Annotated in this window: 50 protein-coding genes and 1 pseudogene (1 of these 51 running past the window's edge); 7 read left to right on the top strand and 44 right to left on the bottom strand. The window is 37.7% G+C overall.

The features are described from left to right. The 15 genes and pseudogenes from ADIARSV_RS12770 to ADIARSV_RS12700 form a co-directional block, all read right to left on the bottom strand. On the bottom strand, positions 1 to 1,494 hold the 5' portion of the coding sequence (locus tag ADIARSV_RS12770; RefSeq protein WP_016195967.1) for a type IA DNA topoisomerase. The gene continues 621 nt to the left of window position 1, outside the view; 1,494 of the gene's 2,115 nt are visible here — the first part of the coding sequence; the start codon lies at positions 1,492 to 1,494; its stop codon lies beyond the left edge, outside the window. 189 nt (positions 1,495 to 1,683) lie between these two features. Next, positions 1,684 to 2,679: a c-type cytochrome gene (locus ADIARSV_RS12765; protein ID WP_016195966.1), complete on the bottom strand. Its 996-nt coding sequence runs from the start codon at positions 2,677 to 2,679 to the stop codon at positions 1,684 to 1,686. A 241-nt stretch (positions 2,680 to 2,920) separates the two neighbouring features. Further along, positions 2,921 to 3,775 carry an MlaD family protein gene (locus tag ADIARSV_RS12760; RefSeq protein WP_016195965.1) on the bottom strand — a complete coding sequence of 285 codons (855 nt, stop codon included), beginning with the start codon at positions 3,773 to 3,775 and terminating at the stop codon, positions 2,921 to 2,923. Positions 3,776 to 3,927: 152 nt separating this feature from the next. After that, positions 3,928 to 4,671: an ABC transporter ATP-binding protein gene (locus ADIARSV_RS12755; RefSeq protein WP_016195964.1), complete on the bottom strand. Its 744-nt coding sequence runs from the start codon at positions 4,669 to 4,671 to the stop codon at positions 3,928 to 3,930. 5 nt (positions 4,672 to 4,676) lie between these two features. Continuing rightward, positions 4,677 to 5,446 (bottom strand): annotated as a pseudogene (locus tag ADIARSV_RS12750) (MlaE family ABC transporter permease). A gap of 245 nt (positions 5,447 to 5,691) precedes the next feature. After that, entirely contained in the window at positions 5,692 to 6,750 is a 1,059-nt protein-coding gene (locus ADIARSV_RS12745; RefSeq protein WP_016195962.1) for a class I fructose-bisphosphate aldolase, read from the bottom strand. A gap of 249 nt (positions 6,751 to 6,999) precedes the next feature. Beyond that, positions 7,000 to 7,251 (bottom strand): heavy metal-binding domain-containing protein, encoded by a 252-nt coding sequence (locus tag ADIARSV_RS12740; protein WP_016195960.1) that lies wholly within the window; start codon positions 7,249 to 7,251, stop codon positions 7,000 to 7,002. 113 nt (positions 7,252 to 7,364) lie between these two features. Beyond that, positions 7,365 to 8,579, bottom strand: coding sequence for an efflux RND transporter periplasmic adaptor subunit (locus tag ADIARSV_RS12735; protein ID WP_040300012.1), 1,215 nt, complete (start codon positions 8,577 to 8,579; stop codon positions 7,365 to 7,367). Position 8,580: 1 nt separating this feature from the next. Further along, the gene (locus ADIARSV_RS12730) at positions 8,581 to 9,921 is read right to left on the bottom strand and encodes an efflux RND transporter periplasmic adaptor subunit (RefSeq protein ID WP_016195958.1); all 1,341 of its coding nucleotides are present in this window, start codon (positions 9,919 to 9,921) and stop codon (positions 8,581 to 8,583) included. After that, positions 9,899 to 11,149 carry a TolC family protein gene (locus ADIARSV_RS12725; RefSeq protein WP_040300010.1) on the bottom strand — a complete coding sequence of 417 codons (1,251 nt, stop codon included), beginning with the start codon at positions 11,147 to 11,149 and terminating at the stop codon, positions 9,899 to 9,901. The genes ADIARSV_RS12730 and ADIARSV_RS12725 overlap by 23 nt, the downstream gene beginning before the upstream one ends. Then, the gene (locus ADIARSV_RS22900; protein ID WP_016195956.1) at positions 11,133 to 13,082 is read right to left on the bottom strand and encodes an efflux RND transporter permease subunit; all 1,950 of its coding nucleotides are present in this window, start codon (positions 13,080 to 13,082) and stop codon (positions 11,133 to 11,135) included. The genes ADIARSV_RS12725 and ADIARSV_RS22900 overlap by 17 nt, the downstream gene beginning before the upstream one ends. Further along, a complete protein-coding gene (locus ADIARSV_RS22895) occupies positions 13,072 to 14,376 on the bottom strand; it encodes an efflux RND transporter permease subunit (protein ID WP_016195955.1) in 1,305 nt (434 codons plus the stop codon). Before ADIARSV_RS22895 ends, ADIARSV_RS22900 begins: the two co-directional genes overlap by 11 nt. 93 nt (positions 14,377 to 14,469) lie before the next feature. After that, positions 14,470 to 14,859, bottom strand: a complete 390-nt coding sequence (locus ADIARSV_RS12710; protein WP_040300007.1) for an HYC_CC_PP family protein — start codon at positions 14,857 to 14,859, stop codon at positions 14,470 to 14,472. Between the two features lie 362 nt (positions 14,860 to 15,221). Further along, the gene (locus ADIARSV_RS12705; protein ID WP_016195954.1) at positions 15,222 to 15,554 is read right to left on the bottom strand and encodes a heavy-metal-associated domain-containing protein; all 333 of its coding nucleotides are present in this window, start codon (positions 15,552 to 15,554) and stop codon (positions 15,222 to 15,224) included. A gap of 247 nt (positions 15,555 to 15,801) precedes the next feature. Beyond that, the gene (locus ADIARSV_RS12700) at positions 15,802 to 16,599 is read right to left on the bottom strand and encodes a trypsin-like serine peptidase (protein ID WP_016195953.1); all 798 of its coding nucleotides are present in this window, start codon (positions 16,597 to 16,599) and stop codon (positions 15,802 to 15,804) included. Positions 16,600 to 16,634: 35 nt separating this feature from the next. On the opposite strand from ADIARSV_RS12700, the gene ADIARSV_RS12695 reads away from it, so the two are divergent. Then, positions 16,635 to 17,852: a metallophosphoesterase family protein gene (locus ADIARSV_RS12695; protein WP_016195952.1), complete on the top strand. Its 1,218-nt coding sequence runs from the start codon at positions 16,635 to 16,637 to the stop codon at positions 17,850 to 17,852. Here ADIARSV_RS12695 and ADIARSV_RS12690 read toward each other — a convergent pair. The 11 genes from ADIARSV_RS12690 to ADIARSV_RS12645 form a co-directional block, all read right to left on the bottom strand. Further along, positions 17,849 to 19,924: a beta-galactosidase trimerization domain-containing protein gene (locus tag ADIARSV_RS12690; RefSeq protein ID WP_016195951.1), complete on the bottom strand. Its 2,076-nt coding sequence runs from the start codon at positions 19,922 to 19,924 to the stop codon at positions 17,849 to 17,851. The genes ADIARSV_RS12695 and ADIARSV_RS12690 overlap by 4 nt on opposite strands. Positions 19,925 to 20,019: 95 nt before the next feature. Beyond that, positions 20,020 to 20,391 carry a helix-turn-helix domain-containing protein gene (locus ADIARSV_RS12685; RefSeq protein WP_016195950.1) on the bottom strand — a complete coding sequence of 124 codons (372 nt, stop codon included), beginning with the start codon at positions 20,389 to 20,391 and terminating at the stop codon, positions 20,020 to 20,022. A gap of 6 nt (positions 20,392 to 20,397) precedes the next feature. Further along, positions 20,398 to 21,501, bottom strand: coding sequence for an efflux RND transporter periplasmic adaptor subunit (locus ADIARSV_RS12680; RefSeq protein ID WP_040300003.1), 1,104 nt, complete (start codon positions 21,499 to 21,501; stop codon positions 20,398 to 20,400). 23 nt (positions 21,502 to 21,524) lie between these two features. Then, the gene (locus ADIARSV_RS12675) at positions 21,525 to 24,704 is read right to left on the bottom strand and encodes an efflux RND transporter permease subunit (protein ID WP_016195948.1); all 3,180 of its coding nucleotides are present in this window, start codon (positions 24,702 to 24,704) and stop codon (positions 21,525 to 21,527) included. 13 nt (positions 24,705 to 24,717) lie between these two features. Beyond that, positions 24,718 to 26,109 carry a TolC family protein gene (locus ADIARSV_RS12670; RefSeq protein ID WP_016195947.1) on the bottom strand — a complete coding sequence of 464 codons (1,392 nt, stop codon included), beginning with the start codon at positions 26,107 to 26,109 and terminating at the stop codon, positions 24,718 to 24,720. A 356-nt stretch (positions 26,110 to 26,465) separates the two neighbouring features. Next, the gene (locus ADIARSV_RS12665; RefSeq protein WP_016195946.1) at positions 26,466 to 27,521 is read right to left on the bottom strand and encodes a glycosyltransferase; all 1,056 of its coding nucleotides are present in this window, start codon (positions 27,519 to 27,521) and stop codon (positions 26,466 to 26,468) included. Positions 27,522 to 27,528: 7 nt separating this feature from the next. Beyond that, positions 27,529 to 28,656 carry a polysaccharide pyruvyl transferase family protein gene (locus tag ADIARSV_RS12660; RefSeq protein WP_016195945.1) on the bottom strand — a complete coding sequence of 376 codons (1,128 nt, stop codon included), beginning with the start codon at positions 28,654 to 28,656 and terminating at the stop codon, positions 27,529 to 27,531. Positions 28,657 to 28,848: 192 nt separating this feature from the next. Beyond that, positions 28,849 to 29,109: a hypothetical protein gene (locus ADIARSV_RS21905; protein ID WP_160166666.1), complete on the bottom strand. Its 261-nt coding sequence runs from the start codon at positions 29,107 to 29,109 to the stop codon at positions 28,849 to 28,851. 141 nt (positions 29,110 to 29,250) lie between these two features. Further along, positions 29,251 to 30,423 (bottom strand): acyltransferase family protein, encoded by a 1,173-nt coding sequence (locus ADIARSV_RS12655; protein ID WP_040300001.1) that lies wholly within the window; start codon positions 30,421 to 30,423, stop codon positions 29,251 to 29,253. Positions 30,424 to 31,236: 813 nt separating this feature from the next. Next, positions 31,237 to 31,872 (bottom strand): DUF6266 family protein, encoded by a 636-nt coding sequence (locus ADIARSV_RS12650; protein ID WP_016195941.1) that lies wholly within the window; start codon positions 31,870 to 31,872, stop codon positions 31,237 to 31,239. A gap of 159 nt (positions 31,873 to 32,031) precedes the next feature. Continuing rightward, positions 32,032 to 32,484, bottom strand: a complete 453-nt coding sequence (locus ADIARSV_RS12645; protein WP_016195940.1) for an LbetaH domain-containing protein — start codon at positions 32,482 to 32,484, stop codon at positions 32,032 to 32,034. Between the two features lie 230 nt (positions 32,485 to 32,714). On the opposite strand from ADIARSV_RS12645, the gene ADIARSV_RS12640 reads away from it, so the two are divergent. From ADIARSV_RS12640 to gmd, 3 genes are all read left to right on the top strand, one after another. Further along, a complete protein-coding gene (locus ADIARSV_RS12640) occupies positions 32,715 to 33,497 on the top strand; it encodes a hypothetical protein (RefSeq protein WP_152439875.1) in 783 nt (260 codons plus the stop codon). 521 nt (positions 33,498 to 34,018) lie between these two features. Further along, positions 34,019 to 34,843 carry a polysaccharide lyase gene (locus ADIARSV_RS12635; RefSeq protein WP_016195938.1) on the top strand — a complete coding sequence of 275 codons (825 nt, stop codon included), beginning with the start codon at positions 34,019 to 34,021 and terminating at the stop codon, positions 34,841 to 34,843. Between the two features lie 113 nt (positions 34,844 to 34,956). Continuing rightward, the gene (gmd, locus tag ADIARSV_RS12630; RefSeq protein WP_016195937.1) at positions 34,957 to 36,072 is read left to right on the top strand and encodes a GDP-mannose 4,6-dehydratase; all 1,116 of its coding nucleotides are present in this window, start codon (positions 34,957 to 34,959) and stop codon (positions 36,070 to 36,072) included. A gap of 150 nt (positions 36,073 to 36,222) precedes the next feature. Here gmd and ADIARSV_RS12625 read toward each other — a convergent pair whose 3' ends face one another. The 4 genes from ADIARSV_RS12625 to rfbB form a co-directional block, all read right to left on the bottom strand. Further along, positions 36,223 to 36,870 (bottom strand): acyltransferase, encoded by a 648-nt coding sequence (locus ADIARSV_RS12625; protein WP_016195936.1) that lies wholly within the window; start codon positions 36,868 to 36,870, stop codon positions 36,223 to 36,225. A gap of 93 nt (positions 36,871 to 36,963) precedes the next feature. After that, positions 36,964 to 37,821 (bottom strand): glucose-1-phosphate thymidylyltransferase RfbA, encoded by an 858-nt coding sequence (gene rfbA, locus ADIARSV_RS12620; RefSeq protein WP_016195935.1) that lies wholly within the window; start codon positions 37,819 to 37,821, stop codon positions 36,964 to 36,966. A gap of 37 nt (positions 37,822 to 37,858) precedes the next feature. Next, on the bottom strand, positions 37,859 to 38,416 hold the full coding sequence (gene rfbC, locus ADIARSV_RS12615; RefSeq protein ID WP_016195934.1) for a dTDP-4-dehydrorhamnose 3,5-epimerase: 558 nt from the start codon (positions 38,414 to 38,416) through the stop codon (positions 37,859 to 37,861). A 28-nt stretch (positions 38,417 to 38,444) separates the two neighbouring features. Next, positions 38,445 to 39,497, bottom strand: coding sequence for a dTDP-glucose 4,6-dehydratase (gene rfbB, locus ADIARSV_RS12610; protein ID WP_016195933.1), 1,053 nt, complete (start codon positions 39,495 to 39,497; stop codon positions 38,445 to 38,447). Positions 39,498 to 40,503: 1,006 nt separating this feature from the next. Here rfbB and ADIARSV_RS12605 point away from each other — a divergent pair. From ADIARSV_RS12605 to ADIARSV_RS12595, 3 genes are all read left to right on the top strand, one after another. Next, positions 40,504 to 40,794: a hypothetical protein gene (locus ADIARSV_RS12605; protein ID WP_083936581.1), complete on the top strand. Its 291-nt coding sequence runs from the start codon at positions 40,504 to 40,506 to the stop codon at positions 40,792 to 40,794. 495 nt (positions 40,795 to 41,289) lie between these two features. Continuing rightward, the gene (locus ADIARSV_RS12600; protein ID WP_016195932.1) at positions 41,290 to 42,816 is read left to right on the top strand and encodes a capsule assembly Wzi family protein; all 1,527 of its coding nucleotides are present in this window, start codon (positions 41,290 to 41,292) and stop codon (positions 42,814 to 42,816) included. A gap of 54 nt (positions 42,817 to 42,870) precedes the next feature. Beyond that, positions 42,871 to 43,755 (top strand): polysaccharide lyase, encoded by an 885-nt coding sequence (locus ADIARSV_RS12595; RefSeq protein ID WP_160166665.1) that lies wholly within the window; start codon positions 42,871 to 42,873, stop codon positions 43,753 to 43,755. A 38-nt stretch (positions 43,756 to 43,793) separates the two neighbouring features. On the opposite strand, the gene ADIARSV_RS12590 is transcribed toward ADIARSV_RS12595, so the two are convergent. The 14 genes from ADIARSV_RS12590 to ADIARSV_RS12525 form a co-directional block, all read right to left on the bottom strand. Next, a complete protein-coding gene (locus ADIARSV_RS12590) occupies positions 43,794 to 44,315 on the bottom strand; it encodes a serine O-acetyltransferase (RefSeq protein ID WP_016195930.1) in 522 nt (173 codons plus the stop codon). 35 nt (positions 44,316 to 44,350) lie between these two features. After that, positions 44,351 to 44,836: a PssE/Cps14G family polysaccharide biosynthesis glycosyltransferase gene (gene pssE, locus ADIARSV_RS12585; RefSeq protein WP_040299999.1), complete on the bottom strand. Its 486-nt coding sequence runs from the start codon at positions 44,834 to 44,836 to the stop codon at positions 44,351 to 44,353. After that, complete coding sequence (locus ADIARSV_RS12580; RefSeq protein WP_016195928.1) at positions 44,833 to 45,276, bottom strand: glycosyltransferase family 28 protein; 444 nt, start codon at positions 45,274 to 45,276, stop codon at positions 44,833 to 44,835. The genes pssE and ADIARSV_RS12580 overlap by 4 nt, the downstream gene beginning before the upstream one ends. A 10-nt stretch (positions 45,277 to 45,286) precedes the next feature. After that, positions 45,287 to 45,808, bottom strand: a complete 522-nt coding sequence (locus tag ADIARSV_RS12575; RefSeq protein ID WP_083936580.1) for an acyltransferase — start codon at positions 45,806 to 45,808, stop codon at positions 45,287 to 45,289. Then, a complete protein-coding gene (locus tag ADIARSV_RS12570) occupies positions 45,805 to 46,758 on the bottom strand; it encodes a glycosyltransferase family 4 protein (RefSeq protein WP_040299997.1) in 954 nt (317 codons plus the stop codon). The genes ADIARSV_RS12575 and ADIARSV_RS12570 overlap by 4 nt, the downstream gene beginning before the upstream one ends. A gap of 4 nt (positions 46,759 to 46,762) precedes the next feature. After that, on the bottom strand, positions 46,763 to 47,809 hold the full coding sequence (locus tag ADIARSV_RS12565) for a glycosyltransferase (RefSeq protein ID WP_016195925.1): 1,047 nt from the start codon (positions 47,807 to 47,809) through the stop codon (positions 46,763 to 46,765). A gap of 32 nt (positions 47,810 to 47,841) precedes the next feature. Beyond that, positions 47,842 to 48,399, bottom strand: coding sequence for a serine O-acetyltransferase (locus ADIARSV_RS12560; protein WP_016195924.1), 558 nt, complete (start codon positions 48,397 to 48,399; stop codon positions 47,842 to 47,844). After that, positions 48,380 to 49,147, bottom strand: a complete 768-nt coding sequence (locus ADIARSV_RS12555) for a glycosyltransferase family 2 protein (protein WP_016195923.1) — start codon at positions 49,145 to 49,147, stop codon at positions 48,380 to 48,382. The genes ADIARSV_RS12560 and ADIARSV_RS12555 overlap by 20 nt, the downstream gene beginning before the upstream one ends. 28 nt (positions 49,148 to 49,175) lie before the next feature. Further along, complete coding sequence (locus tag ADIARSV_RS12550; RefSeq protein WP_016195922.1) at positions 49,176 to 49,895, bottom strand: hypothetical protein; 720 nt, start codon at positions 49,893 to 49,895, stop codon at positions 49,176 to 49,178. Further along, complete coding sequence (locus ADIARSV_RS12545; RefSeq protein WP_016195921.1) at positions 49,892 to 51,019, bottom strand: acyltransferase family protein; 1,128 nt, start codon at positions 51,017 to 51,019, stop codon at positions 49,892 to 49,894. The genes ADIARSV_RS12550 and ADIARSV_RS12545 overlap by 4 nt, the downstream gene beginning before the upstream one ends. After that, on the bottom strand, positions 51,016 to 51,960 hold the full coding sequence (locus ADIARSV_RS12540; RefSeq protein ID WP_160166664.1) for an O-antigen ligase family protein: 945 nt from the start codon (positions 51,958 to 51,960) through the stop codon (positions 51,016 to 51,018). The genes ADIARSV_RS12545 and ADIARSV_RS12540 overlap by 4 nt, the downstream gene beginning before the upstream one ends. Positions 51,961 to 52,301: 341 nt before the next feature. Beyond that, positions 52,302 to 53,870, bottom strand: coding sequence for a lipopolysaccharide biosynthesis protein (locus ADIARSV_RS12535; protein ID WP_016195918.1), 1,569 nt, complete (start codon positions 53,868 to 53,870; stop codon positions 52,302 to 52,304). Positions 53,871 to 53,905: 35 nt separating this feature from the next. Continuing rightward, on the bottom strand, positions 53,906 to 56,284 hold the full coding sequence (locus tag ADIARSV_RS12530) for a GumC family protein (protein ID WP_016195917.1): 2,379 nt from the start codon (positions 56,282 to 56,284) through the stop codon (positions 53,906 to 53,908). A 10-nt stretch (positions 56,285 to 56,294) separates the two neighbouring features. Then, on the bottom strand, positions 56,295 to 57,098 hold the full coding sequence (locus ADIARSV_RS12525) for a polysaccharide biosynthesis/export family protein (protein WP_016195916.1): 804 nt from the start codon (positions 57,096 to 57,098) through the stop codon (positions 56,295 to 56,297). Positions 57,099 to 57,671 lie beyond the last annotated feature (573 nt).

The following is a 57,671-nucleotide window of genomic DNA, read 5'->3' as shown; positions in this document are numbered from 1 at the left end:
CTCCTTGCCCGATGTTTCCATCGCTTTCAATAAACTCGCTTCGTTGTATAATGACTTTGGTTTAGTTTGTTTTTCCAGCAGCTCCTTCTTTTCAACAGGTAAAGCTTCGCCTTTTACCACTTTCGGTAAAGTAGGGTTTTCTTCATCTTCCTTTTCATTGTCCGCCTGGTTAAAGACCGCACGCCAGCCCGGTGACTGTACAACGGTACCATTAGCCACAAATGCAGAACCCGACTCAATCGAAATCTTAGTCAGTTCCTTGATACATTCCTGATGGAAAGCCTCCAGCATTCTTCCCGCAATCAAATCATAAATAACCTGTTGATCCGCAGGAAGGTATGTTGGTTTATTACTGGTAGGCAACAAAGCATGGTGATCGGTTACCTTCTTCACATTCACACAGCGCTTGTTTAGTTTCACAGTTTGTAAAAAAGCAGCCTGTTTCCCAAAAATAGGATGCTCACTTTGATTGACCACCAGGCCCGGGATCTCCGCAAACACATCATCACCAATATAACGGCTCCCTGTTCTCGGATAAGTAATTAATTTCGATTCATATAAAGTCTGCGCCAGTCCCAATGTCTGATCTGCCGTAAAACCCTTTCTCTTATTTGCCTCCTGCTGTAAACTACTCAAGTCATGCAATAAGGGAGGTTGCTCCTTACGCGGTTTCACCTCTACATTCAGGATATCACCACCATTCGTAAATCCGGATGCCACATCTTTTACCTGATCAAACACCTTTTGAGCAGCCTCTTGTTTGTCGAAGTTCTTAACAGAAATTGCTTTAAAAACCTGTCCATCTTTATTTAAAAAGATTGCGATCTGATAATAGATCTGAGGTATAAAATTCTTGTTCTCCAGATACCTGGCACATATCATGGCCAATGTAGGGGTTTGAACCCTTCCCATGGACAATACCGAACGATTTCCAGCAGCTATACTTAAAGCTTGAGTGGCATTTAAACCTACTATCCAATCTGATTCCGAACGACACTGAGCCGAATAAAATAAGGTATCATATTCTGATCCTGGTTTAAGATTCCGAAATCCATTCTTAATCGCCTCATCGGTTTGCGAAGAAATCCAAAGTCGACGAAAAGGCTTCTTGCACTTCAGGTGATAATAGATATACCTAAAAATAAGCTCCCCTTCCCTTCCGGCATCCGTTGCCACAATTATCTCATCAGCCGATTCAAACAAATCACGGATTACGTTCAGTTGTTTAACCACTCCAGGATCATCTTTCATCACCCCGTTTACCTTATTCTGTTTCACAGCAAGCTTAAACCTTTCGGGAAGCATAGGAAGATTTTCAAGCTTCCAGCCCTTAAATCCATATGCCTCAGGTGCCGCAAGTTGAATCAGGTGTCCAAATGCCCAGGTAAACGTATACCCCTTCCCCTCCATATACCCACTTTTCACCGTTGTAGCACCAAAAACTTTGGCAAGCTCTTTTGCAACGGAAGGTTTTTCAGCGATCACAACCTTCATATGCGATCTGTATTTTCAAAACCTAATGCAGAGAATATTGCATCAAATGACCGTTTTAAAATCACTGATTGACAAGAAGAAAAGTAAGTATGATTAAGCTGCTTAATGAGCATTTTTAAGTATTTCTGGGTTACAAATATAACCCAGAAATACCAAAAAACAGGCTAAATTGTATAATGTAGCTGTTCGTCAGGGAGCAGGGTCTGATCCATTTTTACCCTTTTCCATCCTAACTACCTCATGTTCTATTGGTTTAATACTGCTTAAATAAGCATATATAGCTTTCAAATCAGCTTGTTTCATTCCGCCATACATCGTCCATGGCATTGGGGAGTTTAGCTCTCCTGGCAAAAGTTCCTTTTTTTTATAACCTGCGTCAGCATAAGCAGTAAATTTATCAACAAATACACTTTCAGTCCATTTCCCTATACCTGTTTCTTTGTCAAATGTGATGTTCGGGGATCGCATAATGCCATTAGGTTGTTTGAATTCCATCCCCCCGGAAAACTCAGTTCCCTCAATAATAGCTCCTTTATCAGTCTGACTGTGACAATCTACACATCCTGCAGCATTAACAATGTACCCCCCATACTTAACCAATTCACTTGGAGACGGTATCGGATGAAAGTCCGCTGGTTTAGGCATGGTATTCAGTAGAAAGCTGACTGGAAAGTCCGCTTCCGAAGGTGGAACATCATTTTTAACCGCTGGTAAAGTACGAATATAAGCAATGATACTATAGATATCTTCTTTGTCCATCTTGCCAAACCGATGCCAGCCCATTAACGGAAACAAAGCTTTCCCTTGCTTATTAACACCGGTAGTAATCGCATGCAGAATCTCCCCATCCGTCCAGCTTTTTAAGGCATATGGTGTAATGTTAGGGGCAATAAACACTCCGGGAAAACCCATATCCCTGGAAAACACTTCTCCCCCTCCTCCAAAGTTCCCAGCTGCAAGAGGTGCAGCAAAATAGGTATAGTCCCGGGTACTGTGGCAATCCATACAAACGGTAACATGATTCGCCAGGTACTTTCCACGCTCGATACGGGCAGCGGTACGTTCAATGGTAATAACGGGAACCTCGCCAGCCTTGGGCAAAACCGTCTTCATATAAGTTCCTGCCCCTATCGCCAAAACAACAACAACAAGAAGCACCACACCAAGAATTTTAAGAACTTTCATGACTTATTTTATTGATTATCAGCACTAAGTTGCTATTAATTCTAAATTATATCAAGAGTTAATGAAAATACTTGCCCCTTTATTTCTACTAATTATGAAATTGATGACTGGTTAGGGAATACTTAGGTTTTAAATACACAGTTTGGAAATTAAATTTCCTTATTCTTAATTAGTAATTAAGCACATTTTAATTTGATTATAACGATTTCAGCATACAATGATCAGCCTACGTTATTATAACTTAAGGTTTTGCAGCCGCTTTGGCTTCTTTTATCTTTTTCCTCTCCAGGGATCTAAAGTATCCTCTAAAAAAAAAGTTATGTTTTAATGCCTCCATATTTTGGTTGAAGCCATCTGTACCATGTTGCAGGTTTTCCATAGTCAGGCTTATATTTTTAGCCATTAGTGAATCATTAAGCACGGTATTTACAGCGTTATGTCCTTTAGTAACGTCATGGTTTATTGTCTTAACCATGGTATTCATTTCCATGGTCATGGCATTGGCATGTACTCCGGCCTCCTTTATTTGTACAACGGCATCTTGAAGCGTATTTGCCATTTCAGTGTTACTAAGTAACAACCCGGCAGTTCCTTTGCCATGTTTGATGTCGCTGATAATTTGATTGAGTGCCATGCTCATCTCGTTGGCATTGTTGCTTGTCTTATATACATTTAGCAAGGAGGCTTTCAAACTTTTTCCAATAGTTTCGTCGTTGAATAATTTCAATACCGCACCGCTATCAATTCTCATCACGGTACCCTTAAGTACTTCAGAAATACTGGCAACATTGTTATTAGTCTGCGATAATTTTTCTATAATTTCGTCCATATTGGCCATTTCCTTGGCTTGCAGTATATCACCTTCTGCTACTTTTTGACTAATACCTTTTACCGGACTAATATTCACGACCTTGTTGCCCATCAGGCCTTCAGTGCCTATAGCAGCCAGGGCATTTTTGTTTATGAACGATTTAACCTTACTATTGATCTGCATGGTAACTTCAATAGTGCTATCGTTAATAAGTTCAATTTCTTCTACAGTCCCTGCCTGTAAGCCCGAAAAGAGCACATTATTCCCTTCTGTTAAACCACTCAAATTAGAAAATCTTACCTTGATTTTGAATTCATTACCAAAGAGGTTTTTATTCTTTCCTATAAAAAAAAGGTAAGGATCATCAGTATTAAGCCAGATAAAACAAATGCCCCAAGCTTAATATTATTTTCTTTTTTATGTGCCATTTCTGTTATTTATTCAAAAAATTGTTTAATATTTTGATCGGCTGACTGCTCAAGCTCTTCATATGTGCCCTCTGTATAACATTTCCCTTCCAGCAGAAGTACCACTAAATCTGCGGTATTCTTAACACAGTTCATATCGTGTGAGATTATGATAGAAGAGGTATGATTTTTCTTTTGCAGTTTAAGGATCAGATCTTCAATTTCCCTTGAAGTAACAGGATCCAGTCCTGTCGTCGGCTCGTCATAAAGAATTACCTCAGGCCTCAGGATCATGGTTCTTGCAAGCGCAACGCGTTTCAGCATTCCTCCTGATAATTCCGAGGGCATCATATCCAGCGTATGGAGCAGATCTACATTTTCCAGAGCTTCGCTGACCAGCCTGTCCACTTCTTCTTTCTCAATGTCCACCCAATGCCTTAACAGGGGGAACTCTAAATTTTCCCGGATCGTCATTGAATCATAAAGGGCATTGCTTTGAAACAAAAAACCAATTTTAGACCGTGCCTCATCTAGTTCATCTTCGTTCATCTCCGGTACATTACCATTAAATACATGGATACTTCCGCTATCCGGCTGTAACAGGCCAATGATACATTTGATCAGTACAGATTTACCTGAACCAGATTTACCAAGGATAACTACATTGCTGCCCTTTTCTACAGTCATATTAAATCCATCCAGTATGACTTTTTCTCCGAAGGCTTTGACCAGATCTTTGATCACAATTACTGCTTCATTTTTAACTTTTTCCATGTTTATTAGTTAAGTCCCAGTAATTCCGTAATCTGCACTGCCAGTAAGTCTATAATGAAAATCAACACAGAAGATAGAACTACAGCTGAATTAGCTGAGATTCCGACTCCTTGCGTACCTTTGCTGGAGTTAAATCCTTTATAACATCCTACGATGCCTACAGCAAAACCAAAAACAATGTTTTGATTATAGCCGGTAGTATATCGCTAAAATCCAGACTTTTAAAAACCTGAAGAAAAAACAGATCAATACTGGTTACCGAACGTATGTTTACTCCCAGATACGCGCCAAACAAAGAAATCCCATCTCCAAGAATAGTAAGCAGAGGCAGCATTAAAGTAGTTGCCACAACCCGCGTAGCAACCAGATATTTGAAGGGCTTGATGCCGCTTACCGTCATAGCATCTATCTGCTCAGTTACCTTCATTGATCCAAGCTCAGCACCGATGCTACTGCCTATTTTCCCGGCAAAAATCAATGCAGTGATCACCGGGCCGATTTCCCGTACAATTGCAAGCCCAACCATCACTGGTAGCTGCGATTCCACGCCATATTCCACAAGCGAGGGCCTCAGCTGCATGGTAAGTACCAGTCCCATGATAAAAGAAGTAAGCCCAACCAATGGAAATGAAAGATAGCCAATATTATAACATTGATTTAGTAGCTCCCTATTCTCATACCGCGGCTTTATTCCTGTCGAAAAGAAACGGCCTGTAAAACGGGCTACATTCCCGGTTTCGTTTAGAAATCGTTTAAGCCGAACTATTAATGTCATAACTTCAAACCTAGATGATATAAACTGAACAGCTATGACCCGTAGCTCTGAATTATATGATGCTAGTCATTGTAAGCAGTGATCAATATCATCACCCTAGAACTGATGATCGTAAAAATCATTAACAACCTTGTTCTTATGTTTCAACTCCTATAAGGGTTCGGGAAACGACTGTTTAAAATTTGTCTTATATAATCGAATTAATCAGTTCATTCATTGGTAAATTAGCTTTGCATACAATGGCTTTATGCTATAGTTATATTCTTATCGAGATATACATCTTGTATTACTTTTAACATATTTACTCCGTCACTAAAAGGACGTTGAAATGCTTTTCTGCCAAGAATTAAACCCATGCCCCCAGCGCGCTTATTAACAATAGCCGTAATTACAGCTTCCTTCAGATCGCTTTCTCCAAAACTTTCACCTCCGCTGTTTATTAATCCTACACGTCCGCTGTAGCAGTTGAGCACTTGGTAACGCGTTAGGTCAATTGGGTGATCTGAAGTTAGTTTTTCGTAGACGAGCGGACTTGTTTTGCCTTGTTTAGTAGCTAAATAACCACCGTTGTTGGTAGGTAGTTTTTGTTTTATAATATCAGCTCCTATGGTAACCCCTAAATGATTAGCCTGTCCGGTAAGATCGGCAGAGGCATGATAATCTATTCCATCTACCTTAAATGCATTGTTGCGGGTATAGCACCATAATATGGTAGCCATTCCCAACTCATGCGCCATTTGAAAAGCCTCCGCAATTTCTTTTAGCTGGCGGGGACTTTCTGCACTGCCCCAATAAACAGTAGCGCCTACAGCAACTGCGCCCATATCCCATGCGTTTTTAACCGTACCAAAAAGAGTTTGGTCATATCGGTTAGGCATGCTTAGTAACTCGTTGTGATTGATCTTTACGATAAAAGGTATTTTATGCGCATACTTACGGCTCATTATGCCCAATACGCCAAAAGTGGAAGCAACCCCATTACAACCACCCTCTATTGCCAGCTTAATAATATTTTCGGGATCAAAGTAAAGAGGGTTAGGTGCAAATGCAGAACCTGCACTGTGTTCAACCCCCTGATCTACAGGTAAAATACTGCAATAGCCTGTACTGCTCAAACGTCCATGTCCTAACAACGCCTGTAAGCTGCGAAGCACCTGGTTACTGCGGTTACTGTTCACCCATATCTCCTCAATATGATTTGGCGAGGGAAGATGGATTAATTTTTTATCGATAGTTGTGCAGATGTGGCTTAACAAATACTCGGCTTTGTCGCCTAACAGTTCGATCATTTTTTCACTTTCCATAATATTTTAACTATTAACTTTTCAACCAATTTGATTATATTAAGGTAAGATAATCCTACCCCATAGCCCCTCTCATTGTCAATGGGTGGAATGAAAGACAATAATAAGGAAATACATGAACTACGCCATATATTCCTTATCGGTATTGGACATAAAGTTCATTCTAAGCCTGCAGTTTACCGGAATACCTTCCCGGAAAAGTTTAAAGCGTAGTTTTTTCTTGTTGTTCAACCCGGTCAAGTTAATGAGTTACATTTTCATGTCGCTCATGGCCTTCTTCTTCTGATCTTGCTTTTTCACAAGAACCAAAGCCATCCCACATTTAGGACATTTGCCAGGCTTGTTCATTACAACTTCCGGATGCATGGAGCAGGTATACTTCTTTACCATTTTTCCTTCTTTTTGAATAGAGTCCTTTCGTGTACTGTCTGGTTTTGTTTGTGAAAACGTTGTTGTGGCTGCCATAAATAAAATAGCAATTGCCATGATTGATCTTTTCATACTGTTGTTTGTTAAATAAATAATTATGTTAATAATCTAATTGAAATACGCCACCAATCCTTTATAACTATTGTAATGATTGGAAAGCAATATAAATCTGAAGTCAATGAAATCTACATTTTGCTCATATCATGCCCAGCCATCGGGTCAGCTCCTTTTTTCAATATATATTGACTTGATAATAAATAAGCGCCACTAACGACCACTTCCCTTACATTTTCCAAGCCTGATGTTATAATGATCTGACGGTCATCCTCATCTCCTGTAGCCACCATTTTGGAAATAAATCTACCTTTTCCTGTTTTTACCCACACATGTGCACCCATTTGATCACGAATAACGGCATCCAGTGGTAAAGAAATGGCATTGCTTATTTTTGCTTTTGGCAATAAAACGGTAACCTGCATACCAGGTTGAAGTTTACCCTGACTTTGTATACTTGCCCTTACTTTTAATATTTGGCTCGATGGGTCTATCTGAGGAGATATAAAATCTATTTTAGCAGTTTGCTCTGATTCAGCAAAACCATTCACAGCAATTTTTACCACTGTCCCTAGTTTTATTGAACCTACTTCGTCGGGATATACATCTGCTTCTACCCAAAGCTGGCTTAGGTTTTCTAACCTCAACACCTGTGAACCTTCTGTTACATACTGACCTTCAGAAACATTAATCTCATTCACTATTCCCGAGGCAGTAGCACGCACAGTCACAGAGGAAGACGATATTCCACTTTTTGCCAGATTTTCAATCTGCGAATTCGAGTAACCAAAAAGACGTAATTTATTTCTTGCTGCCTCTCTAAGCGTTTGATAAATCTTTTCATTCGGGAATGCAGCTACTTGTTTTACCTGAAGTATATAATCCTGCTGCAGCGTTTGCAACGTTTCACTATAAATTTGAAATAAAGGCTGCCCTTTAGACACAGCCCTACCTGTTTCTTTCACAAACAGCTTTTCAATCCTTCCCGCATACCTGCTCGAAATTACTTCTGTTAAATCCGGATTGACAACCACTCTACCATTAAGGATTTTAGAAGTATGAAATGCAGTACCTGCTACCACTACTGTTTTAATATTTCCTAATTGAATCTGACTTTCCGTCAAAATCACTTCATCTTTGTTTCCTGTATCACGTACAAGCACTAATTCCATTCCACAAATCGGACAAGTACCGGGAGCGTCTTTGACTATCTGCGGATGCATAACGCAGGTATATTTCTCAGAAGAAACAACTGCTGCTTTCTTTTCACTTTTACATGCAACAACAAGTAGCGAGGGTACCAAGGCAATCATTGCCATATTCAGTATAAATTTTTTCCTTTCCATATTATTGCTCTGTTATGTTTTGTACTTTAACAAAACTTTCACTGTCTACTAAAAACCAGGCATTCAGTGCTACTTCCTTATCCGGAATACTACTCCCTATATCCACCAAATTCCCGCTAACAGATTTCACCTTTACATAAACCGGAACAAATGCCCCTTTTTCTTTGATAAATGATACATACCGCGTTCCTAATTGCAATACAGCGGTACGAGGTAGCCAGGTACCACTTTTCTTAACATCTTCATCCTGACTGACTTGAATCAGCTCACCAACCCTCCATTCTTTTTTCGAATTAGGCAAAACGGCTCGAACCAACGAATAATTAACACCCTCACTATAATAGGGTTGAATTAGGCTTACAGGTACATGAGCCAGCTTTGTTTTTGCATCAACAGATGTTACAGAAATCCTGGTCCCCCTCTTAAAATCAATTAGTTGATCCGGAGATATATAGAACTCTGCCCAAACCTGCTGTACGTTGACCATACTAAACAGTTTCTGTCCTACAGAGACATACTGACCTTCTCTTATTTCCAAAGGCGTGTTTGAGGCAACAGCGGGCACTGCTGAGGGTGAAGAAGCACTTGTTCCGCTGCCCATACTACCCATTGAAGAGCTGCTTTCTGACGAAATTGATGTACCCCCAACTGATGAACCTGGACCAGCAGAAGATGCACCTCTTGGCGCTTCAGAAATAAAACCGGAATACGGACTGTAAACACTGATCTTATAATCGATCTTTCCGCTTTTGATTACATTACGGATCTGTTGCTCCGTTGATCCAAGTAAGCGTAGCTTCTTTTTCGCTGCTTCAAGTAAAGTTGGCTCATTATTATCACGAAGAAAGAGCAGTTCCTGCTGGGCGTTCGCCAAGTCCGGACTATAAATATCCATAAGTTTCTGCCCTTTAGACACCGCCTGGTAGTTATATTTCACATACAGCCGTTCGATCCGACCACTTACTCTTGAGGATACCGAATTCAGATTATTGGTATTGTAGTTAATCACTCCTTTAACATTGATTTGTGCAGAACGCATTCCGGTAACAGGCTTGATCGTTTTGACAGCTGACAGCACAAATTCGTCTGTTGGTTTCACCAGTGTCGCCAAACTATCATTTACTTTTCCTGGTCCCCGCTGAGATACAAGCGGCACTAATTCCATTCCACATATAGGACAATTGCCTGGTGCATCTTTGATTACCTGCGGATGCATAGAACACGTATATTTTGTCACTTCCGTATGTGCTTCATGGCTTTTAACCTTACCCTTGCATGCAAAAAACAAGGAGATGGCTCCCAGAAGCAGGATTGCCGCCCTACCTTTCAATATTTTTTTCATAATCCACAATCATTTGATAAAACTTCTTTAACTGCCCGATGTAATTCATCTGCGCCATATTCACAGTCTCCCAACCGTCAATCACTATATTTAAGTTCTCTTTATTCTCCTGGTAAGACAGCATGGAAACTTTCAGATTTTTGTCTAAAGCAGGCAGAATCTTACGTTCATAGTTAGTTAACTGCAGCTGCATATTATTCAAATCATTTTCCATTGATTTAGTCATCCCCAGCATATCACTCAACATCGCTTCTTTCTGCTGACGCATGGCATCCCGTTCAAAACTCATCGACTTGACCTCTGATTTATACATTTTAGACGACCATGGTACAATTGGAATAGAAATCATACCCATCAATGTGAATTGATTGGGCATCATTGCCGCACGGTTAGACATGTGTTCAAACCTGATCCTGAAATCTGGCTTAGCCTCCTGCTGCATTTGTTTGATGTTCAGACCCATCACATCAATGGAGCGGTCCATTTGCTTGATATCGCTTCTGTTTTCAGCCAAATAAGCGGTGTCCAGCAAGGCGGTCGGGTTAAACGATACCTTATAACTGGTATCTACATTAAACTCCGTACTTACTGGCCTGTACATAAGCGTATTAACAGCAATCTTTTTCGAGCGAATCTCGCTTTCAGTCATTAGAATCATATTTTCCGACTCATATAAACGCCCGTCAGCTTTAAATACCTGCGAAAGTGAGCCTTGATTATAAGGATAGCGGATCTCGGCAATCTTTTTCATATTTTGCATAATGGCCCTGTTTTCTCTTTGAAAAACAAGCGTTTTATTCGCTACCAATAAATCAAAATAAAGCTCTTTTGCTCTGGCTTTAAGTTGATTGGCCTGAACAGCTTGCTCGGCAAGCGTAACCGAAGATTGCGCCTCCTGATACTTCGCTTTTGCTTTAAGCTTAACAGGGTTAGGTATATCCTGTTCAGCCGAAAACACCCAGGCCCCTTTAGCCGATTCATCCATTAACTTCACTCCCGGATAAGGCGTCATAAAAGTTCCCACTCCTACCATAGGTGCCATCCATGCCTTGGCACCATTTACTTTGGCATCATCACTTTTGATGCGGCTGTCATATACCTTTAATGACGGATTATTGGCACTAATCTCCTGCAGCATTTGATCAAGAGTCAAAACTTGCTGCGCATGCACCTGTCCCAAACCGATGAACAACATGACACAGAGTATACTTCTACGATTCAACATCATGCACCTCCAATTTTCCATATTTCCGTAATTCATATTCTTTTGTCATTAAGAAGATCAGTGGTGTGACCAATAAAATGTGTGTAGACGAGGTCAAAACCCCACCAATCATAGGCAAAACAATGGGCGCCATCATATCACTACCCACTCCTGTTGACCATAACACGGGTATCAAACCAAACAAGGCCACACACACCGTCATAATTTTAGGTCTCAATCGTTTAGCAGCTCCTTGAATAACATATTCCCTTAAATCTTCTTTCGTAATGGTATCGCTCGAATTTCCTTTTAAAGCGATCAGCTGAGCCATCGCATCGTTCAGGTAAATTACCATCACGACCCCCGTTTCCACCGCGATACCAAAGAGTGCAATAAAACCGACCGCTACGGCTACCGATAGACTTACTCCCCAGAAGTAGATAATATACGCGCCTCCAATCAGCGCAAATGGAATCGTAACCAGGCTTAAAAAGGCTTCCCTTGCAGACTTGAAAGCAAGATATAATGCAATGAAGATGATCATCAATACAATTGGAAGTATATAGATTAATGTCTGTTGTCCACGGATCAAGTTCTCATATTGCCCGCTCCATTCAACAAAATAACCGTTCGGTAACTTCAGATCTTTATTCAATTTGTCTATGGCCTGCTGAACAGTATGTCCCAGATCCCTATCCCGCACATTAAACATCACCGCACCCCTTAATAAAGCATTTTCAGAAGTGATCATTGGAGGGCCATCCGCAAAATGAATATCGGTAACCGCAGACAGTGGAATCGTTCCAGCGTCAGGAGAAGTAATGGGAATACGTTTGATCCGGTCAATACTATTCCGATAATCCTGACCCAGTCGCAAATGAATGTTAAAACGCTGCCTGCCTTCAATGGTTGTTGCAAAAGGAGCACCTCCTATAGCTGTCTCCACTGTGGCATTAATATCATCCACAGATAAGCCATAGCGTTCCAATTGATCACGTTTAATGGCAATTTCGAGGTACTTCCCACCTGTCACAGGCTCGACATACAAGTCTTTGACTCCTTCTATATCCTTTAGAAGAGACTGCACCTCGTAAGATACTGAGGCAATCTTTTTCAAATCCTGTCCATACACCTTGACCCCCACATCCGTACGGATCCCCGTTGAAAGCATATTGATACGGTTTATAATAGGTTGTGTCCAGCCGTTCACTACTCCAGGAATTTGAAGCTTTGCATCCAGTTCATTGATTATATCCTTCTTAGTTAACCCTGGTCTCCATTCTGATTTAGGCTTCAAGGAGATGATCGTTTCAATCATATTAACAGGCGAATTATCTGTTGCTGTATTTGCTCTACCCGCTTTACCCAACACTTTACTGACCTCAGGCACCGATTTGATCAGTTTATCCTGCACCTGTAAAATCCGCTTTATTTCAGCGTTTGAAACATCTGGCAGCGTAACGGGCATAAATAAAATCGATTGTTCATCCAAAGGAGGCATAAATTCTCTTCCCAGGCTCATTACCATCGGAATGCTAATCAGCAGTGCAAGTATATTCACTCCGATCGTGGTTTTTCGGTTCCGCATACAAGCTCGGATAACGGGCTCGTAAATCTTTTCCAACCACCTGTTCAAAGGGTTTTCATGATCTGACCGGAACCTTCCTTTCATGAAGAAAGAAATCATAACCGGAGCAAGGGTGACCACCAGCAAGGCATCAATTAAAAGAATAAACGTCTTGGTGTAGGCTAGCGGATGAAAAAGCTTACCTTCCTGACCTCCTAATAAAAATACAGGCAGAAAGGAGGCTATAATAATGATGGTGGAAAAAAATACCCCACGGGATACCTGCTTGCAGGCCTTTTCAATAATGCTTAATCTTTCTTCTTCAGATAGTTTCACATACCCCTCTTTTTTCTTTTTCTTACCGAAAAAACGGCTTAATCTATTCCCCATCTGTTGGTTCTCCTTTTCTTAATTCGTTTAGTTCTGCCTGCCTGATAGCCAGGTGTTTATATGAGTTCTCAGCCATAATGATTCCATTATCAACGATAACCCCAATTGCTAGCGCAATCCCTGTTAATGACATGATATTGGATGAGATATCCAGCGCGTTCAATACAATAAAACTTGCCGCTATAGTGATTGGAATCTGGATAATGATACTGATGGCACTTCGCCAGTGGAAAAGGAAAACGATGACAATTAGAGAAACGACGATCATTTCTTCGATTAACGTATGTTTGATAGAGGAAATTGATTCTTCAATCAACTCACCCCGGTCGTATACAATATTAAATTTCATCCCTTCAGGCAAACCTTTACTTACCTCAAGCATTTTAGTTTTCACCTTTTTGATCACTTCATCAGCGTTCTCCCCATACCGAAGTACGACGATTCCTCCAACGGCCTCACCTTTTCCATTGTAATCAAAGATCCCCAGACGAGTTTCTCCTGCCATCTGCACGGTAGCAATATCTTTAATCTTAATTGGGATTGAATTTTGCGTGCGCACAGATAAGTTTTCTATTTCTGCAATAGATTTCAGATATCCGGTGGTTTTAATGATATAACCGATATCGCTCATCTCAAACTTTCGTCCGCCCGCTTCATTATTATTCGTCTTCACCGCTCGCATAACATCAGGAACGGTAAGCTTATAATAGGTCAACTTATTGGGGTCAATACTAATTTCATACTCTTTTTGAAATCCCCCAAAGGACGCAATCTCACTTACCCCTTGCACGTTCTGCAATGCAAACTTGACATACCAATCCTGTACCGCCCGTTGCTCCCCTAAATCCATTCCAGGTGCATCAAACGTATACCATAGCACATGACCTACTCCTGTTCCATCGGGCCCCATAGTGGGCGTTACACCCTCTGGCAAGGAATTTCCTATTGAACTTAGCCGCTCCAATACTCTGGAACGTGCCCAGTAAGTATCCACGTTATCTTCAAAAATGATAAAGATAAAGCTCATACCGAACATAGAATTTGCCCGGACATACTTCACTTTTGGGATCCCCTGAAGGTTAGTGACTAAAGGATAGGTAATCTGATCCTCGATGATCTGCGGACTCCTTCCCATCCACTCTGTAAATACGATCACTTGATTTTCAGATAAATCAGGTATTGCATCTATTTTACTTGTTTTGACCGAATATATGCCCCAGGCAAATATCCCAGCCGCTACAAGCAGTACCAAAAACCTGTTTCGCATGGAAAATGCGATGAGTTTTTCAACCATGAAATTAAAATTAACTTACGTAAGAAAATTGAAAATTAGGGACTGAAACGTCCTTCAAGCAAGAAATCGCTTGATGCAGAGAAGAAATAAATGCTATATACGGAAATTGCAGTTACGTAAAAAAGTTGCTGAACTTTGTACGAACGGTGGAGAGTTTAATTGAGGGAAATCTTCATGAGTAGAAGATATATCCACTTCTTGAAAAGTGAAATATTCGCTTTTTAGCTGGATAGGAAGATTAGTAAAATGAAAGTTAACATCAGAAGAGGTCTTGGCATTATCAACCTTTACTTGTTTATCCTGGTGTTTGCAGCAATCCTTTGCCTTGTCGGTCTTCATTCCACATTTGCTGCACTTTTCCGTTTTGGAAGACACCAATCCCATTTCCACCAGTTGCCCCATGCAATAATGAAAGTGCATAGTTGCTCCTGATGAAACACCAAGATAAAAAACAACTAATAGGGTAACGAAAAACTTTTTCACTTGTATGGATTAACTGATATTGTTAGCAAATATAAGCATTAGCGCTAAACAATGAGCGGCACATGCATGCAGTTTATAGTTTTTGTGCACAGTTCCCATGTTATGTCCTTCAGATCTAATATTTCACACATTTCTGCATCTTTATCTCTAACTGTGATTACACTTGTTCCCTGCGCATTATAAAAAATTAAGATATAGTGTGTTGACTTCGTCTTTGATTGTATAACTAAAACTTACTCATCACACTATATCTTTACCATCATTATACCTATCGATATTACGAAAGGACAACCTTGAAATTACATAACAAAATTGAATGGTATCTTCCTGGATACCATATCCTAAATCCGGTTCATTTACCTTTATAATACCCCGGGCTCATGATCTATTCCAAACGGCTTGTCTTGCCTTTCTGTATGAGTGTTACTAAAACTACTACTTCGCTCTATATCAGGAGTATCATCTTCTTCACCGTTCACGTCTCCCTGAGATAGTATAGTATAATTGCCAGCCTTACTAAGCTGGGTTTGTAATACACTTGTATCCATAGGTTCATTCATGGTAATTACTACTCCTGGCGGATTTAATTTAACGTCTGCATTTACAACATTTTGCAGTTCAATCAATGCACTCTTTACGTTGTCCACACAGCCGTCACAACTCATTCCTTTTAATTCATAATAATACCTTTTCATCTTGTTTAGTTTAAATATATAATATTAACGCTTTATTACAGAAGGAGAATATAAGTGTATTTTAGTAATGAAGCTAATCATAACTAATAATAAATATAGTAAATCTTAGTACTGTTAATTTTTAACAGTACTAAGATTTACTATACTTATACAAGCAATTTCAATGCCATGAAGTTTTAATCTATACTTTTCTGTAGGTGAACGCGGAAATGAAAAAGAAAATCCACAACAAATAAAGGGCAATGATTTAGGCAAAATTCAAATAGATCCCATGCGCCCTACACCATTCATTGATCTGTTTTATTATCTGCGGAGTAATTGGCGTTCCTATATTACAAACATTCGTATCATCAAAACCACCCGTATGTATGGCGATTAACTGATTGGCATTGGTATAAATTGGCGACCCACTTGAGCCATCCAGCGTATAAAAGTCATACCGCAGCAGTTGGTCCAAAAAATAATAGTTCTTCGTTTTGTCCGTCCACAACTTCATCCCCGTGATCGGGTCGGGATAACCAGCCGTAAAAATCTCCTTCGTTGGTTTAGCCGCAGCATAATTCGTCAGTTTGAAATACCCGCCTGCATGCTGGTATAAAGTAGCATCGGGAAGAATGATAATTCCATAATCTTCCTGAAAAGTAGGTGCGCTGTTATAAGAGGGCAGCACGTATATATTTTTATACATTGCCGTCGCAAAATGCTGCCGGGCCCGATAGGTATTATTACTGGTATACCCTACTGTAACCGTCATTTTAGCAACTGGATCAAACCGATTTGTAAGATTATGACCTGCCGTAATAAGTACCCGGGGGTGAATAAATGCGGCGGTAGCGTTGTACCGTTCATTCCAGAGCCATGCCATTCTGCGGATATCCAGTTGCACAACTTTTAATACTTCCTTGTTTAATTGCCCCGATTGGATTTGAATTCGACGGTTTTTACTTACCTCCTTATTACATTCCTGAGCGCCTAGAGGGGGTGCGATAAATAGAATGCAACAAACGATAAGGTAAATGTTCTTTATGAATATGTTTTTCCCCACCCTTACTTAACGTATTTTTACTTGTGCTGTTTATAATGAATCGAATTAAACAGGTAATAACTGCTATTCCTTCTCATTCGATTAATTTTACTGTACATTTAAACGGACAAATACTTGTTATCATGCCCCATCCTGATCAACTCATACGGAAAACACCGGTTTTTAAATTAAACCAACCTGACGACAGCTACAAATTCCAGCCACTACCTACACCTTCAGGGAAATATCCATACCGCTTAAATCTGGATACCATTGTAAAAGATCCCAGTGACCAGAAAATGGTTTTTCACATGGTGGGGGATACGGGTACGGTCCGCAGTCACGATTTCCAAAAAGTGGTGGCTGATAAAATGATTAGTCAGTTTAAGGATTTAAAGGATGACAACGACCAGCCCCAGTTCCTCTATCATTTGGGCGATATCGTGTATAATTTTGGCGAGTCGAACTTATATGCAAAGCAATTTTTTGAGCCTTATTCGAAATATCCCGCTCCTATAGTGGCTATTGCAGGAAATCATGATAGTGATGTAAACGTGGAAAACCCTCATCCTTATAAAAGTCTGGAACCTTTTAAACAGGTATTTTGTGATACCGAGCCTCGCCAAATTCCTTTTTCAGGGGACGATCCACGAAAAAGCATGATACAGCCCAACATTTACTGGACGCTGGAAAGTCCTCTGGCTACGATTATTGGCTTACACAGCAATGTCACCAAATACGGGATTATCACCGATGCCCAACAGGAATGGTTTATTGAGGAATTAAAATATGCGGCTCAGTTTACTGATAAGGCATTATTGGTTTGTTTGCACCATGCACCCTACTCTGCTGATACCAATCATGGATCAAGTCAGCCAATGATTGAGTTTCTTAAAAATGCTTTTCAGGAAGCTAATGTGATGCCAGACCTGGTCTTCAGTGGCCATGTACATAATTACCAACGGTTTATTAAAAAATACGAGAACGGAAAAGAGCTAACATTCGTAGTTGCAGGGGCTGGTGGGTATGATGAATTACATCCTATTGCACAGCCTGATAACCCGGCTTACTCAGATGAAAGTCCCCTATTTCAAAATATTGAACTGCAGAATTATTGCTTTGCGCATCATGGGTTTTTAAAAATCACGATTGTTAAAGAAAACACAGGTCTCCTTGTACAAGGCGATTATTATAGTATTCCGCATGAGGATCCTGATGATATCAGCTTGCCCGTGTCACATTTTGAATCTTTTGAGGTAAAAATCGAGCGCTAAAATCCGCTTACATCTAAATCCCATTTTAAAACCATCGTTTCCTCGGAATGGATCTCTATTTCATTCTGGGCAGACATGCGACCGTTTTGATCTGCATAGATAATAAGCGGGTCCTTTTGGAGATTAGGGGTTTTTAGTTTGATCCAGCGGATAGTGGTGGATTTATTGATAATTATAAAAAGGTAAGAATTTCCGGAACGCATGGTTTTCATGATTACATCCTGTTGGAGTTGATCAAATAATGCAGGCTGATGTTTTAATAAAGGAGCGAGTTCCTGGTACAAGAGATCAGTTAATGCGGTATAATCATTCGTGATTCTTGCGCCCATTCCGATTAAGCTGGGGATCCATAATACCTCTCCTTTGCCATAGGCATTCCAGGAAGCAATCACTTCATTTCCGGATCTGTTTGCGGAAACAATCACTTCATTTTCATGCCCTTTCAGGGAAGCGATGACTTCATTCTCGTATATATTTTGGGAATCTATAGCTTCATTTACAGTGGTTCCCAAAACTTTTGCAGTCGTTAAATGCAGTGATCCCTGCCAAAGATGGGCCTTGAGTTTTAAGTCCGGTCTACTCAACCGGAGATCAAACAAAGGTGCTACTACTTTAAACTCCTTGATTTCGCCTCCAAACAATTCTTTAAAAGGGAAACCTGCTCGTAATAGACAGTAGGCATTTTCGTCGTAATAGCCGGTCAGTCCTTCTACGATAAGTTTACCTCCAAGAGATACAAACCTGTGGATCTTTTCCCAATACTTAGAGGGGATACTGATTTGATGTGCTAAAATAATAACTTGTTTGGAGTAGTTATTCTGATCGAAATCAAACTCGCCCATTTCTTTAAAAGAGGCATGGATTCCCATATCGCTCAGCGCTTCGAAATAGCCGAGTGCCGATTTGATCACGCCACCGATTGACCTGCCTTCATGCAGGTCACCAGGAATTTGGAGCTTCTGCTCGATCCACATGGATTCGCGCGTATAAACGACATGGATTCCGGAATCAATGGGCATGGCGCTGGCAAATAGCGCATGGTTGGCTGTTATGGTGTTTGCTACTGCTGATGCGGCAAGTAAGCGGTCTGATGGCTGATCCTGGAAGTCTAACATCGCCCATTCCCCTGCTTCAAATCCGGATAAACGGGGGTTCAGACACCAGAAGATGGAGCCTTTACTTCCTGACCCGATGGTGGTCCAGAGCCATTGGGCTGTTTCGAAACGCGTTGGACACATAGGCGAAATGCCACTATAGGTATTATTACCTCCCTGCAGTTCGGTCATCATCCAGGGGATGACACCACCTGCACCAGAACGCAACATTTCACTGTTTGCGGACATGGCCAACGCATATTTCTGCCGTGTAAAATACCCATAATGCCAGCTGGCATGAGCGGAACCTCCTAAACTACTTAAGAAAGTACGCCATTCCGGGAAGTCATATTCGGCAGCATTTTTAAAGATCGCATGGTTATTGACATGGATGGGACGATCGGAATCGTAGCGTCTGATTTCATCTATTAACCATTTCAGGAACCAGGAATTATATTTGAGCAGGAACCGCTGCTCTTCAAAGTTAAAATGGGTATATCCTTTGCTGCTGTATTCAGCCGGAATTTGTTGTGCTTTCCATGCGACAAAGCGTTCCTGAGTAAAGATATCATCGGGAAGTTCGCCTGAACCGGGTTCATTAATCGGCACCCAGCCATATAGCGCAGGAAAGGTGCTGAAATGTGTGACCAGATGTTTGATATAGTCCGCAATCTGATGCAGGTTTTCTTCTGTTTTAGGGAACTTGAATCCCCCTACATCATCGAAAGTTGTGGCAGGAAACAAGTTGGCGTAGATGGCTATCCCATACTTCTCTGCTGCCAGGAAAGCCTTGTCAAACAGGCTGAAATCCCAGCTGCCATCTTCTAAATGCATATAGTTTTCAAACATCCGGATGCGCGTAACGCTTAGTCCAAGATCTTTCATCCGTCGGAACCAGGTATCTATTTCCTGATCGGTTTGTCCGGGTTCTATAAATATTTCTGCACCGATTTCTGGAGCGGTCAACAAACTATCCATGGATACAAATTAGGAATTTTAATCCATATGAAACACTTTTAAAAGTGAAATACTTCGGCACCTGCCAATCGAGTCATCTTTGCGTTTTTTAGCGATCAACGGAAAGCCTTAGGAGTACAGTTAGTTTGTTTTTTAAAAAACAGCGTAAAGTTTGCCGGATGTCCAAAACCCAGACAGTAGGCAATCTGAGCGACATTCCAATCCGTATTACGCAGCAATACAATTGCCTCATGAGAAATCCTGCAAGCAATAAGTTCCGAAGTCGTCTTCCCGCTCACTTCTTTTACCGCGTAGTTCAAATGATTCACATGCACCGAGAGTTGGGAGGCAAAATCATTTGCCGTTTTAAATTGCAACACATGAGCAATCGAATTTACAGGAAACTGGCTTTCCAGCAAAGCGATAAACCTGGAAGTCAGCCTGTTCGATGCATTACACGACACACTTTCAATAGCCCTTAAACCCATATCTTCCTATTTAACAATCATCCCATTAGGCATCTCTTCCGAAGGCTCCTGAATCAACCGGTCCCCGGTCTTAAGTTCCCCGAATACTTCAATTTTATCAGCAGACTCTCTTCCTTTTTTAACGGCAATCTTTTCCGATTTATTATCCATTACTTTAATTACAAACAGACCTTCACTAGTATCCAGGAGTGCATTTCTGGGTACAATAAAAGTAGAAGTCACCGCAGGGAGTGGGATATGTACTTCCGCAACCATACCCGGAAGCAGTTTTTTGCTATCATTAGGCACATCCATCTCCACCATCTCGGCACGCAAACGCAGATCCAGTGCCCCCGATTTTCGCTTAACCTGTGCGGTAAACTTTTCACTTGGTAAAGATTTAACAGTAAAACTTGCGGCATGACCCTGCTTCAGATAGCCGGTATATACTTCAGGAACCGCTACCGCCAGACGCAGGTTCTGTTGATCCTGCAAGGTAAATAATGGACTTTCAGATCCCTTTCCGGAAGGCCCCACATAAGCCCCTAAATTCACATTACGTGCAGAGATGACCCCATTAAAAGGCGCCCTGATCTCCAGATAAGACGCAATGGAACCCACTTCTTTATAAGCCGCCTGGGCAGCCTGATACTGCGCAAGATCTGAGTTCATCTTCGCCTGTGCCTGCTCCAGATCATTCGAGGAAATCGTACCAGGCGTTTTACTTGTTTCATATAAACGGTTGTAGCTAGCCTTACTGGCAGAATAAATGGCCTGCTGAGATTGAAGTCTGGATTTTGCTGCCGCTACCTGGGAACTCATCTCCGGCGCCTCAAGGGTCATCAGCAAAGCCCCCTTTTTCACCTCCGAACCGATATCCACCTGCATCGACTTCACAAAACTGCTGATTTTAGCGTACAAATCCACCTGCTGCTCTGCAATCAGTTCTCCCGGCAAATTCAACACCGTCGAGATCGTATCTTTCTTTAATATAAACGTCTCGATTTTTACAGAAGAAGAGTCAGCCTGTTTCTTTTCCGTGACCGCAGTACTCGTACAGCTCTCCAGCATGCCCAAAAACAGCAACAGCCCCGAGCCTAAAATTGCGTTTTGAAATACGTTTTTTTTCATGTTAATCCTTTGATGAACCTAATCTAATATTCTTTTTTCTCCGCAATAAAATGTGTACTTTCCTCATCTTTAGGATCCAGTGAAACAGATTTCACAGAAGTATTTCCCTGCACCCATGCAAACACCAGCGGAAGAATCAGCAACACAGCAAAAGTCGAAGCGATGAGCCCGCCGATCACAGCCCTTCCCAAAGGGGAAACCTGACCGCCACCCTCCCCGTGCCCGATAGCCATCGGAAGCATGCCCGCAACCATCGCCACACTGGTCATGATGATCGGCCTTAATCGCAATGCCGCAGCCAGACGAGCCGCATCCATTGCATTTCCATTTTGCTGTCGTAAGTTTTCCGCATTCGTAATCAGCAATACCGCATTCGCTATGGATACCCCTACCGACATAATGATGCCCATATAAGATTGTAAATTCAATGTCGACCCACAAAGCATCAGCAACAGCAAAGCACCCAATACCACTGCCGGCACCGTCGCCAAAATGACCAACGGAACCTTGAAGGACTGAAAGTTAGCCGACAATATCAGGAAAATCACCACAATGGCGACAAACAGTCCTGACTGTAAACTACTTAACGTTTCCGTCAGCACTTTACTCAAGCCGATCATTTGAATTTTCAACCCTCTGGGTAATTCACCCAATCCCTTAATCTCGTTATTCACATCCTGAACCGCGCTTCCCAGATCCTTGTTATTTAAATTGGCAGTAACCGATAAATAAGGCGTTGTACCCAGGTTATCATTTTCCCCATACGTGGTATCGGGCGTTATTGTCGCCACATCACTCAATACCGGACGGGCCACATTTCGTAATAAGGGAATCTCACCAATCTCAGCCATACTATTCATCTGATTCAAAGGCACCTGCACCTGCACATTATACGTCAGGCCAACTTTTTCATCCAGCCACACATTTTTATCCGTATACCGGGAAGAAGAAGTGGAAGCAATCAGTGACCTCGAAACATCATTCATATCTACCCCAAGCTGGGCTGCACGCGTCCGGTCAATATCAATATTCAGCGAAGGATAATGAATGGGTTGTGTCAGCTGCACATCACGCAGGTACGGAAGCGTCTTCAATTGTTTCACCATCTTATCAGCAAACTCCTCATTTTGCTTTTTGTTCTTCCCTGCAATACGCACCTCGACAGGGGTAGGCGAACCCTGACTTAAAACCTTATCGGTCAATTCAATCGGTTCAAAGGAAAGTTTCACATCAGGCAGAAGCACCTTCATCTTTGCCCGGAGATCATCTTTAAACTCATCCATATTTACCTCATAATCGGTTAAACTGATCTGAAAAACAGCTTCATGGGGACCACCCATAAATAAGTAAATAGGATTTACAGAATAGGTGGGAGGATGCTGACCAATATAAACGGATGTAGTACCGAGGTGCTCTGCCCCGACCATTTTCTTCAATTCACGGAGCAGAATATTCGCTTTTTCCTCCGTACGTTCCAAACGTGTACCATCAGGAGCTCGCATGCGCAGCTGAAACTGACTCGAATTCACCTTAGGCAACACATCCCTGCCAATCAGCGTAATGGCCAAAACCGACGCCCCAACAACCACTACCAGGTAGATCAGCACAATCGGCTTTCGATATACCATCATCCGGCCAATAAACCGCATATACCTGTTTTTAAACCGGTTGAACAAGGAAACCTTCGCATCCTTTTGTCCATGTTCATCTGGCGACACCCCTTCATGCTTATTGACCATAAACCAGTTCGCCATAATGGGTACAAAGGTTTGCGATAGTAAAAAAGACACCACCATAGAAAAACCAATGGCCAGGGCCAAAGGCAAAAACAATGCACCTGGAATTCCGGTCATCGTAAAAGCCGGAGCAAAAACTGCCAGAATACACAGGAGGATCAGAAACTTTGGGAAAGCAATCTCCTGACAGGCATCCCAAATCGCCAATGCCTTAGGTTTCCCCATATCAAAATGCTGATGGATATTTTCAATTGTCACTGTCGACTCATCCACCAGGATCCCAATGGCCAACGCCAGTCCGCTCAAGGACATGATATTAATAGTCTGCCCGAAAAGCTTCAGGAATAGCACCCCCGAAATAATACAGGTAGGGATAGTCAGAATCACGATTAATGCCGCCCGACGGTCACCTAAAAACAAAAGCACCATCAAACCCGTCAGCAATGCACCAACAACCCCTTCAGAGATCAGGCTTTTCACCGCATTGATCACATAAACAGACTGGTCAAATTCATACGACAGCTTGATATCCTCCGGAAGCGTACTCTGAATAGCAGGAAGGTTCGCTTTCAGATTCTTCACCACATCCCAGGTAGAAGCATCGCCCGACTTTGCAATACTCACATAAACAGAACGCTTTCCATTAATCAATGCATAGCCAGCCGTAATATCCGAACCATCACGCACCGTTGCCACATCCCGCAACAATAAATTCTGCACGCCCCCTTTAAATAAAGGAATGTTTTCAAAATCCTTGATCTTTTTAATGGTATAATTGGTGGGGGTGATATAATTTTTATCACCAATCCGCACGTTTCCCGAAGGAGCCGTCTGGTTATTCAACCTGATCGCTTCCACAATCTGATCTACGGTCATATTATGCGAACGCAGTAAACTCGGATCCACATTAATCTCAACGGTACGCGGACTGCCTCCAAAAGGAGCAGGGGCCAGTAAACCCGGCACAGCCGTAAATGAAGAACGCACGTAGGTATTGGCAATATCCTGCAGTTCATTATTCGAACGCGTAGCACTGCTCAGCACCAGTTGCCCAATCGGAAGAGAAGAAGCATCAAAGCGAATCACAAACGGAGGTTGAGAACCCGGAGGAAATATCGCCTGTGCCCGATTCGATAGCGCACTTAGTTCCGCAGCCGCCTGTGCCATATTAGTTCCCTCGTAATAGGTGAGCTTCATCAGCATCAGTCCCTGCGTATTTTTAGTCTCAATACTTTTAATCCCATTCGCAAACAATAAGATATTGACATACTGTTTACCAAAATAAGATTCCATCTGAGTAGGCGTATATCCCCCAAAAGGATGTGCGATATAGATCACGGGAAGATTCATCTTAGGCAGGATGTCTACCTTAATATCCTGAATGGCGCTAATCCCGAAAAAAAACAATCCGGCTACAAATACAAGGATTGAAATGGGCTTGCGCAGAGCGAAACGTATTAAATTCATCTAGATAACCGGATTAAAATTCATTGATAAACAGATCATAATCGCCCAGGGCGGCACATTTCAACAACAGGGCCTGCCACACATTGTTGTAGGCAATATCACGGTCCGTTTCCGCCCGGTTTAAAGCATAGATTGCCTGAGTGAGATCCACTAACGTGGTCAATCCATTTTTATACAAGGTGCTTTTCTGCAAATACGCATCCGAGGCTGCCTTTACCTGCACCGGCGCCTCCCTGTAATTCGCCATTGCATTCTTAATCCTCTCCTCCGCCAGGGCCAGCTGCGATTCAAGTTGCTGATCTACCATGTCGTACTCATTTTTCAAACCCTCAGTGATGTAATGCTGCGATTTAACCTGCGGATGATTCCTAAGTAAGGTTGTCAGGTTCCAGGTGAGTCCTGCCCCGATCAGGTAGTTGCCCCTTACCGGGTTAATTCCATCCAAATACCTGCCGGAATATAAGCTTTGATCCAGGGGATAGTCGTACTCAAAACCCGATCCCCTGCCCTGCATCACACCAAATAAAGAAAATGAAGGATAATATAAGCGACGGTACTGATTCGTCTGTTCCTTGCTCACCTCTACACTGTTCTGGTAATATAGCAATGCAGGATGTTGAGTTGGTACCACAGAATCAGTCGGAAAAAGATGAGGGATCCGTGTAACCGACAACGTATCCAAAACAAAAGAAGTAGCCGTCACCCCCATGAGCACACCCAACTCATTAGCCTGCGTTTGCTCAAAGTTCTTCGCATTCATCAAGGCAATTCTGGCACTCGAAACCTCCGCATTTGCCAATGAAGTATCTACCCCGGCGATTAAACCATTTTTAGCACGCACCAGGGCGGTATTCAGAAAGGTACCCGATCGTTCCAGATTCTTTTCCTGCGATCGGCTCAGACGCTGTGCCGCCAGCAAGTTCAGGTATGCGGAAGAAACACGAACCTCATGCTGGAACATCTCCTGTTCCAGGTCACGCCGATCCCGCTCATAGGTGGCCTTAGCTACCTTCACCCTTCCCCGGGTACGCCCGAAAGTAAATACATCCCAATTGATGTTCGCCAGATACAGCGCCCCAAAAGCAGCATGCCAGTTTTGTTTGGATAAAGCAGGACCTGAGGGTGAGGCACTTAGACCACCTAATCCATAAAGCGGACCATTCTGGCCATTTATCGTACCATAGTCCTGCTGGGCACTTAAAGTAAAATTAGGTAAATAATCCCTCCTGGCCTGAAGGATCGTTTCTTTGGAAGCCAGTGCATAATTACTTTTCGCTTTCAACGTGCCATAATTTCGCAAAGCCAGCTCAACCGCATCCTTTAGACTTAAGGTCTGGGCCTGCGTAGAAAAGGCGGCAAGTGAGAACAAACAAATAAAAAAACCAGAGGTAGATCTGCAGGGCATAGGGAAAATTTTACCTGACAAATTTATATCCTTGTTGCAACAAATAAGTATTTCCTTGAGATCAATTATTATGCAAATCAAAGAATTTTAAAATTGTTACATTAAAACAACGAATAAATTAACAATCAGCTAAATCATAACCCATTGCATTGCCCATGTGCGAAACCGGATACAACCCACCATGTAATCCATACAAAAACACCCTGAATAAAATAGCAGGGTGTTTCTGAATAGATCACATGGAATTCATCTTGTTAACACTTATGAACCCTATAAAACAACTACAATCAATAAAAAAAGTTTTAACGCGCAAGAATATAGAATTTAGCCGAACAACTAAGGATAAAGAAAGTTTTTTAGAATTTATCATACTCAGCCATGAGCAGACGAATGACCTTATCTTTATTATTCTGGATCACCACATCATTATAAATTCGCTCTCCATATTCTTCAAAGATGTCATTCGTGGTTTTCTTCATTTCTACCGCCCGACTGATCACTTCAGTCAACGCATCAAAATGTTCCAGATCAGAAGTATAGGTATACGAGAGAATATTTTCCTGGTTCTGCATATCCAGAATAGTACCTATCCGTGGACAAATCACCGTTTTCTTATAAGAAAAAGCCAGAATTACCGAGCCGGAGTTTAAACTGCTGCGCATATCATAAGGCATCACCAGCAAATCACATTGCGCAATATAAAAAGGGAGTTTTTCATCAGGAATAAATTTCAAATCAAGATGAACATTAACATTATTCTTCGCGTAATTAACAAGCAAGTCCTGATAGTCAACATTTTGAGGTTGCCCCGCAATGGTCAGAAAAACATCATGGTCAAACTGACTGATCACATCGATCAACAGTTCAATATTTTTGTATGGCTTAACCGCACCCAAAAAAAGCAGTTTTAATACTTTGCTCCCTGTTGAATGATCGAAGGAAAGTTCAATGTCGCCATACACACCAATATAATCAGGATGAGGGATATACCTGATCTTAGCAAATGCACTTTTACTAATCTTGCGCAAAATCACTTCCGATACCCGGCTATGGATAATAATCGTATTAGACAATTTAACCAGCGCATAGAGCAAAGTCTTTTTAAAAAACATCATGGATTTATCATGCGGCATTTTATTATGCATGGTCCAGATCACCTTTTTCCCAAATACCCGAAGGGCAATCAACTTCATCATGCGCTTGAAAAATACCGAAAACACAGCAAAGCGCGTGGGCTCATTCAAATTCTCATACCAATTCAAATGAACAACCTTAACCTTTTTAAAAGCTGCAAATCCAGAAAATACATAACTCAGGGAATAAATCTTTACCCCTTTACCTTTGAGAAGCGAGGTGATAATTTCGGAATATTTATTTTGTCGTGTGCTTTCAGGATAAAATGAAATTTTCATTCAATAGTTATTTTAATGCAACATCTAAAAATTCATGTGCCACATGTCTCCAGTCAGCAATCTGATTATTTACATAATCCCAATCCGTATCAAACTTCATCAGATCATCCATTTTTGTTTGATCAAACCCGAACATCATGTGCTGCTCCAGGTTAAATTTAGTGATCAGACTGGTGATCCGTTCATTCATGCCTTCCATGGCGCCCGTATTAGGAAGAATAATAAATTTCTTATTAAAAATAATGCAAAACACCATTCCATGAAAGGAGTTGGTCATAATGAAATCCGATTCGGCAATCAAACCCAGCCATTCCGGAATAGAAGGATAACAATTACCTGAAGTATCCCCATTTGCACTGGCATGTTGCACCTCCACACCCGGCATGGCCCGGATATAGGACAAATAAGCCTCCTTATCGTTGATGGAGCTGTTACCCAGCGTATAAATAAACACCTTTTTACTTTCTGGTTTAAAATTACCCTTAGGCACAGGAAGTAAATTCAACCAGTCCTGTTTGGCAAATAACAGCGTCGGGTCGGGTACCCATACCGGATTTTCATAGCCTGCATCCGTACAAATAGAGAGGCTACTTTTTTCCCTGACACTCACCGCATTGAAGTGAGCCAGTTGGCGTTCGAACAATTGAGCCGTTTCGGGAGAAAGCTCCTTTTGCCCAATACTCGCCGCATAAGCAATTCTTTTAGTTGACGATGCTCCAAAAGGCAGAAAAAAGGGCTCTGCAGGCACTTTAAAAGTATTGTTCCACACCTGGTCGCTACCGCAGATGTAGGCATCCGCCTGTGGAGGATTATCTTTCAGTTCGGCTAAAGAAGTATAAGAACGCGGACTAAATTTCAAATATTGTTTCTTGAAAGGTGTGAAACCACGGTCTGGCTCAGTACTTACCGCATTAGTTACAGCTAAGTTCATGTTAAAATGGTCATTCAAGTATAAGATCACTTTAAACTTCAATCGACTTAAGGCAGATTTTTTCTTTGAAGAAGGGATACGGTAAAAGCGGACAAAAAAGACATCATGTCCTTTTTGTTTGAGATAGGTCTTTAGAGCAAATGCTTGTAATAGCTGTCCGTAATTGTTCTGGCTTTCCCAGAAAGTCATGATTCCAATTTTCATTTATCGCATTTTAACATCGTTTTCCATTTACTACAAGTCAACATTATATGAATTGTTTGACTGATTAGAAACGGATTCAAACAGATCAGGTACTTAAACAAATATAGCCGATCAAAATTGCACTGGATGCACAATTTAAACACAAAAAGAGCCATTACACACTTTAAATGCACACATTGGGAAATAATCAAATTATTTAATGCTCTCATAAAATTTATGCCCACAGAAGTGGCATTCAAACCTTTTTAAAGAAAACCAGTAGAAAAAAGTGTCCACATATTTGGGATTAGGAATACTGCAGCCCGTGAAGCACTGGCATTTAGGACACATAAACAAAGGACTCGAATCCGTATCTGCTTCTTTCACCAATCGTCCCTTTGCGTCAATAATATGCACCCCGGATTTATGCTGATCAGTTGTAGAAGGTGTTCCTTTATGTATACGTTCTATCATAATGAGTAAAATTAAGACAGAACAAAACTAAGCACAAGTAACTACTATTTCATGAGAAGACAGAGGTTGAACACGTATCGTGATAATATGTAATATACTGTATTATATTGTATAGTAATCTATTACTGGCCATTCATTCAGCTAAGGGTTTGCAATCTTCCCACCCTTAACATTCGATTTTTTCAAATCACTCATTTCCTTTTCATGAGTAGCCGTATGGTTCAGGTATGTGATGAGTTTCCTACCCAAATTAACAGCCTGCAATTCAATGAAAGTATAACTTAACCAACCAAGCGGAATCGTTATTAAAAAAGACAAAAACAACACCAACAAAAAGTAGCCTTTATTATGACCTGTCAGCACAGGAAAATAGTTGCCAATCACAACCGTCACCTGTTTAATCACCAGGAAATGGATTAGATAACACGAATAACTGATCTTACCCAAAAAGACAGTAAAGCCGTTCACAAAAAGCGTCCAGGGCACCACGGATAACAACAAAGCCAGGCACATAAAAACTAAGGAGTATAGATGAATACGTTCCGGAATTTTAATATAATAGAGCTGTAAGGCAAACAAGGCCAAAACAATCAAAGTGACACCAATCAAATTAACAACCCTACCCGATACCCAACCAGCATACCTTTTATCCTCGTAGATCTTATAAAGCAGGATCCCAAAAGTAAAACAAGCCAGTTGATTAGGAATCCAGCGGTAAAAGAAATCCTTCAGCTGGACGCGATCAATCCCGGACCAATGTACCAAAGCATAGTTTTGCAACATGATGTTCAATACAGGCAACAGCACCATGGCTATTAACAGAAACCCAATTAACTTTTTAGAGGTATTCAGATAAACATAAAGCAGCGGAACCAGCATATAAAACAATACCTCACAACTAATCGACCATCCACCAGGAACAACAGAACTTGAAGTCAGCGGATGCAATACATTAATCAGCAAAATATGAAAAGGATAATGCCAGAGCTCCGGACCATCCAGCCAGCCCCTTGATCCCAGACCATACACAGCCGTATACAGCACAATTCCTAACCAGTACACCGGCACAATCCGAAATAACCGTCTAATAAAAAAATCTCTGAATTGAGTGGCACTCCCGTTACTCTTAGATAAAGAGTAAAAAATGGTAAAAGCGCTGATCACGAAGAACAGCTGCACCCCCATACTTCCCAAACTAGCGGCCTGTTTCAATAAGCCATTCACATTTGTAATAGAAGCCGAATGTACTATAATTACACCAGCGATCGCTATACCCCGCAAGGCATCAATGTAAACGAATCTTTCTTTGTTCATCTCAGGTAGATTTGAAAAGTCTAATCTACTGAAATCTAACACCTTTCAAAACAAAATATCAAATAAAACAGCAGGTTTATTTGATACTGATGTAAAACTTTTTACCGCAAAAATTACATTTAAATCTTCTTAAAGAAAACCAGTAAAAAAAGGTATCAATAACCTTAGGATTAGGAATCGTACAACCCGTGTATCCCCCACACTGAGGGCACAAAAACAACGGACTTTCATCCGTGTCCGCTTTTCTAATTAATCTACCGGAAGCGTCAATAACGTGCACATCGCTAAAATACTAAAAAAACCACAAGCAAAGGCCTTATAGCGAACTAATTAAGCTTTAATCACGTATTATGATGAAAAATTTGTTGCTACAATGGGTGCATTTAAACCGATGCAAGGATAGCCAAAAGAAATACCGATCAATTATTTTTGGATTAGGAATTCTATAACCCGTGTATAAATTACATTTAGGACATACATGCTGCGGATTATCAGGAGCCTCATCAATATTTTTTCTTTTTGAAGTAAATTCAAGAACCCTATCCTTTTTCATTGAGCTGTATTTGTTAAATTATACATTATACGATATCTAACAGCAGAATGTTTTGACGATAAATCTGAGAAAAGTAAAGGTATATTCATTCTATCTATTTTAATATCCGAAGATACCACTATATCATGGCATCCGTACCTTTAATCCCCAACCATACTATGAAAATTTGAGAAAATTTAACAATTGATGAACAATAGCAAAAAGAGCCCGCCCCTTTTCCGGGACGAGCTCTTTATCAAATCACAAATAAAACGCTGTTCTTATAAAACAGACAGTGCCCCTGCATACGAAGTCAAGGAGTTTTTATCCTCTTTTGAAGTCATGTACACATACCCGTGGATGGTACAGCTAACCCAGTTTGATGGAATTTCGAGCTGAGCAGTATTCAAACTCCGAAGTGCACCCACTTGCACAACCACTTCATTATACTCCTCACTGTACAACACGATAGTTGCCTCATCAGTCAGCGCTTGCGCATTACCGCTGATCGCATCCCAGGTAACAGTCAAAGCACCTTCACCATCAGCAACAACCTTACAGCCGGTTGCTTTGTTCACACCCGATCCCTTACTGAAAATCATTTTGCTAAAATCCAATTCCGGTTCGGTATCAGTACCGGCAAAGGCATCTTTATTAGCTGTAAATGCCAGGTTAAACGCAGTCGCCCGACGAGTATCCTCGTTCTTGAATCCCTGGTCGATCACAGCCTTGACCAATGTTAAAAACTGGATCAGCAATCGGAACTTGTCACGAACGAGCAGCTGTTTAGCCGTAGCTGGCTTAGAGGACTTTTTAGGCAGTCCACGCATGTAATCGATGTCGCGCCAGTTACTACCGACTACGCTTCCTACTTTCCCTGAAAATGCGCCCAATACGCCTTTGTTAAATTCTCCCATTATATTTATGTATTAAATTGTTTCTATCAAGTGACCAGCAATACTGCTGCGCCGTCCTGATGAAACAAACGTACACACAAGGCAGAACTTGAACGATTGTTGAGGCAAAGCTTCTTAAATCTTCTCGTTTATGTAGTAATTGCGTCAATAAAAAGCATTTTACCATCTGTTCTTTATCAGCATTAAAGGATCTCCTTTATAGATTCCATTGTCTTGCAGGTCGGCAGTCACAATAGATCCGGCAGTCACCACAGTATCTACCCCTACCGTCACACCAGCAGCAACAAAACAACAAGCGCCAATCCAGCAACCATCTTTTAAAACAATAGGACCATTCCGATAAGGCATAGCAGGATTCCTAAAATCATGATTACCACCACAAAGAAAGACACGCTGGGAGATACATACATTATTTCCGATAGTTAACTTTTCAAAATTCAATAAGGCAGCTTCTTCACCAATCCACACATGATCCCCAATCTCCAGTTTCCAGGGAAAATGAATATTCACCCGAGGTTTAAGCACGAGGCCAATTCCGATCTTAGCTCCGAAAAGCTCAAGAAGCACCTTTTTAAAGCCATTCGGATAAGGCAAAGCAGAAAGAAAAAACAAATTTTAACCAGGTACCAAGCTATTTCTTTAAGCCTGGAAGCTCCCCGATCCAAATTTTCAGAAGGATCAAACTGCGCCAATCTTACTTTAGATGCATATTCCATGTGCACCAAGATAACTAACAAAGCCTTTCTTAGGCAATAAGTCTGTAAAGTGTATCGTTTAGATACAGAACTACACAGTATGTCATATACATACTTGAGAAGCAACATTCTTTAAAAGGAAATGCTATGAAAAGAAAAACAATTTTCTCGTTCTTCAGGCTTATAATCCTTTTATGTGTCTCGATCCCTCTACAGGGCCAAAATTCACGTTCCTTCTTTCGCGACGATTACGTGCGCATAGGTCTAAATACGTTGGGCAAAGGATTGGATTACGGATTATCACCCAAACAAAATGTATTTAGCGGGAGATATGGAGCCGAAACAGGTTTTGTAATGGAATTTGGACGAATGTTTTATATCAAAAACAGGAATACAAAGGAACCGATCAATTATGGATTAGACTGGACACTATTATCTTTAAATTACAACAGGATGGATGAATGGATCGATTATGCCCTTGAATCCGGTGGAGAAAGTAAAAACGCAACAGATACCCGGATCGCAGTTGCAGTATCAACCAAAATTGGACCAATGATCTCTTTCAACCCAATTGAGAAAGTAGTATTGGATGCCCGGATTCAGATTGTTCCTATTATCCGGTTTTTCGATCTGATCTATCATCAGAACTCAGGTCAAGCCGACGATCGGTATTTTACATTTGCCAATTACAGCCGCGAACAAGTAGACAAAAGTTTCGATGCAGAAGATGTAAAAAACAGAATGGCCTATGGCATAGAAACCTCCTTTGGAATCACTTTACGCCGAAAGTCGATAGGATTGGCCATAGACTATATAAAAGGGGATGTAAAAACAAACTACAATGCATACGACACCGGTGTAGGAGCTACTGCCGGCAAAGAAAAAATCTCTACTCCCAATATGCAGCTCAAACTGAGCATTACGCTTTAAAATTCCAAATAACTCTTATTTGATGTCATAACAACATTATCCCCATTATGAGGTAACTTATACACTATTTGAGTCGTATAACAAGCCATACTGTATACTATTGAGCAATTAAACAGCATATTAACAACATCATGGAAATATCAAAATTCGCACCAAACATTATTCTTAATCAAACTACTTGTCCAAGATGCAAGGCAGTTACGGATTATCGTATCTCCAGCAATACATTGATTAAAGCACTATTGCCCTGGGTTAAAATCAGAAGATTTTGGTGCCCGAATTGCCGAAATAAGTTCAACACTTACGAAAAACACATTAAAAAATCTTGCTTGCTTGCTTCAAGAAAGAATATCCTTTACAGGTACTTCTAAATTTCTACTTCTTCAGCTCCTTGATATTTAAGACTGAGAATAATTCGTCAGTTCTGATCCAATTGCATAATGTAATATATATCATTTTAAAACACTACACCAAGCCCTTTAATAAGAGACATTTAGGATTAATTTTGAAAAAAAATCCTAATGCCTTACTTTTTGTGCTTACTTCTTACTTTTATTGCGCCTGCTTTATCCAAAACTGAAGAGCCTTATAAAAGATCCCATCTCCTGTTTGATTGCGAATTTGAAGAATTGAATTGCTTATCTATGTGGAATAATCAAGAAAAAGGCTTTAGTTATTCCATATTAAAAAGTGACTCAATAGCAAAAACTGGAAAGTTTTCTGTTCGAATGGAACTCAATAAAACATTTTCAACTCAAACCAACATTATAAACGCTGAATTAACATTAAAGCCTGAATCACAAGCAAAATATGAAAGATGGTACGGATTAAGTGTTTTTTTTTCAAAACACTATGTTCCAGATAATCAAGGTGAAAGTATTCTACAATGGGTTGGATATCCAGATTTTGATTTAGGTGAAACTTATCGAGGTGCAACTATATATTGCCAATCTAAAAATGGACGCTTATACCTAATAGTTCAATGGGCAAAAGACTCAGTTAACATCAAACCAGACGGAATCAAAGAAATTGATTTAGGACCGTATATTATTAATTCATGGAATGATTTAGTATTTCACATCAAATCAACTTGGGAGGAGGATGGGTTAATTGAAGTGTGGAGGAATAAAGTATTAGTTGCTAAATATAAAGGACCCAACTGCAGTAATGACAAGAAAGGATCTTACTTAAAATTAGGACTGTGGAAGACTTCTTGGACTCCTAGTATTACATCTAAAAGAACAATCTTTTATGATGATATACGGATTGGTGATGAACAAGCCTCTTATAGCGATGTTGCTCCACAACCCTGCGAAAAGAGCGATTACTGTATTAGCTTTTTCTAGGCCAATTATTCATTAATTTCACATATATTTACGTATAATTATTAAAATTATACAGTTTCTATACATAACTTCTAAGTTTCTATAATTTAGAATCAACCCCTAAGAAATTACAAATGAAAAAAAAGGCTTTAGTAACAGGTATTACAGGTCAGGACGGTGCATATCTTGCCGAATTACTATTATCCAAAGGATATGAAGTACATGGTATAAAACGCAGAAGTTCCATGTTTAATACCGATCGTATTGATCATTTATACCAGGATCCACATGACGAAGATGTTCGTTTCTTTATGCATTACGGCGATCTTTCCGATTCCACTAACCTGATCCGTATCATTCAGCAGGTACAACCTGATGAAATCTATAACCTGGGAGCCATGAGCCATGTGAAGGTAAGTTTTGATACCCCAGAATATACTGCAAATGCAGATGGTATCGGTACTCTTCGTTTGCTTGAGGCTATTCGTATTTTGGGCTTAACTAAAAAGACTAAAATCTATCAGGCATCCACATCCGAATTGTATGGATTGGTACAAGCAGTTCCACAATCAGAAACCACACCTTTTTATCCACGTTCTCCTTATGCTGTGGCTAAAATGTATGCTTACTGGATTACGGTCAACTACCGTGAGGCGTATGGCATCTTTGCCTGTAATGGAATCCTGTTTAATCATGAAAGCCCATTACGCGGAGAAACATTCGTAACCCGCAAAATCACAAGAGGGGTATCCAAGATTGCCCTTGGAATGCAGAGTTGCCTATACCTTGGAAACCTGGATGCCAAAAGAGATTGGGGACATGCCAAGGATTACGTAGAAGCCATGTGGTTGATCCTGCAACAGGAAGTCCCTGAAGACTTTGTCATTGCTACAGGTGTTACCACTACCGTTCGTGATTTCATCCGGATGGCTTTCTCTGAAGTAGGTATTCAAATTGAATTCAAAGGCGAAGGAATAGATGAAAAAGGATTCGTTGTTTCCTGCTCTAATCCCGAATACCAGGTTGAAGCAGGCACTCAGGTGGTTGCAGTAGATCCCCGTTATTTCCGTCCAACAGAGGTTGAACTTTTGATCGGTGATCCAACTAAATCCAACACCAAGCTGGGATGGATTCCTAAATATGATTTGCCAGCACTGGTTAAAGACATGATGACTTCAGATGTAGAGCTGTTCCGCAAAGAACGTACGCTTAAACAACTGGGTTATACCGTTAAAAATCAATATGAATAAGTATTACATTAAAAACATTCGGAAACTTCTAATAATCGTAAAATTAATATAAAAAAGGAAAATGTCAATAACTTGATATTTTTTAGACAATCAAGTTATTGACATAAATAAATAATGGTAAAACAGAAACAAGAGCGGATCATATAACCTTTATCCATTCCAAGATATGTTCCTTTTAACAACTTTTGCAGGATTGCCTGCTATTAAAACGGATTTTTCTTTAAAAACTCCCTTAACAACTGAATGCGAAGCAATCACACATCCATCGGGAATTACAGTTCCCTTGTAAATTGACACAAATGATCCAATCCAAACGATGTCTCCTATAGAGATTGCATTTGATTCCAATTCACTTTTTCCTTCATATTCAAGTTTATGAAAATCGTCATCAAGAAACTCACAGTTCCAAGAAATGGCACAATCTCTACCTATATTTAATTCATGCATAATTATAATATTTGTATAAGGATTAATATAAGAACCATCACCAAGTTTAACCACTGCGTCTTTTCCTATATCAAATCTGCAGCCTCTACCAATTGAAAAGCTTCCTAAAAAATCCACCTTACCCATAACATTAAAATATGTAACATCTTTATTATGTGTAAATCCGGTATTTTTTATTCCTATTTTTACAGTTCCTTTCGTACTGATATTTTTTATACCTCTTATATAAACACTTTGATGAGGAATTATATTTTTCCCCCTTGCTCTATAATAAAGTGACCTGAGTAAAACAACCCAAAAATTTGAGTTTGATTTTTCACAATCCTTAAATAATTGTTTAAGCTTTTTCATAAGTCGAAAATTTATATTCAAAAATCTATAAGCTCACCGATTTTAAATTATACATCTACAATAACTTTTAATTAGCCTTACCTTCATTAGCGTTTAAATCAACTTCATCAAATACTGTCCATATCCACTCTTGATAAGTGGGGTTGCAGCTTCTTTAAGCTGCGCTGCATTGATAAAACCCATCCGGTAAGCCACTTCTTCGATACAGCCGATCTTCAGTCCCTGGCGGTCTTCTATGACCTGTACGAACTGACCTGCCTGCATCAGGGATTCAAAGGTTCCTGTATCCAGCCAGGCTGTGCCACGACTCAATACTCCTACCTTCAGTCTGCCCTGTTCCAGGTAAACCTTGTTCACATCCGTGATCTCATATTCTCCGCGTGGAGAGGGTTTAATATTTTTGGCTATTTCGATCACCGAATTATCGTAGAAATACAATCCCGGTACTGCATAGTTGGATTTAGGATGTTCGGGTTTCTCTTCTATCGAGATCGCCTTTTTATTGGCGTCAAATTCCACTACCCCATAACGCTCCGGATCGGATACCTGGTAGGCAAATACGATTCCTCCTTTGGGTTCGCTCAGGTCCTGCAACAAATGTGACAGGCCATCGCCATAGAAGATATTGTCGCCTAAAATCAAAGCCACACTATCTATTCCCACAAAGTCTGCCCCGATTACAAAAGCCTGCGCCAGTCCATTGGGCTCTGCCTGTATTGCATACGAGAACTTGCAGCCTAACCTACTTCCATCACCCAACAGCTTTTCAAAGCCTGGCAAGTCATGCGGGGTCGAGATGATCAGAATTTCTTTGATCCCGGCCAGCATCAATATCGACAGTGGATAATAGATCATCGGTTTATCGTATACTGGCATCATTTGTTTACTGGTTGCCAGGGTTAAGGGGTGAAGCCTGGTGCCTGAGCCGCCTGCGAGTATTATTCCTTTCATGCTTGTTCTTTTAATTTGGTGATATCTAGGACACTCATTATGAATTCAATCTTTCTTTAAAGGTTTGAAATGTAGCATTGACCTGGTCTTTTTCTGATACCAGGATATCCCCTGCGGGAAGCTGCCAGTCTATAGCCAGATCGGCATCACTATAAAGCAATGACCCTTCGGAGGCTTTATTGTAATAGTTATCGCATTTATAAAAAAACTCGGCTTCAGGACTCAATACGGCAAAGCCATGGGCAAAACCTCGTGGAACGAACAGCTGTCTTTTGTTTTCTGCACTCAGCAGCACGCTGACATGCTGGCCCAGGGTAGCTGAGCCGGCACGAAGGTCTACGGCTACGTCCAGTACCGTGCCTTTGATGGCACGCACCAATTTGGCCTGTGCATGGCTTCCCTGCTGGAAGTGCAGGCCACGCAAAACGCCATAAGTGGACAGCGACTGGTTATCCTGTACAAAGTGTACAGCAAGTCCGGTCTTTTCATTAAAACCCGCTTCATTGAAACTCTCAAAGAAGTAACCCCTTGAATCGGGGTAGACGGCCGGCTCGATAATGAAACAGCCTTCGAGTTGTGTAGGGATGATATTCATGTAATTCTTTTATGCTGGGGTAATGGAATTAGCGTGCGTTATATTGCCCCTGGTAATAGGACTGGTAATTGCCCGAGGTGACGTTTTCAAGCCACTCTTCATTCTGTAGGTACCAGTCTACCGTTTTCTCCAGTCCTTCTTCAAACTGTAGACTTGGGGTCCAGTTCAGTTCCCGCTGTAATTTGGATGAATCGATCGCATAACGCAGGTCATGGCCTGCACGGTCTGTCACAAAGGTGATCAGCTTAGCTGATGTTCCTGGCTCGCGGCCCAGTTTATTATCCATAATCCTGCACAACTCATGGATCAGGTCAATGTTCTTCCATTCATTGTGACCACCGATATTATAGGTTTGTCCCGGTTCTGCACCATGGAACAGGACATCGATCGCACGGGCATGATCTTCCACCCATAACCAGTCACGGATATTATCTCCCTTACCATATACCGGTACGGGTTTGTTGTTCTTGATGTTGTTGATGGCAAGCGGAATCAGCTTCTCAGGAAAATGGAATGATCCGTAATTATTCGAACAGTTCGAGATCACTGTATTCATTCCATACGTGTCGGCATAGGCTCGTACGAAATGGTCGGAACTGGCCTTCGATGCCGAATAAGGGCTATGGGGATCATAGCCGGTCTCTTCTGTAAACAGGCCCTCTTCACCCAGTGTTCCATATACCTCGTCGGTTGAGACATGATAAAAGCGGTGTTCAGGATAGGCGTCTTTCCAGTACTTGCGCGCCGCATTAAGCAGGTTGACCGTGCCCAGCACATTAGTCATCACAAACTCTAAAGGATTGGAAATAGAGCGGTCTACATGGCTCTCTGCAGCCAGGTGGATCACCGAATCAAATGACTCTTTTTCAAAAAGGCTGTCAATAAAGGCGGCATCCACAATATCACCTTTTACGAAACGGTAATTCGGCTGCTCTTCTATATCTTTTAAATTGGCCAGGTTACCCGCATAGGTCAATTTATCCAAGTTTACGATCTGGTATTCGGGGTAGGTAGTAACAAATCTTCTGACTACATGTGATCCGATAAAACCGGCTCCCCCTGTGATGAGTATTTTCTTCATAAATTTTTTTTTGATCTTAGGTTGATTCCCTTAAAACCTTAAAAATGTTTACTAATATATAAAATAGTTAGATAGATATTTCATTATAAATCCAATGACAAAAACACAATAAGTAGAAATCCAAGTCAAAGGCATATGAAACTAAAATGAATGTTTTATCACTATCACAAATATTATTTGTAAGAAAGCTATATAAGAAAAGTCTCAGCAATAAAAAAAGTCTTATTCAACCTTGCATATAATAAACAGCAGGAAGGTAGCAACTTAAATATCAAAATGATAAAAAATAATGAGAAAAAATGAGAAATATGTGTATTTTTACTTATGGAGAAGAATAAGTTACTACCAACGTCCGAGCTCAAATCTCAGCATTGCCCTAAGTGCAATGCTCCTCATTACTACCTCCTTCAACGCTCAACTTTTATAAAATCGATATTCCCCTGGCTTCGAAAAAATAAGTACTGGTGTCCTATTTGCATGCACAGATTTCACATTAAGTCTAAAACTACTCTAATAAAGTTTATTAAACATTCCGAATTGTTATCTGAATAACAAGGATTTTTACACATGCAACTGTTTACATAAAAAGCAAAAGCAGATTTATTATTATATCATTTTTATTAATTCCAATCACATGTTTCAAAATGAAATTTATTTATACAAATATTTACATTGGTTACAATTACAGTTTTTTAAACATTCCAATAACATCCTCAACATTTAAAACAACCTCATTAATATAAATAAATGATTAATTTAAGGCTCATACCTCTAATTATGAGTTCATTCTAGCAAAACGCTAAGTTTTTATCTGCCAAAAACGTAATAATTTAACTAAAATGAACATATCAACTCCATCGATGTATTCCAATATACATTGTGAATCAACCTCCTCTTCAGTGTTAATATCCTAACATCAAATAAGCACACGGGGGCTTCCAATGTCCTAGACTAAATTAAGGCTTAAAAAAAGTAGATAGACAAGTATAAATGATTAAATTTAGTTATGAAAAAACGGGATAGTACACTCTTTGATTTCACGAATTATCAAAATATATTAGGCAATTCTAAAGCTCCTTTAAAAACTTTTGATAAACATATAGACAAGGGAGGGTTCTATGAATTAATTCGGAGTGATTTTGCGGTAATGGATTACAGCCAAAGAGGCCATCCGACTTATAAACTTACACTATTTAAGGTTCAGGATCTGCAAAGTCGGGATTGCTTAAGTGACGCACAGACCAAATTTCAGATAATAGACTGTCTAACTTTAATGCATTTAAAAGTTTTATACTGAATGACAAGATTCATTGCCCATACACGATCCTGGGGGATCAAAAAATTTTGATTATAAACGGAGTACTTGATTCACAATTGGAATTCTTTAACGGCAGAGTTAAAAAAGAGTGTCTTTACAACAAAAAACGGAAGCATGATAGATGTAAGTTTTGTGACAGTCGCAAGGCAGCGCATTAGTAGAAACGAAAATTCAGCAGTAAGAAGGTGATTTTTTGGAAGGCTAGAGCTTAAAAAAGATGCGCCATATGAATCCGATACGTACTAGGGCAAGAAGAAAAATAAGGTCTATTAAAGTTATAGAAACCATGTGAAGGCAATATCTGTTATAAACTAAATAACGGAATACAGATCAGTTCTCCCAGTATACATAACAGCGATATCGTACAGGATTTACTAAATGAGGAAGATCACGGAAAATGTATGACAGTGCTTACCGTTTTCTGGGCCCTCGATTATATATGGTACAATTATATTTATTATAGATAAGTTTAAAATGAAAAAATTATATGTAATTATTATAATTATTATATTATCAACCCAAACAATTTTTGGTCAAAAATTAAATATAAAAAATGAAATTGAAATACAAACGATAGGAACTAATTCAAAATCGGTTCCATTTTGGTTTAGATCAAATAAATTCGGTAGCCTCCCATCACCTGGCTTATCTGAAAGCATTATTTTAAGAAGTCATATGGACTACGATACATTAAAAAAAATTGTTGATTGGGGATTTGGTTTTGAAGGCAGAGGGAATATAGGAAAAGATTTTAAGTTACTTTTAATCGAAGGTTATGCTAAAATGAAAACAGGTATCTTTCAAATAAAAGCTGGAAGAGCTAAGGATGTAATGGGATTAAATGGGGATTCCATATTGTCATCTGGCAATTTTTCAATGTCTGGCAATGCCCTTGGCATTCCCAAATTAGAAATATCCATTCCCAATTATTACACTATTCCAATTTGGGATGGAATATTTTCATTTAAAGGAACATTTTCTCATGGATGGCTAAATAAACTTCCGATAAGAGATACAATTGGAGGGGATGCTAATACAGGAAACTATATTATATCAAAAAAAAATCATATAAAGACCTACTTTCATCAAAAATCATTCTATATAAGATTTGGTAAAGAATATTGGAAAATAAAATTCTATGGTGGTTTTAATCATCAAGTTTATTGGAGCAATGGAAAGGATATATATGGAGATGATTATAAATTATCCTCCTTGGAATCTTTTTTATACGTATCTACAGGCCAGACATACGGGGGGCACGGATTAAAAATAGAACGATCCAAACTAGGAAATCATTTAGGTTCAGTTGATATTGGAATTCAATATGACTTCAATAACTATAAATTGATAATTTATAGACAAAACTTCTATGACGTAGGAGGGTTAAGTAATTTAGCTAATATAAAGGATGGACTTAATGGAATAACTTTAGAAAATCAAAAACATAATAAAAATACCTTTTACTGGAAAAAAATACTTTTTGAATTATTATACACAAAAAATCAAGCTGGTGAATTAAATTCCAAACCAACGAAATCTGGAGATGAAAATTACTATAACAATTATCTATACAAAGAAGGTTGGTCCTATCAACAATTAGGCTTAGGCACACCCTTCATTAGCTTAAAAGACGATACTAAAGATGGATTAGCCTCCAATCCGCTAGATTACTTTATAAACAATAGGGTTATAGCACTACATACTGGAATAGATTTTTCCATTTATGGATGGAATTGTATTGGAAAATTCTCGTATTCAAAGAACTTCGGAACTTATGGGACTAGCGCTATTGGAAATTCATTAGGATCAATAAGACATCCAAATTACGGGAATTTATTTAAAGAAGTTAACCAATTTTCCTCATACATTGAAGGTAACAAGATATTAAAAAATGGAATTTGCTTTGGAATTGCTGCTGGTTTAGATCAAGGACATTTGCTAAACAATTCACTAGGGGGAATTTTAAAATTGTCAAAGACCTTTAATAGAAAAGTCCATTAAAAGCTTCATTTACTATTAAGATTGTTGATGTTTTTTATAAATCATACTAAATTAATGTTAAAACATATATCACTTAGACTCGGTATTTTAATAATATATAATTTTGAATTTCATAATGGAGCTACTTTTCATATTAAAGAGCAAGATTTAACCTATATAAAGCCCCACAAAACCATAAGTAATAATACTTCATATTTTCGATCACATTTGATATTTGAAACTAGTTTTGAATCAATCGCTTATTTATCTATTTGGAAAGCTCAGGAAAAACAGTCAAAATTTTCAATTCAAAGAAGTAACACAGTCTCTAAAGTTGGCAAATATTCCTTAAAAGTTACTTTAAAGAGGGATGATAAAATTATTGCAAATGGAAAAAGAGCAGAACTGGTGTTAAAACCTGAAACAGACCCCAAAAGTGAAAGATGGTATGGGTTTACCATATTCTTCCCAGATAGTTATATCTTAGATAATGAGCCTGAAAGTGTTATGCAATTGCATGATTATCCTGATTTTGATCTAGGTGAAAATTGGAGATCTCCTCCAATATCTCTTCAGACGCGAAACGGACACTTATATTTAGTCATATTATGGTCTAGGACGATTGTGAATACTTCACCAGAAGGTAAAAAAGAAATTGATTTAGGTTTATACCATAAAAAATCGTGGAATGATATTGTGTTTCATATTATACCATCTTGGGAAAACGATGGCATAATAGAAGTATGGAAGAATTCAAAATTTATAACTCAATACAAAGGACCGAATGTTTATAATGACAGAATCGGAACATATTTTAAATTAGGATTATATAAGTGGACATGGATGTTAAAAAAGGAAAAAAAGATGGTTGGAATAAACAAAAGAATTATATATTATGACGAAGTTAGGATTGGAGATAATAAGGCATCTTACAAAGATGTTGCTCCGGGTAAAATGTAAATCCAGACATCTATAATAAGACACTTTAAGTCATAAATTTAATCACTTAGTTCTGGCTTCGAAGGAGAATTGTAATTGACAATTCTTGCAGGATTACCAGCGACTACAGCATTACTCGGAACATCCTTAATAACAATACTACCCGCTCCAATAATTGCATTGTCGCCAACAATTATATTCCCTAAAATACAAACATGTGCACCAATATTTACATTATTACCAATTTTTGGACATTCTATATTTGAGAATCCCTTGTTGCCTATAGTTGTTGCATGTCTTAAAGTGCAATTGCTACCAATAATTGAGTTTCTATGTATGATTAGTCCTGGTCCATGCCAAACAACAAATCCCTTACCGATATTTAAGTTATATGGTATTTCAATGCCCAAAATCCACTCAAATATTAACTTGTAAATAATCAAATAAGGCATTAACAAGATCTTCATTAAACTATTTCTTGATGCTAAGTGTGCAATACGAAAACAAACAGTAATTAATTTGCCCTTTGTATATTTCCTATTAGCTTGCCAATCTTGAATTATTGAATATGATTTGTTCATAATATGCTTGATAAGCTGTAAAATGCTGACCTAAATTATAGAGACGTTATATAGGTTCCAATAGAACTAATTAAACTATCCGCTGCATAAGGACCCAATTTATATAGAGGTTTTAGATTATGATAGTATGTTGATAATACTATTTTCTTCAATTCAGTGATATCGTATGCTACATGTATATAATTAAGCTCATCAAATTTTTTAGCAGTAGCTAACTGATGCTCATTTCTGTGCTCTTTAAATTTCGTTAAACGGGGTATAACTACTATAGGCTTTTCCTGTTGTAAAGCTGAAATAATTGTTCCCATACCAGCATGGCTTACGATTAGCTTAGCTTTTGAAAAATGTTCATTAAACTCAATAGGAGTCATAAAATCTAATGTCTTAATATTAGATGGATGATAGTTTGACTTAGCAATTTGAGCAATAATTTCAACTTCAGGAAAAGATTCTGCGATCTCATCCATCGCCTTAATGAGTCTATCAAAGGGTTCTTGAGTACCAATTGTTACAAAAATCATGATATAACCTTTCCATTATAAATAATCTTACCAGACGCAAGGTCGGGCCATTGAGTATATATTTTATTTGCAAATCGGATTGCAATGCGTCCGCTTAAAGAAAGCTTTTGAACGTTTGCTATACTATCTACCCATATAGTTTTACATCCCATTAAACGACCTATAATTACACCCATCAGCCCAGGTGCTGCCCCAGTAGTTATAATAACATCGGGTTTGATAACTTTAATTTTTCTATAGACGGATACAAACGTTTTTATCAAATCAAATTTATTCCATCTATTTGAATCTGGAATACAATGAAATTCAAAACCCTTAACCGTATCTGCAAAACTTTGTTTTGTTGACATAAACACTAATTCAGAATCCTTAAAAGCTGGTTTCAATCTTAATAATTGCACCCAGTGACCACCTATTGATGCTATCGCCAATACTTTCATCGTTATGTTGTTAAATTTTACTACTTACTCTAAATTTTATGATTTTTGCAGGAACACCACCAACTACAGCATAAGGAGCAATATTCTTGGTTACTACCGAACCCGTACCAACGACTGACCCTTTACCAATCCTAATACCTGGTAAAACAACGACATTACTTCCAATCCAAACATCACTTTCAATTATTACTGGAGATGCCTTCGTTGATCCTTGTAAACTCATTGGAATATCCAAAGAATCATACTTATGAGTAACCGCTAGCAAGCTTACATTTTGAGCTATTAGCACATAATCACCAATAATTGCAGATTGAATATAAACATTTTCGTTAATTTGGCAGTTACTGCCTATTGAGACAGTATGTCTCATACCAAATCGAAACCCTGATTGTATTACAGTATTATTTCCAATTTTAATTAGCTTACTTAATACCCCAACTCTTAAATAATTAAATAATTTCCCCATCGGAAAGTAATTTGATGGTAAATGTTTAATAAAAAAGTAATATAAAACCAAATATACCTTTTTCATAACAACTTTTCATATACGTCATATACTCTGTTTCCTACGCTTACGGAATCTAGTTGCATTTGTTGCAATTTTTCTCTCCCATTTGAAACTCTAGAATAAAAAGGCAAGTCAACAATTCTTTTTAAAGCTTCAATGAAATCTTGAGGAACAAAGGAATCGATTACAACACAATTTTTAACGCCTAATAATAAATCACTAACATCACCAACATTAGTAGATAGAATGGGTCTATTACACGACATGGCCTCTTTAATAATTTGTGGAGACCCTTCGATGGTTGAGGTCATTAATAAAACATCAACCGAATTCATATTATTAATAACTTCAGCTCTTGTTAAATTATGAAACTCAACAATCTCAACTTCTACATAATTTGCTATCAATTCAATTATACTGGAAAAAAGAATAAAATTTTTCTCTTTACGAGCCTTATTCCCAGGAAAACCAATTCTGAATTTTTGTTCAAGCGGTCTGTCTTTTGGCATAAATAATCCCAAATCAGTTCCACAAGGAACTTTAATTAAATCTGCCGACCGATCCTTAAGCAAGTTAATCATTTCATCATTTAAAACAATTATTTTATTTACTTTTTTAAGAACTGCAAGAGTGAGGTTTTTTTGTGCAAGATGATTAAGGTAACTCTTTTTTTGATATAGCTCGCCGCTATGTAAGGTAATAACAACTGGAATCGTCAATGGTAACAACAATAGAAATAATCCAGAAATACCATAATGAATATGCACTAAATCAAATTTATTCTCTCTCAATAATACCCTTATATCATAAATAGATTTTAGATAATTTAATTTATTGCCTCTTCCATTAATAAAATAAATCTCAGCAGATACATTATTATTTTTAACCAAGACATCTATCTGTTCTTTTACATGTATTCCAAAGTAAATATAATCCTCAACTGGATACATATTTGTTATATAAAGGACTTTCATAAATTTAATTTTTGTAAATCTTGAGATATTGTGAAGTTGTCGCCTGAATTGAAAATTTCTCTATAATTAGATTTTTCGATGAAAAAACCTTTTCTTTAATGGTACCATTAGTATAGTCACTATAAATAGCAATAATCTCTTTTGCACAATCCATACTATCCTCATTGAAAAATGTAGAACCGGCTGGCAGTGTTTTCAAAATTTCATTTGGCCCATCAATATTGGTAGCTAAAACAGGAAGACCCGCAGCTAGACCCTCAACTATTGTAAGGCCGAATCCTTCGTATCTAGAAGGCTGCACCAGCAAATGATAAGAGCTCAAATTCGCATAAATCCATTCCCTATTTTTGTTACCAAGGAAAATAACTTTAGATTCTAAGCCAAGATCTTTAGCTAATTCAATAAGAAAACCTTTTGAGTCGCCCTCTCCTACTAACTCTAAACTAATATTACTTAACCCATAATTATCAATAAGAATTTTCATAGCATGCAGAAGAATATCTTGACCTTTTTTCTCGTGCATTAACCTACTTACTTGTACAATACGAAATAACTTTTTATCTGACATTTCATAGTCGCTCCGCTTTGAAAAGCTTTCCATAGGTATTCCATTATAGATCATTGCAGGATTCAGTGCTGATCTACTTTTGATATCATTCAAAACAGTAAATGATATGGCAACTAAATTATTATAGAGATCCAAATACTGTATTGGAACATTGACATCATGAATAGTAAAAATCGTTTTAAGATTTTTTTTCCAGATCATTTTTACAATTTTTCGCTCATGACTATGAAGTACGTCCGGTTTAATTCTCCAAATTAAACTATTCAGCTTAAATAAGTAAAATGGATTCAGACTACCTACAGGCCTCCTAATGTAAAAAACACTTACCTTAGTATTTAACTGTTGAACAAGTTGCATATTAACCTTGGCATTTATTATAATTAGAGAAACGTCATTGGTAACACATAAATCATTCAACATGTCAACAAGTAGAATTTGCGCACCACCAATCTCCATAGTAAAAATGCAATGGATAATTTTCATATTATATTACTATTAATTTCATTCATAATTTATTATTTTACCCACCTATTTATAATATACTCATCATTGCCCCTTGTAGAAATTACAGTCCCAGGAATTCCGGTAACAACATCATTCTTTGAGAAATTTTTAGTAACTACGCAATTAGCACCTATAGCTACATTATCACCGATATTTACATTACCTATCACAACAGCTCCGGGACCAATAAAAACATTATTGCCTATAATGGGATATCCTTTAAACTTACCCCTGGGATTATATCCGATAGTAACACCCTGTGAAATATTGCAATTATCCCCAATAACAGCTTTTGAGGAAATCACAACATTTCCAAAATGCCCAATATAAAGACCAAATCCTATTGTTGTCATTACTGGTATATCAAATCCGAATTTATAACTGTAATGTCTCAACAAAATCCTAAAGAACAAATAAACTAGTTTATTTTTTTTTCTATAATATTTGCAAAGTCTTAAATAAAAGCTATACTTAAAACCAGGAGAAATAAAATAGTGTTTAAAAAACATCCCCATTGTAGCTTTACCTGCATACCGCTGTAAATCAGATTTAATGTATTCCGAGAGCATTCTTGATTATATTTTTAAATTTGGCCTTATGTAGTCTAATTGAATTACCTGAACTGATGCTAACGTTATTCATTTTAAGAACTCCCCATATTTCATTATAAAACTTATTATGACCGTTAAGCGTTTTTGTATCCTTGTGCATCCTAAACCCTGCAATTGATTCATTTATGAAATGAATATTGCCGTAATCAGATAGCCGAATTATAAGATCAAGATCCATACAGTAATACAATAATTCATTGCAATAATTAGCTTTAACAACAGCTTCTTTCTTATAAAAAGAGCCCTGTTGAACAATATTAAAGTCATTATTTATCAAATCGAACTTTGATCTACCTTTAATCTCCCTCTGTTTTATTATATGATCTACTTCGTCAATCCAATCAACCTTTGTAGGCATAATAACAGATGCATCCAAATTCGACATATACGAATCAACCACGATTTGAATTGCATCAGGATACAATATATCATCAGAATTGATCCACCCTACTAATTCTCCCTTTGATAATTTAAAACCCTTATTTATTGCGTCAGATTGACCTTTATCCCTTTCACTTATTACAACGTCTATCTGAGATTTATATTTATTGACGATTTCCATAGTAGAATCATTGGACCCGCCATCGATTACTAAATATTGAATATTTTTATACGTCTGATTAAGTACGCTTAGAATTGTTCGTTCTATATAAGCACCTTGATTAAAAGAAGGCGTGACTATTGAAACAAGAGGAAAATTTTCCATACTATTAAATTATCTTATTGTATAATATTTATTTACTTATTATTAGGTATTTCATCTTCGCCTTTAAGTTGTTCTTAACATAAGATAAAAAACTCCTCTTGTATTCTTTATTATAAGTACCGCTAGTACCCTCAACTCTTGCAAAGCAAGGAAACGGTGACATTATGTAGTCATCAGCTATGGCTCTTAATGAGGCCTTGGCTAGTATATTCTCAAAATATATTCCATTACTGTCATTAACTAAATATTTAAATTCCATTAAATACTTATAAAAAAAAGCCGGTTTGAAACCAAATATCCTTGAGTCGCAAAAAGTTAAATTATACCTAAAGTCTAATAATAAATCAACTGTATCTAAATCCTGAATGTGTTTGTAAAAAAAATCAAAATTTAAAATCTTATGCCTTCCTGTAACTTTGAATACAAAATCTGCTTCTGATAATAAAAATGAGTTAGTACATGCATATTCCAAACAGCTGAACTCACCAAAACCTTTACCTAAATCTCTAGAATAAGAATTACCATCAAATGTTAGCACTTCCAACTTTTGACTACTAATCTCCTCTTTAAAGTAATCACTTACATCATTATTTGAATTTTCAACAAATACTATTGGTATTTCAGCATTGTCACACCAATACTTAATTGCTCTCAAATATTGCTCTCTTCTGATATCAGGACTACTAAGTGCTGTTAATATCATATTTTTAGGATCAATTGTTCCAGTTAACAAAACTATCGCTTTCATATTCTTTTTTTATTAAATTTTTCTCGTAATTCTGTAATTGGATGCTCATAATATTTGTAAATAAAATACGAAAAAACAAAAGTAAGAACTAAGAAAAGCAGAGTTTTTATCAACTGAATAATTATTTCATTGGAGCAAAAATAAAAATCCAATAACGAAATTATTATAGATCTATGGATTAAATATATCGAATACGACAGCACACTTATTATAGTAATCATACGCACAACAAGAACTTGTTTTTTTACATACCAAGTACTCATAAATGGCATAAAGCATAAGAAACATATGTCTGTAAGTGTAAAATAGAAGACCTTTGAAAACAAATGATAATTGTGCGAGTATACTCCAACAATAAATAATAAATAATAAATAAATATTAACAGCAAGCTCACAAGACCAAGAAATACTAAGGGAATTTTAAATTTTAAAAAAAGTTGTTTATAGTAAAAGCTCACCCAACTACCCAAAACTCCAAATAATATAGAATCTAATCTAAGCGGCATCATTTTTCTTATACCACTGTCCCAAGATGGATCTCTAAATAATACGACTGCTGTTCTTAAAGAAATAACGCTTATAAAAAACATAATAACTCCAAACAAAACCCTAAATTTAATTTCCTTTATGACCTTTTTAAATAGATAATCCGAAAGGATCATCAACACTGGCAATGTAAGATAAAACCACTCCTCAATTGCAAGGCTCCAAGACTCACCAAAAAATGCAGACTGTCTTTGATATGAGTTTTGCAAAAAAAGAAAGTATAAAGAAATTTGAGACCATGAAAAAACCTCTTTAAATATAAAGATATTTACAAAAAGTGTTACTAGAACGATTAAATAATAGTTGGGAACCGTTCGAAACCAGCGCCTAATCCAAAAATTTTTCAATGAATCAAAATTAAATCCATCTTCTCGATCAAACGTTTTAATAAATATTCCCCCTATTAAAAAGCCACTCAATACGAAGAATATTTCCACACCTAAGAATCCAAATACTGTAAAATTCTCTACATCAATCTTATCAGTAAAGAAAAACGCACCATGATCAATTAGTACAAATAAGATCGCCAAACATCTCAAAAAATCAAATCCAAAAATTCTATTACTATAATTTATCATAATATATTAATAGATTTAAAATTTCCTTCATTCTCATGCTTTTCACTACTTAAACCTACTTCCTTTATTCGTATAGAATTAGTTGGCCACAACGATGGATGAAATGCCAAAGCTATCAAGGTAAAATTAAATAAAACAGAAAGTAACGAATAGTTTAAATTAAAAAATGCCCCTCCAGTTGATCCACTAATTAACCAAAAACCAAAAAGAGAAATCACAAAGAGGTTGTAAATATTAGGCTTAAGAACCATTCCTTTTAAGATACGGTATAAAAAATAAAACAACATAAAAAATGCGATTAGACCCGATTGAAGAATTAAAGCAAGATAACTAGAATGAGGATCATTTAATTGTTCATAGAAATCCTTCAAAGCATAATTCATATTAGTTAGAAAATATAAAGAATCCCCATATCCCAAATAAGGCTCTTGATAGATACCCAATAATGCAGTACTCCAAATTTTTGTCCGAAATTCCAAATCGTCCTCTACATTTGCGCCACCTAAATTATATGCAGAGTAAATACGATAGAGAACATAAAAGACAATAAAAAAGACAATCGTTTTTGTTGTCTTTTTTTTCTGTATTTTTAAGTTAAAAAAATATTGAATAAAACATCCCACGATAACCCCTAATAATACAGATCTACTGTCAGTATATATTAAATAAGCAATACATAGAGCTAGTGAAATTATATATATAACCCTTCTATTAATTAATACCAAATAAAACGAAATCAAGCTTGCAAAACCAGCTAACACCGCTGTCACCGCAAAAAAGAATAACCCACCAAGTCTTCCTGTCATCGTATGATTTCCAAACGAAAGTGTCCCACCTGTCTTAAAGTGTACTATAAGACTTAAAAATAATGCTACATGAAAAAAAACAAGCATTATTTTCAATACTGTCTTAAACTGAATACTCCATGAAATATTTGCCATTAGGATTATTAAAACTTGAGTAAAAACAATATTCATCATATTATTCAAAGAAACTTGATAATTAGATCGAAAGAAATGTATAAGTATCAAAAAAACAATTAATGAATAAAAATGAGCGCTTTTAGGAAATTTAAATGAAAGAGGAAACCTTTTCAGTATAAAAAAACAATTACAATACCAATATTAAATAATAAAAGTGAACCATAATTCCTTGTTTCGTTTGTAAAGCCTTGGCCATCAAAAAAGCCAAAAACAAAAATCCAAACCAAAAAACACATTAACAAAATCCATTTTTTCATCTTATAGATGTTTCAATTAAAATGAGTTTAATCCTTTTTGTATTATACACCCTTTTCTCGATATACTTTAACATATGCAAGTAAAGGCTTGTATGCACTCCTGAAAAATATAAATATTATAAATATGAATATCAAAACTGAGATTGCAGAAATGATCATGATTCCAAATATGGGTTTGACTAGCTCAATATGTAAATAACCTTTAATATAGCTAGAAATCATAACTGTTATTATACCTGTAAATAAAATGGGCAGCATTACCTCCTTAAGATATTTAGAAACACTTAACCCTAATTTTTTTAAGCAGTAGAAGACAACATACCAATTAAGCGTAAAAAACTTAGACAAAAATGTCCCAATGGCAATCCCTAGTAATCCATATTGCTTACCTAAAACGTACCCTAACGATAAGTTCAATACCCCTGCCAATAGGGTTAATTTATTAAAGGGCCATTTACCCATATTCCAAACAAAATTTCCTGCAACAGAATGTTGAACCTCAAAAAAAGCAATCAATGCAAAAAACACAACTAAGTTTAATCCCAATGAATGCTGTACCCCAACCCATATTGAAATAAGTTCATTAAAAACTGACAATAAAGTAACTAAAAAAATACCAATAACAAACAAACATACGGTAGTTGTTCGAACATAATAATTAACTAAGTTCTCATGATTTTTTTGAATATATTGTTTTGCTATAAAAGGTCCCATGCTTTGATTTAAAACTAATGAAATTGCTAAACCATAAGTAAATAACTGTTGGTTAATTGCATAATCCGATATTTGATTAGGACCCAAAACAATAGATGCTATAAAAACACTGCCTTGTGTAGTCAACCATGTACCTATTTGGTTAATTGCTAAAGGAAATGATTGCTTATATATACTTTTGACTATCTGGATTTTAATAAGCTCACCTACAGAAAGTTTTATTCTGAAAATTGATATATGCCTGAAATATAATATAAAGTGTAATACTACAAGCTGTATGAAATTTTGAAGAAAAAAAGCTAATGAAACAAAAATAATTGAATGATAAAAAGGCAAGAAAACGATAAGAGAGACAAAATAAAATATTTGAACTACACTCCGAACAATGCTATCATATCCAATATCCCTATAACCTGTAAGAATCGCAGTTGGAATATTAGATAACATGTTACAAATTATTCCTAAAATAAAAACAACAAATGCAATACTGAAGGTACTAGAAGAAAATGAATCATTATGAAAATAGCTGTAAGCAAAATATATAATAAACCCAAATACAAAAAGCAGTGTATTAAATGAAAATAAAGCTGTAAAGTAAATTTGTTTTGTTTTGAATGAACGGAACATTTGCACACCATTATCTTGTTGAGTTGATTCATCAGAATTATCGAGATAAGCAATGATTCTAGATATTGATGAAACTAATCCTAAATCTGAAATTTGAAGAAATGCGCCAATTGAAAAAAAAATATACCAGGTATTTAATTGGTCGGAAGGCAAATATTTAAATAACAAAGGCGTTTGAAAAACACCTATTAAAATGCTCAATACGAACTTTATCCATGAAAATGAAATTCCTTTTAAAATCCTTTGAAAATCACTACCCTTTTTTAACATTATAATGTATTGTTTTTGGTAAGATTATTATAAAATCACTTAAACCCTTTACTTAACCTATCTAATAAACTCCGTTTCTTATTATTGCTATGGCCATAATCGCCATAACCATAGCCATAACCTCCATAACCATAGCCATAACCATAACCACCATCTAGTTTAATGTCATTAATTAATACAGATATTTGCTTCATCTTTTTATTGCTGTACAAATCCTGGATAATAGCCAACTGGGATTTATACGTATATCCTTGCCTAACTACATATAAGGTCAGATCTGAATATTTACTTAACAACTGAGCGTCAGTTACTAATCCAACAGGCGGAGCATCTATAATAATATAGTCGAATTGCGCCTTCAATGCCTCCATCAAATCATCTAACCTCTTAGTAAGGATAGTTTCAGCTGGATTTGGAGGAATAGGGCCAGAACTAATAATATACAGATTAGGTAAAACTCCAGATTCGACAATAATGTCATTAATATCTGTCTCTTCAGATATTATGTAGTTAGTAACACCAAAAGAATTAGACAAATTCAATTTACTACTCAAGTTCGGCTTCCTTAAATCCATCTCCATCACAACTACTTTTTTTCCGGAAATAGCTAATACATTTGCTAAATTTAAAGAAATGAAAGACTTACCCTCTCCGGACATGCTTGATGTCAAAAGTATTGTTTTTTCATCTCCCTTAAGGAAGAATGAAAGATTGGTACGCAAAGACCTAAACTGTTCTGCTATTGGAGTTCGTGATTCATTATTTATAATTATATCGGCACCAGAATCGTTATTTCCTATTTCTGCTATAATAGATACAATTGTATTATCTGTAATATCCTGTTTGGTAACAACCCTTGTATTAAGTAATCCCTTAAAATAAATAAGTGACAAAGGAATTATTAAACCTATTGCAAGACCAACTAACAAAATCATTCTCTTATTAGGCTTAAAAGGAATAGGGTTCGCTTTAGGAAGATCAATAACCTTTGAATTAGATATATTAGAAGTCTTTGAGATTGCAGTTTCTTCTCGTTTTTGCAATAAGAAAATATATAACTCTTGTTTAATTTGTTGTTGTCGTGCTAGATCTAAATATGTTCTTTCGGCAGCAGGGACTTTTCTTATTTCTCCTTCAACTAAACCTGTTCTTTGCCTTAACTTATTTCGAGTAATAATTAAAGAACTACGAGTATTGGATAGGTTTGAAAGCATATCTATTCTTAAATTTGAAATCTGCTCTTCCAAGTTTTGTATATATGGATTATTTTCAGTAGAAGATAGTGACTGACGATCACGATCAAGCAATAAGGTATTATACCTTTCTATTAAACCACTAAAAACCATATCTTCCGGAAGCACTGCACTAGGAAGAACCCTCTTATTTTTAGATCCATCTTTTAGATAATTTTCCAAGGAATTCAGAATTGACAATTGAGTTTCTACTTTTGCCAATTCATCTATATATTGGCCGCTACTCTGAATCAAGACCTTTGATTGTTCAGTAATATCAGTGATTTTACTTTTTTGCTTAAAGTTTTGAATACTACCCTCAATATCTCCCAATTCTTGGCCAACATATTGTAAGCGATTTTCTATAAAAGATATAGTACTATCTGCAATGAGATTCTTATCTGTTATATTTCCTTGAACGTACTTTTCTATCAGTGAATTCAAAATCAATTCACCCTTTTGGGGAATTGGATAGTTAAAAATTAAATCAATAGTACTAACCTGTTTATTTGTTACTGATACTGATAATTCGTTCATAAAAGCAGAAACTGTTTGATCTATAGAAGTAACTTCAAATTTATAAAAGTCTTTTTTTCTCAAAATTCCAACATTCCTTACAAAATTAACCTTGCCGATATTATCGAGGAATAATGGTTGATTATACTTAACCGTTTTTGTAACATCCTCATTAGTAATTTCAAATGTATTTGAATCAAGAAATTTAACATCAAAAGAGGCAGATTGTATTGTGTCCCTTGTGTTTAACAGTTGGACAGTAAAGGGCGGTTCTATTAATTCAATATCCCTAATATTACCTTTGGAATAATAGGTAATATTCAAATTTAAGCCTCTCACTACCTTTTCCATCAACATCCGAGTTTTTAAAACTTCGGCTTCATTATCAACGGAACTTTTTGAACCCAAAAGGCTACTTAAATCAAGTAAATCATTTTGTGCACCAAGTCCAGATCCATTCTTCTCATCATTAAATAAAACCTTTGCGCTGATTTTATAAACAGGAGTATAGTATCTTGAATAAAAAAATGCTCCTGATAAGCAAATCACTGTACTCAATAATACCCAAAACCAGTTCGCTAATATTTTCCCAACAAATTGCAAAAACTCTTTTGTCTCGTCTTTACTTGTTGTTTCCCTAGGCGGATTTTCCTGCCAATTATTCATATAGAAATGGTTAGATTCTTGTTAATAAAACTATTAGAACTGACAGTATCGATCCCACAATCGCTAATGATTGTGTTCTTGCTACGTTATTTGCAGCAATCTTACCTTTTCCTGGTTCTATATAAATCACGTCATTTTGCTTTAAATAAAAATATGGAGACTTTAAGATATCAGATGAATTCAAATTGAATCGAATAAACTCCTTTTTATCTGCATTATCTCTTATTAAGAGCACATTATCTCGCTTTCCATAGATAGTCAAGTCGCCTGCCAATCCTATTGCATCTAATAAAGTAACTTTCTCGTTCGGAACAGTATAAGCAGCAGGTCTGTTTACCTCTCCGATTACTGTTATCTTGTAATTTGCAAATCGCACTTGAACTGTTGGATCTTTAAAAAAAAAAGTCGCTTTTTGTTGTATCAACTCCCTTGCTTGGTATGTTGTTAAACCACCAAGCTTCAAAGCACCAATCATAGGTATAGCTACATTCCCATTTTTATCTACCAAAAATCCAGTAATTAACTGCTGACCTGTTGAAGAAGCGGAACTAGCACCTACGGCAGGCATTGCGGATACCTGATTGACTGCTGCAGTAGTTGTAGGATCTATTGTTTGCACAGTTATGCTCAATATATCATCCGGTTGTATCACAGGTTCTTTGAATTCAGCAGGAGTAATACTCCTTAATATCGCAGTATCAGGCATATCTGTGAAATAAACCGATTTTTTTGTTACAACACAGGAAGGCAAAGCCATAATCACAAAGATTGCCATGGCTATTAACAAATGAGTTGAGAGCAGTTTTTTTATCATAGTTTATCAGAAGTTTTTTTTAATTCAAAATTAATATGTGATACAAAAAGTGATGCAATCTAGTAATATTTTTGATAGATATCACATTTTTTTACAAATATTCACAGTAATTCCCTGTTAATTGTTGATTTTAATAAAAGAGATAGAAAATTACAATCGCCAAAAAAATAAGTTTGATGACTCAAAAAAATAAAATTTATATCTTTTCAAAGTGTTTATTAATCTTCTTTGATATAATAAATATACCTAATAGCTTACATAAAAGATTCATATTTTCATAAATATTTTAATTGACAAATGATGATTTTCATTTAAGGCAAGCCCCCTCGATTGTTGGCTACACCTCACTCTTAAGCACTTACAAAACAAACAAAATTAAAAGCATCCGATCGTATACTAATTTATATACATCAAGAACTTAATTCGATGGAATGAATTCCACCTGTTTATTCCTTCTTAAACGAAATCCGCCCTTTTCGGATAGTATCCCAAAAGGTTTCCTCTACCGGGACCCTTTTACCAATCTCCCCTCCCTGCTTATCTATCTTATTATTCAGTCCCAGCATCAACAAA

The organism is Arcticibacter svalbardensis MN12-7, from assembly GCF_000403135.1.
GTDB classification, from domain to species: domain Bacteria; phylum Bacteroidota; class Bacteroidia; order Sphingobacteriales; family Sphingobacteriaceae; genus Arcticibacter; species Arcticibacter svalbardensis.
Note: the sequence above shows the minus strand (reverse complement) of the source record. Positions and strands in the feature narration are given on the sequence as shown.

Coding starts and splice junctions, on each gene's coding strand:
- ADIARSV_RS12765 (WP_016195966.1), bottom strand. CDS start 2,679: ATGAAAGTTCTTAAAATTCTTGGTGTGGTGCTTCTTGTTGTTGTTGTT.
- ADIARSV_RS12755 (WP_016195964.1), bottom strand. CDS start 4,671: ATGGAAAAAGTTAAAAATGAAGCAGTAATTGTGATCAAAGATCTGGTC.
- ADIARSV_RS12745 (WP_016195962.1), bottom strand. CDS start 6,750: ATGGAAAGTGAAAAAATGATCGAACTGTTAGGCGACAAAGCCGAGTAT.
- ADIARSV_RS12740 (WP_016195960.1), bottom strand. CDS start 7,251: ATGAAAAGATCAATCATGGCAATTGCTATTTTATTTATGGCAGCCACA.
- ADIARSV_RS12735 (WP_040300012.1), bottom strand. CDS start 8,579: ATGGAAAGGAAAAAATTTATACTGAATATGGCAATGATTGCCTTGGTA.
- ADIARSV_RS12730 (WP_016195958.1), bottom strand. CDS start 9,921: ATGAAAAAAATATTGAAAGGTAGGGCGGCAATCCTGCTTCTGGGAGCC.
- ADIARSV_RS12725 (WP_040300010.1), bottom strand. CDS start 11,149: ATGATGTTGAATCGTAGAAGTATACTCTGTGTCATGTTGTTCATCGGT.
- ADIARSV_RS22900 (WP_016195956.1), bottom strand. CDS start 13,082: ATGGGGAATAGATTAAGCCGTTTTTTCGGTAAGAAAAAGAAAAAAGAG.
- ADIARSV_RS22895 (WP_016195955.1), bottom strand. CDS start 14,376: ATGGTTGAAAAACTCATCGCATTTTCCATGCGAAACAGGTTTTTGGTA.
- ADIARSV_RS12705 (WP_016195954.1), bottom strand. CDS start 15,554: ATGAAAAGGTATTATTATGAATTAAAAGGAATGAGTTGTGACGGCTGT.
- ADIARSV_RS12695 (WP_016195952.1), top strand. CDS start 16,635: ATGAATCGAATTAAACAGGTAATAACTGCTATTCCTTCTCATTCGATT.
- ADIARSV_RS12690 (WP_016195951.1), bottom strand. CDS start 19,924: ATGGATAGTTTGTTGACCGCTCCAGAAATCGGTGCAGAAATATTTATA.
- ADIARSV_RS12685 (WP_016195950.1), bottom strand. CDS start 20,391: ATGGGTTTAAGGGCTATTGAAAGTGTGTCGTGTAATGCATCGAACAGG.
- ADIARSV_RS12680 (WP_040300003.1), bottom strand. CDS start 21,501: ATGAAAAAAAACGTATTTCAAAACGCAATTTTAGGCTCGGGGCTGTTG.
- ADIARSV_RS12675 (WP_016195948.1), bottom strand. CDS start 24,704: ATGAATTTAATACGTTTCGCTCTGCGCAAGCCCATTTCAATCCTTGTA.
- ADIARSV_RS12670 (WP_016195947.1), bottom strand. CDS start 26,109: ATGCCCTGCAGATCTACCTCTGGTTTTTTTATTTGTTTGTTCTCACTT.
- ADIARSV_RS12665 (WP_016195946.1), bottom strand. CDS start 27,521: ATGAAAATTTCATTTTATCCTGAAAGCACACGACAAAATAAATATTCC.
- ADIARSV_RS12660 (WP_016195945.1), bottom strand. CDS start 28,656: ATGAAAATTGGAATCATGACTTTCTGGGAAAGCCAGAACAATTACGGA.
- ADIARSV_RS21905 (WP_160166666.1), bottom strand. CDS start 29,109: ATGATAGAACGTATACATAAAGGAACACCTTCTACAACTGATCAGCAT.
- ADIARSV_RS12655 (WP_040300001.1), bottom strand. CDS start 30,423: ATGAACAAAGAAAGATTCGTTTACATTGATGCCTTGCGGGGTATAGCG.
- ADIARSV_RS12650 (WP_016195941.1), bottom strand. CDS start 31,872: ATGGGAGAATTTAACAAAGGCGTATTGGGCGCATTTTCAGGGAAAGTA.
- ADIARSV_RS12640 (WP_152439875.1), top strand. CDS start 32,715: ATGAAAAGAAAAACAATTTTCTCGTTCTTCAGGCTTATAATCCTTTTA.
- ADIARSV_RS12635 (WP_016195938.1), top strand. CDS start 34,019: ATGCCTTACTTTTTGTGCTTACTTCTTACTTTTATTGCGCCTGCTTTA.
- gmd (WP_016195937.1), top strand. CDS start 34,957: ATGAAAAAAAAGGCTTTAGTAACAGGTATTACAGGTCAGGACGGTGCA.
- ADIARSV_RS12625 (WP_016195936.1), bottom strand. CDS start 36,870: ATGAAAAAGCTTAAACAATTATTTAAGGATTGTGAAAAATCAAACTCA.
- rfbA (WP_016195935.1), bottom strand. CDS start 37,821: ATGAAAGGAATAATACTCGCAGGCGGCTCAGGCACCAGGCTTCACCCC.
- rfbC (WP_016195934.1), bottom strand. CDS start 38,416: ATGAATATCATCCCTACACAACTCGAAGGCTGTTTCATTATCGAGCCG.
- rfbB (WP_016195933.1), bottom strand. CDS start 39,497: ATGAAGAAAATACTCATCACAGGGGGAGCCGGTTTTATCGGATCACAT.
- ADIARSV_RS12605 (WP_083936581.1), top strand. CDS start 40,504: ATGAAAAAACGGGATAGTACACTCTTTGATTTCACGAATTATCAAAAT.
- ADIARSV_RS12600 (WP_016195932.1), top strand. CDS start 41,290: ATGAAAAAATTATATGTAATTATTATAATTATTATATTATCAACCCAA.
- ADIARSV_RS12595 (WP_160166665.1), top strand. CDS start 42,871: ATGTTAAAACATATATCACTTAGACTCGGTATTTTAATAATATATAAT.
- ADIARSV_RS12590 (WP_016195930.1), bottom strand. CDS start 44,315: ATGAACAAATCATATTCAATAATTCAAGATTGGCAAGCTAATAGGAAA.
- pssE (WP_040299999.1), bottom strand. CDS start 44,836: ATGATTTTTGTAACAATTGGTACTCAAGAACCCTTTGATAGACTCATT.
- ADIARSV_RS12580 (WP_016195928.1), bottom strand. CDS start 45,276: ATGAAAGTATTGGCGATAGCATCAATAGGTGGTCACTGGGTGCAATTA.
- ADIARSV_RS12575 (WP_083936580.1), bottom strand. CDS start 45,808: ATGAAAAAGGTATATTTGGTTTTATATTACTTTTTTATTAAACATTTA.
- ADIARSV_RS12570 (WP_040299997.1), bottom strand. CDS start 46,758: ATGAAAGTCCTTTATATAACAAATATGTATCCAGTTGAGGATTATATT.
- ADIARSV_RS12565 (WP_016195925.1), bottom strand. CDS start 47,809: ATGAAAATTATCCATTGCATTTTTACTATGGAGATTGGTGGTGCGCAA.
- ADIARSV_RS12560 (WP_016195924.1), bottom strand. CDS start 48,399: ATGCTCTCGGAATACATTAAATCTGATTTACAGCGGTATGCAGGTAAA.
- ADIARSV_RS12555 (WP_016195923.1), bottom strand. CDS start 49,147: ATGGAAAATTTTCCTCTTGTTTCAATAGTCACGCCTTCTTTTAATCAA.
- ADIARSV_RS12550 (WP_016195922.1), bottom strand. CDS start 49,895: ATGAAAGCGATAGTTTTGTTAACTGGAACAATTGATCCTAAAAATATG.
- ADIARSV_RS12545 (WP_016195921.1), bottom strand. CDS start 51,019: ATGATAAATTATAGTAATAGAATTTTTGGATTTGATTTTTTGAGATGT.
- ADIARSV_RS12540 (WP_160166664.1), bottom strand. CDS start 51,960: ATGGCAAATATTTCATGGAGTATTCAGTTTAAGACAGTATTGAAAATA.
- ADIARSV_RS12535 (WP_016195918.1), bottom strand. CDS start 53,870: ATGTTAAAAAAGGGTAGTGATTTTCAAAGGATTTTAAAAGGAATTTCA.
- ADIARSV_RS12530 (WP_016195917.1), bottom strand. CDS start 56,284: ATGAATAATTGGCAGGAAAATCCGCCTAGGGAAACAACAAGTAAAGAC.
- ADIARSV_RS12525 (WP_016195916.1), bottom strand. CDS start 57,098: ATGATAAAAAAACTGCTCTCAACTCATTTGTTAATAGCCATGGCAATC.